The organism is Lachnospiraceae bacterium, from assembly GCA_022794035.1.
Taxonomy (GTDB): Bacteria; Bacillota; Clostridia; order Lachnospirales; family Bianqueaceae; genus CALWPV01.
This window is the reverse complement of sequence record JAAWDX010000012.1, coordinates 1-57,671: the sequence shown is the minus strand read 5'-3', so window position 1 is coordinate 57,671 and position 57,671 is coordinate 1. Positions and strand designations below refer to the sequence as shown.

Here is a 57,671-nt window from a genome sequence, read left to right as displayed (position 1 = left end):
GACCGCAGGTCCTTCTGGCAGGCGTTGTTAAGGCGGATGCCTATGGTCATGGCGTGCAGTATGTTGCACCGATCCTGGAGCAGGAAGGCGCCGATTATTTTGCAGTGGCAACCATAGAAGAGGCGGTAGAGCTTAGAGAACTGGGAATCACGCATCCGATTTTAATTTTAGGCTATACGGATCCGGCACAATACACGGAGGCATTGGAGCATCAGATTCATATTACGATATATGAAGAGTGGCAGGCAAGGACTCTTTCTGAAGCGGCCGTAAAGCAGCGAAAAAAGGGATTGGTGCATATTAAGCTGGAAACAGGCATGCAGCGGATTGGATTTGCCTGCAGCGAGGAGTCTGTTCAAAAGATTAAAAATATCATGCGGTTGCCACAGCTTTCTATCGATGGTATTTATACGCATTTTGCGAGGGCAGATGAAGCAGATAAATCACAGGCCCGGCAGCAGCAGAACCGCTATGATACTTTTTTAGACTGCTTAGAAAAGGAAGGCGTATGGATTCCCCTTCATCATACAGCAAACAGTGCTGCCATCATGGAGTACAGGGCAGCCTATGAAACGGCTGATTTGGAGAAACAGCCGGTAAGCAAAAAGATGGCAAGGGCGGGCGTAATGCTCTACGGTTTATATCCGTCAGCAGAAATGGACATCTGCGAAACATCGCTAAAACCAGTGCTCAGCCTGATCAGCCATGTGGTGCACTTAAAAGAAGTACCAACAGGTACTGCAATTGGATACGGCGGAGCCTATGTAACAACAAGGCCAAGCCGGATCGCAACCATTCCGGTTGGCTATGGAGACGGATATCCCAGACGCCTTTCTAATATCGGATATGTCATGATTCGAGGAAAAAAGGCGCCCATTACAGGGCGAGTCTGTATGGATCAGTTTATGGTAGATGTAACCGATATTCCGCAGGTACAGCTGGGAGATGAGGTAACGCTGATAGGAGAAGGGGTACCGGCTATGCGTCTTGCGGAATTAACCGATACCATTCATTATGAGCTGGTTTGCCAGCTGACAAAGCGAGTGCCGAGAGTACTCCTATAAAATTTTAAAATCCTGTATAAATTAGAAAATATAAGGCAATCCTTTCATAAAAGATCATTTTTAAAAATGCATCTGGACATTTAAAAGAGACAGAAGATATCAATTAACAGAGAAGGATATGGGGTGTTATTATGGTAATTAAACGAGGAGATGTGTTTTATGCGGATTTGCGGCCGGTAGTGGGATCAGAGCAGGGAGGGATCCGTCCGGTGGTGATTATTCAAAATGATATTGGAAATCGCTATAGTCCTACCGTGATATGCGCAGCGATCACATCGAAAATCAATAAAGCAAAAATGCCGACGCATGTGGCTATTAAAGCAAATGAATATGAACTCGTACGTGATTCTGTGGTGCTGCTGGAGCAGATCAGAACAATTGATAAACGGAGATTAAAGGATCGGATCTGCCATCTGAACCATGAAGCGATGCAGCGTATCGATGCCTGCCTGCTGATTAGTATGGGGATTGAGCCAGAGGAAAAGCAGCAAACACAGCTTACGTCCTGATTAAGCGGAGGAACTTATGATGATGGATATGGATACTTATTTTGAAAGACTGTATGATCAAAATCGGCCGCAATATAGAATGCCGAATGAAAAAAATGAAGCAGACTGGAAACAGTGGCGGGAAAGCTGGCAGAAAGCTTTAAAAAGCGATCTGGCCGGCTTTCCGGCGCAGTATGGCGCTCTGAATGCGAGAGTTGTTTCAGAGGTGAAAAGAGAAGAATTTCGTCAGCAGCTTGTGGTATTTGACGGTGAAGATGGTATGGAGATTCCGGCATATTTGCTGGTCCCGAATGGCCTCACCGAGCCGGCGCCTGCTGTGATAGCAGTAGCCGGTCACGGAGCAGGCATGACAGAGATTGTCGGATTGACACCGCAGCATGAGGCAAGAGCTTTAGGCGAAGGATACCAGAAGGATTTCGCGGCCATGCTGTGTATGCAGGGATTTGTCGTATTGGCTCCGGAGATGCTGGGCTTTGGCATGCGGCGTTTTGAGGAGGACAAGCAGAAAAATGCTTCGCAGAGCAGCTGCTTTCGGATGAGCATGAATCTGTTGATGATGGGAAAGACAATGTCAGGCGTGCGAGTGCGCGATGTGATGCGCAGCATAGAGTATCTGCAGTCTCTTCCTATGGTAAATGCAGAGAGGATCGGCGCGATGGGCATATCGGGCGGAGGAACAACGCTGATGTATACTGCTGCCTTGGATGAGCGGTTAAAGGCCACTGTGATTAGCGGGGCCGGCTGTACATATCGGGACTCTATTTTAAAGATTTTTCATTGCAGCGATAATTTTGTGCCGCAGGTGTATGGTCACGGTGAGATGTGTGATGTGCTGGGGCTCTGCCTGCCGCGTCCTTTGCTGCTGGAGGCCGGCAGAGACGACGACATTTTCCCGCTTTGCGGAGTGATGAACTGCTATGAGGCGCTGCATAAGGCTTATCAGATGTGGGATGTAGAGAACCGTATGGAGCTGGATGTATTTGAGGGCGGCCATCAGATTCACGGCGGGAGAAGTTACGAATTTTTGCAGAAATGGTTAAAAAAGTAAAGGGTTCTTTAAATATTATTAACTTTGCCAATGAGGGGTTTACAGGAGCTGGGGGGTGTGATAGAGTAGTCTTTACCAACACACGAAATACAGAGAGAAGATAAAGAGGTAGAGCAGGGATGAAGCGGGCAGAGCTGGGTATAATGGTTGTTTTATTATGCATTTTTATTGTACTGGTGATTAAATCAGGCGTTTTGGGAACGGATACATATGAAGAGGAGAGTTCCCGATCGCTCACAACAGAATCTTCGCAGGAAGACGCGCCGGGAAATGAATCACAGGATCCGGCAGGCGAAGTGAGTATACCCGATGTTTCAGATTCTGCCTCTATGGAAAGCTCGGCGCCAGCCGAAAAGGCGGAGCTTTCATATTTGGATGACGCGGTCTTTATCGGAGATTCCCGCACACAGGGCTTGCAGCTGGGAACGGGTCTGACGACGCCCCGTTTTTTGGCGGAGAGAGGGATGAGCATCGATAAAATGGGTGAGGATGCGCTCTATGAGCTGGCAACAGGCCAGATGGGAACGGCATATGATGTGCTGGGAGAAAAGACATATGGAAAGGCATATCTGATGTTTGGCATCAATGAAATTGGCTGGCCCTATCCAGAAATTTTTATTGAAGACTATCGCAAGCTGGTTCGTAAGATCAAGGAATTGCAGCCGGGAATCGTGATCTATGTACAGGGCATTATTCCGGTTTCAGCAGAAAAGGATGCAGAGGGTGATGTCTTTACCAATGCAAGAATTGCAGAACGCAATCAGATGATCAAGGCAATGGCCGAGGAAGAGAATTGTGTCTATCTGAGCCCGGGCGATGCGCTGATTGGGGAAAACGGAGCCCTGCAGCCTGATGCTTCGACGGATGGAATCCATTTAACAGCAGAATATTGTGAGCTATGGTTGGATTATTTATTGCAGCATACGGTAAAAGGCGGCAAGGCAATTTAGGCTAATCAAGCTCCTGAGCCGCCTTTTGAGTTTGGCGCAAAGCGCCAAACTCCAGAGCTGAACTTGTGGTAAAATAAATAAAAACGGGAAAGGATAAACGGGGAATGGGAAAAAAGGTTCATTATGCACTGGTGCTGCTTTGGGTGAGCGTATGGATGACTTTTATGGGAGGATGCGCCTCAAAAGAGGAGTGTCAGATTGACATAGAAAAGCTCGCACAGCGGCTCAGCAGCGAAATTAGCTATGAGGATCACGTGACGCTGAGCACAGAGGAGATGGCACTGCTGCTGTATAATCTGCAGGCAGACCAGATTAAGGAGGCATATCTCTATTTAAGCGCGGGAGCGACAACAGAGGAGATTGCCGTCTTTGAATGTTCGGACGAAAAAACGGCTATCACAGTGAAGAAAGCGGCAGAGCAGAGGATCCAGCAGCAAAAGGAAAGCGTAAAAACCTATAATCCCAAGGAACTGCAGCGGCTCGAACAGGCATTGGTGCAGACAGAAGGACCTTATGTGATCGTCAGCATTTCAGGCGATCCTGAGCTGGCGCAGCAAATTGTTAACGAAGTCATGGAAAGATAATTATGGTATTTAGCAGCGTAACTTTTATTCTAGGCTACTTGCCCCTGGTTTTGATTTTATATTATCTGGCGCCGCGCAGGGCGCGCAACGGGATCCTGTTTCTGCTCAGCCTGCTATTTTATGCGTGGGGAGAGCCGGTATATGTAATTTTGATGCTGATCTCTACAGCGGCAGATTACTCCTTCGCGTTATATGCAGATCGATGGAATCAAAAAGGAAATCATAAAAAAGCCCGCAGAGCGATCTATGCCACAGTGATTTTTAACTTAGGTATGCTGGGCTTTTTTAAATATACAGATTTTTTGATTGGCACGATGAACAGCGTTCTGGGGACTGAGCTGCCTCTTCTTAATTTGCCGCTTCCGATTGGAATATCCTTTTACTCATTTCAGACTATGTCATATACGATTGACGTATATCGGGGAGAAGCGAAGCCTCAAAAAAGTCCGCTGGATTTGGGAGCCTATGTGGCGCTTTTCCCACAGCTGATAGCCGGCCCCATTGTGCGGTATACGACAATCGCCCATGAGCTAAATCACCGGCAGGAAAGCTGGGATCAGGTGAGTGAAGGGCTTTCACGCTTCATGATTGGATTGGGAAAAAAGGTGCTGATTGCCAATCAGGTGGGGCAGGTTTTTGCGGCGCTGACCGCATCAGGAGCAGAAGAGCTGAGTATACTTTCAGCGTGGCTGGGGGCTGTTTGTTTTGCCCTGCAGATTTATTTTGATTTTAGCGGATATTCCGATATGGCAATTGGACTTGGCAAAATGCTGGGGTTCAATTTTTTAGAGAATTTTAATTATCCGTATATTGCAAAGAGCATTACCGATTTTTGGCGGCGCTGGCATATTTCGCTGAGCTCCTGGTTCAGGGACTATGTTTATATTCCGCTGGGAGGCAATAGAAAAGGGAAAAGAAAGCAATACCGAAATATATTCATTGTGTGGCTCTTGACGGGAATCTGGCACGGAGCTGGCTGGAATTTTGTGATCTGGGGACTGTATTATGCAGCATGGCTTTTGCTGGAGAAGGCATTATTAGGCAGGTATCTGACTAAGCTGCCAAAGATTTTGCAGCATGCGTATGCCCTGCTGATTGTATTGATTGGCTGGGTCATTTTTTCCATAGAGGATTTAGCGATGATGAAGCTTTGGCTGCAAACCATGTTTGGCCTGAGCGGCGCACCGCTGCTGAGCAAAGGGGCGCTTTTTTACTTGAAAAATTATGGTATTTGTATTATCATGGGCATGGTAGCATCGATTCCATGGCATAAAAAATGGCACTGGAAAGAAACCAAGCTGGCAGTTTTAGAAAACGTAATATGGATTGGGCTCTTTATCATTTGTATGGCTTTTTTGGTGAGCGATACCTATAATCCATTTTTATATTTTAGGTTTTAAGTATGAGAACAAATAAAAAATGTACCGTATTCATCATTGGGGGGCTCATCCTGGTATTGATTCTAGGGCAAATGTGGACGGCCGGCAAAGGATTTTCTGCTATGGAAAACCGCTATTTGGCCGCGATGCCGCAGGCAAACTGGCAGAACATTCGCAGCGGAGCCTATATGGAAGATCTGGAAACCTATATGGCAGATCATATTCCATTTCGAGATCAATGGATTCAGCTTAAAAATTCAATAGAACGCCTGAACGGGCGGGAGCAGATTGGCGATATATATTTTGCCGGCGATCATCGGCTGATTGAGGTGAAAAATATTTCATTTGAGCAGCTGGAAGCCAATATGCAGACACTGGCAGCGTGGACAAAGAAGCTGCCGGAGACCGTTCATACTGAATTTCTGCTGGCACCTACTGCTTCCTGGATTTATCAGGATGAGCTGCCTGCATACGCGCTGACATATTCACCACAGCAGGCACTTGAAATCATTCGTGAAGCACTGCCAGAATCGGTTTATTTTGTATGTGCTTATGATGAGCTTGTCGGGCATAAAGAAGAAGCTATTTATTTTAAATCAGATCATCACTGGACAATGCGCGGAGCTGCCTATGCCTATCAGGCGCTGATGGAGAGCAGAGGAGAGAGCGTAGCAGATATCATGACGAGAGAAATTCGGTGCATGAGCGAAGAGTTTAAAGGAAGCCTTTATTCGCAGGCGCCGGTGTTTGGATATCCGCAGGAGCAGTTTTGGGTGATGGATTCCCCAGGCCTGCATGCAGTATGGACCGCAGAGGGAAAAAGCGCTACCGTGCTGATGCCGGAGATGTTTGAAAAGAAGGATCAATATACAGCCTTTATGGGAGGCAATTATGGACTTACCAGAGTGCATAATGAAGCGGCCGAGCGGCAGGAGACCCTGTTGCTGCTTAAAGATTCCTATGCGAATAGCATGGTGCCATTTTTAGCAGAAGTATATCAGGAAATCATCATGATCGATTTGCGGTATTATCGGGAAAACCTGTCAGAGCTGATCGAGCAGGAGCAGATCAAGCAGATTCTCTGCTTGTATAATATGGACTTTTTGTGTACAGATCAGAGCTTTGTTTGGCTAAAAGCGCGGTCTTAAATTTCTCTATATTCAAGTGTTTGAACCGCGCTGCGAGTTGCTACGCAACTCTGATGTAAAAGGTATGACGGACGTAGCTAGCTATTACTGTGTATTCAAAAAAAAGAGCTACGTTTTGAGTTGCTACGCAACTCTGACATAAAAGGTATGATGAGGTGCGGTCTTAAATCTCTCTATATTCAAGTATTTGAACCGCGCTGCGAGTTGCGACGCAACTCCGGTGTAAAAGGTATGACGATGTGCGGTCTTAAATTTCTCTATATTCAAGTGTTTGAACCGCGCTATGAGTTGCTTTGAGACTTTATATTCTAAGCGAAAGAGGAGGATATGATGAATCAATATGAAATGATGTACAAAACCCTGCAAGAGCACGGACAGGAGCATGTGCTTCGGTTTTATAGCCAGCTGAATCAAGAAGAAAAGAGGGAGCTGGAAAAGGAGATCGAAAGTTTAGAGTATACGATGATCGAAGAAGCAATGCGCAGTAATCCAGAGACCAATCAGGATCAGATAGCACCCATCCAGACGCTTACCCAGCAGCAAATTAAGCAGCAGGAGGAGCGCTTTCGCTGTATAGGAGAGCAGGTACTAAGACAGGAAAAGGTGGCGGCTGTTCTTTTAGCCGGAGGGCAGGGCAGCCGGCTGGGCTTTGATGGCCCCAAAGGCACGCTGAACGTAGGCATCACAAAACCATTATATTTATTTGAAATTCTCCTGCGTAACATAGAGGCCAACACCAAACCATTAGGAGCGCATATGCACCTGTATATCATGACAAGCGAACGCAATCATGAGCAGACCGTAGCCTTTTTTAAGGAGCATCAGTTTTTTGGATATCCGCAGGCGTACATTCACTTTTTCAAGCAAGATATGGCACCGTCTTTGGATCATCAGGGAAAAATTCTCTTAGAAGAGAAGGGCAGGATATCGCTGACCCCTAATGGCAATGGCGGCTGGTTCAGTTCTCTGCAAAGAAATGGAATGATTGCTGAAATGAAGGAAAATGGAATTGAATGGCTCAATGTATTTTCAGTGGACAATGTACTGCAAAACATTGGTGATCCGGTATTCATCGGAGCCACGATTGCCAATGGACATGCGGCGGGCGCCAAAGTAATTGCGAAGGTAAATCCTGATGAGAAGGTAGGAGCTATTTGTCTGCGCAATGGCCGGCCCTCTGTTGTTGAATATTCAGAATTGACAGATGAGCTAAGAAATTCCATGGACGAAACAGGAAATTACAAGTATAATTATGGCGTTACCCTAAATTATCTTTTTCACATTGAAACCACGGAGAAAAGGGCTAATGAAAAAATGCCGATCCACAGGGCCAATAAAAAAATCGAATGTATAGATGCCGAAGGCAATCCAGTACATCCGGAGGAGCCCAATGGCTATAAGCTGGAAACATTTATTTTTGATATTCTGGCATTCTTTGATGCGGTGACCGTCTTTGAAGTCATACGCGAAGACGAGTTTGCACCTATTAAAAATCGGGTTGGCGTAGATTCCCTTGATTCAGCCAGAGCGTTGTTAGTGAAAAAGACCGGTATAGACTTATAATCGCCGCCAAGCGGCAAAATGGAGGATGTCAAATGAAAAAACCTTTTGTTATTGCCATCGCAGGATGCTCTGCAAGTGGAAAATCTACTTTTACACAAATGCTTCTGGAAGATTTTAAGGAGTATCAGGTAGGGCTTTTGCCGACCGATCAATATTTTAACCGTCCCCTGCCAAAGATGACCTCACCTCTGTCAAATTTGGAATATGATGATTATAATTGCCCGGAATCACTTAATTTTGAGGCATATTATGAGGCAGCAAAGGAGATTTGCAGCCGCGAGGATTTGGATATTGTCATTTTAGAAGGACTGACCGTGCTTTATTTCCCAGAGCTGCGTGAGCTGGAGGATTTAAAGATATATATGGATCTGGATCCAGAGATTCGCATGTACCGCAGAATCGTCCGCAATATGAAAGCAGGGCGGGGAACGATGGAGGATATCGCAGACTTTTATTTAAACTCTGCCAAGTACAGTGAAACAAAATATTTTATTCCGACGAAGCTGCAGGCCGACATCGTATTAAATGGACATAATTTCCAAGGAAAAGGTAAAGAATTAATAGAAAACTATGTACGAAGCTGTGTAGAAAAATAAAGCAGCTTTGTAGAGAGATTCTGAAAAAAGAAACCGACCTTCCAATCATTAGATTTTGGTCTAATGGGGAGGTCGGTTTCATAATTTGCAGGATCTTTTTTACTGTCAGCAGTTCATTACTTTAAAACATGAATCGCGTCACTGATCGTCTTTTCCAGAGCCTCACGGCCATAGACGTCAACCTGACGTTTATCCTTTTCTTCATGCGTTAGGCAACCGGCGCCGCCGATACACCCACCGGTACAGGCCATGCCTTCAATGAAATTCTCAGGCAGCTTACCGGCATTGGCTTTTAAGAGAGCCATACGGCACGCCTCAATTCCATCACAGGAGATAGGCCGGTAATCGTAATCCTCCATGCCATGCTCCTTCAGAGCCTGACGGACAGCATCGGCCAGACCGCCGCTGCGGGCAAAGATACGGCCATAATAAGAAGCATTATCCAGCACATCTTCCGGGAGAGATTCCAGCTCGATGTCGCGACTGCCAAACAGAGCCTGCAGCTCCTCGAAGGTCAATACACAGTCGATATAAGGCCGTACGCTTTCCAGCTGAAATTCTTTTTTCTTAGCGGTGCAGGGGCCGATAAAGATAATCTTACAGTCAGGATCGGCTTCTTTCATTTTTTGTGCAATCGCTGCCATCGGAGAAAGATTGTGGGAAATATGATCAATCAGCTTGGGGAAATTCTTTTTCACATAATCAACGAAGGCGGGGCAGCAGGAGCTTGTCAAAAAGCCTTTTTCGGCCAGCTCGGCAGATTCCTGATAAGCAACCAGATCAGCACCCCAGGCCGCTTCAATGACGCTGAAGAAACCAAGCTCTTTGATGCCGGTGATCACCTGTCCTAGCTTCACTTGTGTGAACTGGCTGGCAATAGAAGGGGCAACCACAGCATATACCTTGTATTTCTGGTTATTTTCGCTACCCTTAAGAAAATCAATTGCATTCAGCATGAACGATTTATCCATGATAGCACCAAAGGGACACTGATATACGCAGGCGCCGCAGGAGATGCATTTATTGTCATCAATCGAAGCAGCTTTGTCCTCATTCATGGAGATAGCATTCACCTTACAAGCAGTTTCACAGGGGCGTTTGTAGTTTTTGATGGCAGAATAAGGGCAAACCTTGCTGCAGGCACCGCATTCTACACATTTATCCTTATCAATGACAGCCCGCTGATGCATATCAAAAGAGATGGCGCCCCGCTTGCAGGCAAGCTCGCAGCGATGGGCGATACATCCGCGGCAGGCATCGGTCACGGCATATCCGCCGACAGGACACTCGTCGCAGGCAATATCAATGACTTCAATGACGTTAGGATTGGATTTATTGCCGCCCATAGCAAGCTTAACCCGCTCCGCCGCAATGGCGCGCTCTTTATAGACGCAGCAGCGCATCGTCGCTTTTTTGCCGGGGATGATCTCTGTTTTTAAAATTTCGGTAATAGAATCACTCAGATCGCCCTGCCAGTGGTGCCGGGCAACAGATTGAAGTACACGATATTTTAAATGCTGTACATGTGTATCGTACTTAATCATAATTCCTCCTAGTTATAAGTATTAGAAATAACTGATTTTGACTTGTTTACCCATCTTGCGCAGACAGGTACAAAGCTCATCGACCAGGCGCATCTTGATATTAAAATTGATGGGCAGATCCGGATTTTGATGAGCCGGGTTCATGGCGCGGCCAACAAAGAAATTGATATCGGTTGCTTCTTCAAAGAGCAAGCGAGAGATCAAAGAAGCGCCGTCTTTTTTATAGCTCCACTGGGAATAGCTTTCATTATCCTCAAGATAGTTTTTTGCATATTCCACTACTCGGTTAATCGTAATTACACCTTCGGTAACCAGATCCACTCCCTTGATTTTACTGGTAGGCGGAATATCCGGATCCAGATAGAGCGGCAGACCGGTATCCACGACGGTTCCCAGATAGGCGGCCGCAAGAGTAGAGGTGGTGCCGCCGGAAACGATATGTTTTCCTTCCTTGGAAAAGAAAAGAGACATCATTTTATTGACATCTTGCGGATCTGCAGGAGGTCCGATCATTAAATTCATAGGATTTCGCTTGCGCAGTTTAATCGTACAAACAGTGGTATCATCGCCGGGCATGTATCCATAGAGCTTATTACATTCGTTGAGTAGAATGGTGCTCAGCGTTTTGGCCGTATAATCCTTGTCATACATGACCTCCATAAAATCGATGATGTTGTCACGCTGCCAGCCATAATTCAGCTCTTCTCCGATGCCGGCATAAATAGCGCCGTCACTCATCATAATAAAGGTATCATATTCCTGAAGGCGAATGCGGGATTTATAAACATTCTTACCTTCAATCTGAAGAAGCTGCTTGGGATAATCCAGATGAACGCCGTCGCGCAGCAGAATGACATCCGGATTATCAAACTGGATGATCTCAGCATATTCATTTTCTACCACGCGAATAATGGTGAAGGTCGAGTAGGCCACACCGCGCACCTGACAAACGGGCAGTGTTGAAATGATCGTATGTACACAATCCTCGATGCTCATATTGGCGGCCATCATAGTAGAAATGATTTTAGAAGTTAGGGTAGAGAGGATATTAGCCTTTACGCCGCTTCCCAAACCATCTGCTAATACGACTACAGTAGAGTTGCTGCCCTGTGGAACAACCTCCACGCGGTCGCCGCAAAGGTTTTCCCCTTTTTTATTCAGGCTGTAGTAGCCGATATCCGTACATAGATTATTCATCTTTCAACGACTCCTTCAGCTTGGTGAGCGCGATTTTGGTTTCAGCTGTTGTTTCACCCAAGAGAGAAGCGATTTCCTGTACAACGCGCATTTGTTTATCGATCACCTTATCTGTGATCTCAATCGTCTGCTGGCTGATGCTTTCCTTTTGCGTGCGCTGTGCTTCCTCGTCCGTTACATCACGCATAAAACTCATGAGGACATGATAGCTGCGGTCATAGATAACTGTCTGCTCTACATAGCGGCGGTATTCAGCAAGATACACACGGCGCGCATAAATATTGCGGCCATTTTCCAGAACCTCAAGAAAGATATTCGGATCCAGAATACGCACAACCTGATCCCCCAGAACATCACTGATATTGCGAATATTCATGAGCTTACGGGCGGCGGCATTGATTTGCTGAACCTCCAGCTGTTCATTTAAAACGATGATGCCATTGGGCGTGTTTTTAATAATGGTATCGGAGAAGGATTCTGCCTTTTCTTTCAAGAAGGGAAGACACATGTTCAGATCAGCCTTTCCCTGAAAAACAGCGATCGCCTTTTCACGGCAGGTATTGTAGCCGCAGCTTCCGCAGTTTAATTCGTCAGCTTCGGTATTTTTTCCCATTTTTCGCAGAATATCCAATATAGCAGCTTCATCAGGAAGTGCAGGATGGATCTCCATGGAATGGAATGCCTTATGAATATCGTCGAGCGGCGGAAGGGAAACGCCAAAGCTCTCTTCTCCGGCATAATCAGATACCCGTTTATAATTCATAACGGGAGAAGCCGCGTTTTTCTCCATAGCAGGGCCGCTGATGCAGCTCCCGGAACAAGCAGACATTTCAATAAAGCAGTGATTAAGATTGCCCCGGAGCACTTCTTCGATGGCATTTTTACAATTTTCTACGCCGTCCAGCGCTAGATAAGAATAATTGGAATTTTGCTGGAACATGCTGCGCAGGATACCACCGGAGGTGGGGAAGATACGGGATCTTGCTTTGGCAGTCTCTTCATCAGTGACGGCATCAATTTGAATACCTGCTTCTAAAAGCCATTTAGTCAGTTCAGGGAAGGTGAGAACACAATCGACGATACCGGGATATTGATCACCTTCGTCTTTTTTAGAGATGCAGGGGCCAATAAAGACAGTCTTGGCCTCAGGAAATTCCTTTTTGATCTGGCGGCAATGCGCCTGCATCGGGGAAAGTACGGGAGCCAAATAAGGAAGAGCCTCAGGATAATGCTTTTGAATGAGCAGATTGATAGAGTGACAGCAAGAGGATATGAGCACATCTGCTTTTTCTTCGTCAATCATCTGATCATAATAGGTTTTAACGATTTCGGCGCCGATCGCAGTTTCCTGAGCATCTGCAAAACCTAAAGCTTTTAGCGCTTTGCGCATAGAGGCGATCGTAGCCCCCGGATAGTTGGCCACAAAAGAGGGTGCGATACTGGCATAAACAGGGGCACCCTGACGGATTAGGTTTTTCGCTTTATCAAGATCATCACGGATGATTTTTACATTTTGAGGACAGACTAAATAGCACTGGCCGCAAAGAATACATTCCGTGTCAATAATCTGTGCTTTCCCAGAGGAAAAGCGGATGGATTTTACCGGACAGTGCCGGATACATTTATAGCAGTTTTTACAGTCCATCCTTTGATCGGATAATAAACATTCAGCCACTTTAGAAACCTCCTTAGCTTAAACGGGGCTTTACTTCATTTTCAAAGAAACTGCGAGCCGTTTCGGGCTGTACGGAGAAGAGCTCTTCACCGATTTTTACGCTGACACCGTGCATACAGTTTCCCATGCAAAAAGCGCCGTTCAGAGTTACCTGATCTTCCAGATGATTTTCTTCTACTAATTTTTGAAGAATTTCAACAATCTCACGAGATCCTTTTAAATGACAGCTGCTGCCGATACAAATTGTAACTTTCATAAGTACGCCTCCATGCTAATATGAATAGGATTTTATTTGGATAAAGGGCGCGGCGCCTATGCGGCTCCGTCCAAAAAGACACCTTTTCCAGATTGCTAAAATTATAACATACAGGAACAATTCCGTCTATAAGAGAAAGAGAAAAAGTGTTTATAAAAACATTCCAATTTAATTGACAGGTCATATGAAAATCGGTATACTTAACAAGATACAGAAGCTTTTGCGCAGAGAAGGAGGAAAGCCTATGAATATTTCTCATTTACGATATGCAGTGGAGGTCGAAAGAACAGGCTCCATTACACGGGCAGCAGAAAATCTCTATATGGGGCAGCCTAATTTGAGCAAGGCAATTAAAGAGCTTGAAAATTCAGTTGGGCTTACGCTCTTTAGCCGAACCTATCACGGCGTATCGCCAACCGCACAGGGCAAGATTTTCTTGGATCAGGCCAGAGAGGTGCTGAGCAAAATTCAGGAAATGGAATCTCTTTATCAAAACAGGGGAGAGGCCGTGACCTTTTCTGTTTGCATTCCCAGAGCCAGCTATGCTTCCTATGGGATTGACCGGTTTATCAATCGCCTTAAAAAGGATCAGGGCTTCAGCATTGATATTCAAGAGACAAATACAATGCGTACGCTGGAGCGCGTGGTAAATGGCGAATGCAATATGGGGATTATGCGCTGCGTCAAGGAGCGCAGGGCTTATTATATGAATTTGATCGAGGAAAAGCACTTAAGCAGCCGCTCTCTGTGGAGCAGCCGTTTTTTGGTTGTGATGTCGCAGGATAATCCGCTGGCGGAAAAAGAGAAGCTTACGCTTGAGGACCTGCAGAATGGCATTAGTCTGGAACATGGCGATGAGGAGCTTCCGTTTATTGTAAAAGAGCGGCATGCCGGCAAGAATCATCAGAACGATAAAAGTATTCTGGTGCATGAGAAGTGGAGTCAGTTTGAAATGCTGCAGAAGGTTCCGGGAACATATATGTGGGCAGCGGCGCTGCCGGCATCGCTGTTAAAAGAAATGAAGCTGGTGCAAAGACCATGCAATTTGGAAGAGAACTGGCTGGAGGATATTTTGATTTATCCGGAGTATTATCATATGACAGAACTGGACAAAGCATTTATAAGCAGCTTAGAAGAAATGAAAGCAGAGATAGAAGATTGATGATAAGGAAAGTATTGGTTTATCCGAATGAAAAAAGAGACTGTGCTTATTGCCATACACAAAAAGCGCTCTCTTTTTTAAGAAGTCAGGGCGCCGAGACTTATGTACCCTCAGACATGGTGGAAGTAGTAGGGGCCGAGCCCTTGCAGAGAAAAGAAACGCTTGATTTGGCGATCGCACTGGGCGGAGATGGCACGATGATTCAGGCGGCACATTTTCTTTTGGGAACGGGAGTGCCGATCCTGGGGATCAACCTGGGAACGCTGGGCTATCTGACGGAGGCAGAGCCGGGAACGCTCGAGACATCTTTGCAGCAAGTTCTGGAGGGGCGTTTTCAGGTGGAAAGCCGGCTGATTTTGGAGGCAGAGGTGACGCCGTTTGGCCACGAAGAGCAGAAAGAGCTGTTATGGGCCATCAATGATTTTGTGATTCACCGCAATTTGCTGGATGGTTTATTAACGATCGATACGTATGTAAATGATGATTTTCTGGCTAAATTTAGAGCTGATGGCGTGATTGTGGCTTCGCCCTGCGGTTCAACAGCTTATAATTTTTCTGCAGGAGGTCCCATCCTCAATCCTGTTGCCGATAATTTGATTTTGACGCCTCTATGCAGCCATGCTATGATGGACCGCTCGATCGTGCTGATGGGACAGGATCAGCTGCGGTTTCAGATTGCTGCCTCCAGCAAAGGAAAGGAAGCACTTTTAAGTGCGGATGGAGCGCAGACCATTTCGCTGTCGGAAGGAACATGGATTTCTGTTAAGAAAAGTAAATACACATTTCCCATGGTCAAGCTGCTGCAGCGCAGCTTCTATGAGGTGCTGCAAAAGAAAATGCGGCCTTTATAACCTTTGATATGGTTACATATTTTATAAAAAAGTAAAAAGCCCCCTTGACGCAGGGAGGCTTTTTTGTTATAATGTCCCGGTGTCAAGGTTTAGAGCTTGACACCGGGAGAACTTATGATCAACATGGATAAGCGATATGAACAGACATTATTGCTGGATTATTACGGTGAATTGCTGACAGAAAAACAAAGAGCCATTTGTCAGATGTATTTGCTCGAGGACTGGTCGCTGGGAGAAATTTCAGAAGAGCTAAATATCAGCCGCCAAGGAGTAAGTGATGCGCTGCATCGTGGGTTAGAGCTGCTGGAAAAGATGGAGAGGCAGCTCCATATGAGAGAAAAATTATTTAAAGTTTCAAAAGAAATAGAAAAGCTGGAGCAGCAGATCGAAGCAGAGGCGCCGAAGGAAGAGTGCCTGATGCAGCTGCAGAAACTAAAAAATGAAATTCAGATTAGGAGCTGACAGGCATGGCGTTTGAAAATTTGTCTGATAAGCTGCAAGGCGTTTTTAAGAAGCTGCGCGGTAAAGGCGTATTAACGGAAAAGGATTTGAAGGAGGCGCTGCGGGAGGTTAAGCTTGCGCTTCTGGAAGCCGATGTTAATTTTAAGGTTGTTAAGGAATTTATCAATAAGATTCAGGAACGGGCAATCGGCCAAGATGTGATGAAAAGCCTGACGCCGGGGCAGCAGGTTGTTAAGATCGTTAATGAAGAAATGATTGCCCTTATGGGCTCTGATGAGGAGTCAGCACTGCAGTATGGCAGCGTATCACCAACGGTTATGATGATGGTAGGCCTTCAGGGCGCCGGTAAGACCACGCTGGCTGCTAAGCTGGCGAAGATGCTGAAAAACAGAGGGAAAAAGCCCATGCTGGCGGCCTGCGATGTATACCGACCTGCAGCAATTAAACAGCTGCAGGTGTTGGGAGAACAAATCGATGTACCGGTATTTGAGATGGGAACGGAAACAAGTCCGGTCTTGATTGCGCAGAAGGCAATTGAAAAAGCGAGGGATATGGGCTGTAATTTAGTCCTGCTGGATACAGCGGGTCGTCTGCAGATCGATGAGGCCCTCATGGAAGAGCTTCAAACCATAAAAAATACGGTAAATCCTTCAGAGATATTGCTGGTAGTCGATGCAATGACGGGTCAGGAAGCGGTTAATGTTGCCAAAGGCTTTGATGAGCAGCTTTCCATTACCGGTGTAGCGCTGACTAAGCTGGACGGCGATACCCGAGGCGGTGCGGCGCTTTCGATCCGAGCAGTTACCGGAAAGCCAATCAAATTTTCCGGTGTTGGAGAAAAGCTGGATGATATTGAACCATTTCATTCAGAGCGGATGGCTTCTCGTATTTTAGGCATGGGCGATGTGCTGACCATGATTGAAAAAGCGCAGGAAGCGATCGATGAAGAGCAGGCCAAAGAGCTGACGCAGCGTGTAATGTCAAAGGATTTTAATTTAGAGGATTTTCTGACAAGCATGCAGCAGGTAAAAAAGATGGGAAGCATGAGTTCTCTTTTGGGAATGCTGCCGGGAATTGGCAGTAAGCTGAAGGATGTTGATATCGATGAAAGTGCGATCGGCAGAGTAGAGGCTCTCATTTATTCTATGACGCCGGAAGAACGGAGAAAGCCGCAGATTTTGAATGCGTCCCGCAAGCGGAGAATTGTGAAGGGATCGGGAACTACGATTCAGGAGCTGAACCGATTGCTGAAGCAGTTTGAGCAGTCAAAGGCGATGATGAAGCAGTTCAGTGGCAAAAAGGGAAAACGCAGAGGCCTGCTTTCAGGACTTGGCGGGAAAAATCCATTTGGATTCTAATGACAGGAAAATCCCAGTTGGAGGCTATGCTTTAAACTGGTTTTCATAAAATAGGTTGAGGAGGTGACAAAATGGTAAAGATGAGACTGAAAAGAATGGGCTCTAAAGGAGCACCCTTCTATAGAATTGTCATTGCAGATGCTCGCGCACCCAGAGATGGTCGTTTCGTTGAGGAGATCGGTTATTATGATCCCACAAAAGAGCCCAGCGTGATCAAAATTGATCAGGAGCTTGCAAGCAAGTGGCTTTCTCAAGGAGCACAGCCTACTGAGACTGTAAAGAAGCTTCTCAAGATCGCCGGCGTGCAGTAAGCGTCAGGAGGTAAAAACAGTGAAAAAGCTGGTTGAAATCATTGCAAAGTCCTTGGTTGACCATCCGGAACAAGTCCTTGTAAGTGAAGAGTTAAACGGCGATGAGCAAGTGATTACGCTTAAGGTTGCCCCTGAGGATATGGGAAAAGTGATTGGCAAGCAGGGCCGAATTGCGAAAGCAATCCGTACAGTCGTGAAAGCAGCTGCCATTAAGCAGGATGCAAAAGTTTCTGTAGAAATTATGCAGTAAGATAGAGGCAAATATGTGCTTTATCTTACCAATGGAGGGGAGTCAGTGAGGAGCTGGCTCCCCTCTGTACTGGGAGGTTAAAGATGAGTTCTTGGTTTCGGGTGGGCATAGTGAGTTCAGCGCATGGAATTAAAGGAGCCGTTAAGGTGTTTCCGACAACGGAGGATCCTCAGCGTTTTTTAGCGTTAAAATCGGTTCATTACAGCGCTACGGAGGAAGACAGGGATATCCAGCGGGAGCTGAGCATTGAAAGGGTACAGTTTTTTAAAAATCTTGTCATTTTAAGCTTTAAAGAAGTGAAGGACCGGAATGAGGCCGAAGCGATGCGGGGAGGCTGTCTGTGGATTTCGGATGAGGAAGCGCTTCCGCTGGCAGAAGATGAGTTTTATATTCGGGATTTCATGGGAGCTACGGTAAAGGAAGAGAGCGGAGAGCTGCTGGGAGAGGTAGAGGATATCTTATTCACTGGCAGCAATGAAGTGCTTTGCGTGCGGGAAACCAGCGGTAATGAGCTGCTCATTCCGGTGATCCATGAATGCATTGTATCGATGGATGCTGAAAAGAGTGAAATTATCGTCCATCTGTTAAAAGGGCTGCGTACATGATGAAATTTGTGGTATTAACATTATTTCCGGACATGATTAAGCAGGCGGTAGCGCATAGCGTGCTGGGGCGTGCCATCGAAAAAGGCCTGATTACGGTAGAAGCAGTTGATATCCGCGATTATGCCCATAATAAGCATAATACCGTGGATGATTATCCTTTTGGAGGAGGAGCGGGCATGGTGATGCAGGCCCCCCCCGTTTGGGAAGCCTGTGAAGATGTAAAACGCCGTTTTGTTTCGCCTGCGGCGCCTGTTATCTTTATGTCGCCGGCAGGAAAAACGCTGACGCAGCAGAGGGTGAGAAAGCTGGCGGAAAATGAGGAAATCATTCTGCTATGCGGGCATTATGAAGGGATTGACCAGCGGGTGCTGGATGAAATTGTGACGGATGAAATTTCAATTGGGGATTATGTGCTGACCGGAGGAGAGCTGCCGGCACTGGTTGTGATGGATGCGGTAGCCCGTATGGTAGACGGCGTTTTGGGAAATGAGGCCTCGGCTCAGGAGGAATCCTTTTCGGGAATGTGGCTGGAATATCCGCAGTATACCAGACCAAGAGAATTTCATGGGAAAGAGGTGCCGGAGGTACTGCTTTCCGGCCATCATGCCAATATTGAAAAATGGCGCATGGAACGGGCGATAGAGACCACGCTGGATAAGAGGCCGGATATGATATGCGAGGAAAAAATGGGCCCGCAGGAGAAAAAAATTTACAAGCAGGTTTTAGCAAAAAGAAGTTTACAAAAGGATGAGCCTGTGGTATAATCTGTATCTGTAGTGCTATGTGTTGGCACATTATGATTATCGGATGCTCCGCTGGTATGAAGCCCTGAAAAGGTGCATATATTATTGAGCTTCTCAGAAGGAAGGAGGTTGACTCATGAATCCTGATATTATTCGTCAGATTGAGAATGAGCAGCTGAAAGAAAATATCCCTCAGTTTGCAATCGGTGATACGATTCGTGTATACGCACGTATTAAAGAGGGAAACAGAGAGCGTGTTCAGATGTTTGAGGGTACTGTAGTGAAGCGTCAGAATGGCGGCATCCGCGAGAACTTTACGGTTCGTCGTGTTGCTTATGGCGTTGGTACTGAAAAAACATGGCCTTTACATTCTCCTGTCATCGAGAAAATCGAGGTAGTAAGAAAAGGTAAGGTTCGCAGAGCGAAATTGAATTACCTTCGTGACAGAGTCGGCAAGGCAGCAAAGGTTAAAGAAAAAATCTGATGCTGTATGCGATCTGTAAACAATGAGAAAAGAAAAAGGGACATAAAGTCCCTTTTTCTGCATTTACCAATCTGTAATGAGGAATTCTGATGGAGCAAAAAGATCAAAAAGGTCAGGAGAAAAATCTGTCTGAATTGATGGAGTTTGATTTTGACGATATATTAATGGATGATTTCCCGGGTGATAAAAGAGATCCCGCAGGCTATGAGCGTACGCATAAAGAAGAAACGCAAAAGGCATCTGATTCATCTCAAAACAAGAGACAGGAGCCTGCCCAGAAGAAGGCGCAGAGCAAAAAGGAAAAGAGAAAAAGGGGTCTCAAGATTACGTTTGATATCGCCACATGGATCAAGGATTTGCTGCTTGCGGTTTTAGTGATTTGGATCTTGACTACTTTTGTGGCCGAATCTGTAAAGGTGCCGGATGGATCCATGAATCCTACACTGCAGCAAAATGAACATGTTTTAATTTCTAAGCTAGTGTACCGGTTTAAAGAACCGGACAGAGGCGATATTTTGTTATTTGAATACGAAGCGGCGGGCGGAGAGAAGCAGGAAGCGATCAGCCGTGTGATTGGTGTGCCGGGCGATAAGATTGTGATTGATGAAACCGGTACGATTACGGTAAATGGGAAAGAGTTTATTACGTCATATTGTAACGGAAAGACGGCGTATATGCCAAATCAAATGATATACCCCTATACGGTGCCGAGTGATTTTTATTTTGTGCTGAGCGATAATCCCTCTGGCAAGACGGATAGCCGTTATCAGACAATAGGGGCAGTGTCAAAGTCTGATATTATTGGAAGGGTGTTTGTCTGTTGGTGGCCCAAAGAGGCCTGGAGGCCAATCGGATAGTCAAAAGGAGAGCAACGAAGGCTGCCGCAGTGATGCAGGCAGCCTTTTACCGTATGAATGTGAGAAAGGAACGGAGTTACAAATGCAAAAAATTCCCTGTCAGCTGATTGTTTGCGGACCGGCTGTGGGCAAAACCTATTTGGCAGAAAGCGACAGCCGGTTTGTGGATTTAGATGAAATGAAGGCGACCTATAAATATGGACTGCAGCATATGTCCCGCGAGGAAAAGGAAGCAGGGAAGATGCAGCGGGGCAGAGCAGTAAAAGAAGATTCTTTTTCTTATATTATCTGCCAGATTGAAAGACTGCTTAAAAATGGACAGATCGGTTTGCTTTCTTATAATGCAAAAATTCTATCTTATTTAAAAGAACAGGGGCTTGCCTATTGTATGGTGTATCCTGCCAAAGAGGCCCGGGATGAATATATAAAAAGAATGCAGGAAAGAGGAAATACCAAAGAATTCATTGTCGCCATGACGAATGAAGAGGCGTGGAATCAATTTTTCGTCCAGAATCAGAACGAAACAGAGGCGGCGTATAAAATAGAGCTTTCGGCCGGGCAGTATTTATCAGATATAAAGGACCGGTTTATCTAACCCCTTCTTAATGGAAAGAGAAGGACAGAAAGGAATAAAAAACTGATGGATCAAAATACGAAGAAAAATAATATCAACTGGTATCCGGGGCATATGACCAAAACGAAACGGATGATGGAAGAGAATATTAAATTAGTGGATGTGGTGGTAGAGGTGATTGATGCCCGTATTCCATATAGCAGTAAAAATCCGTATCTGAATGAATTGTGGCAGCGCCGTCCTCGCATTATTGCCATGAATAAGACAGATCTGGCAGACGAGAGTATGACCAGACAGTGGAAGGAATGGTATCAGAAGCAGGGATATGGCGTAGTCACCATGGACGCACTGCACGGAAAGGGCATTAAAGAAATCCCGATGATGGCGCTGGAGCTGTGCAAAGAAAAACGGCAGCGCGATGCAGCCAAGGGGTATCAAAATAAACCGATTCGGATGATGATCACGGGAATTCCCAATGTGGGCAAGTCTACGGTGATCAATCAGATCGTCGGACGCTCCGGGGCAGCTAAAACGGGCAATAAGCCAGGGGTGACCAAAGGCAAGCAGTGGCTCAAGCTGCGCGGCGATCTGGAGCTTCTCGATACGCCGGGGATTTTATGGCCCAAGTTTGAGGATCTGGAAACGGGATATAAAATTGCTTTTATTGGTTCCATCCGTGATGAGGTGCTGGATACGTATACGCTGGCCGTCAATCTGATCGAAGCGTTGAAACAGCGCTATCCGCAGGCGCTGATGCAGCGCTACAAGCTAAATGAACAGCAGCTGGCGCTAAGTGCAGAGCATTTGCTGGAAGAGATCGGGAAAAAGCGGGGGCACCTGCGCGCAGGAGGCATCATCGATGCAGAGCGCACGGCGGTGCTGGTTGTGGATGAATTTAGAGGTGGAAAGCTGGGCCGCCTTACATTGGAAAGTCCGGAGGAGGAAACACATGAGCAGACAGAGGATTGATCCGCAAGAAAAATACCGTCTTATGTCTGAATATGAAGAGAAGGCCAGGGCAAAAGGAATCAGCCGCATTGCGGGCATCGATGAAGCCGGCAGGGGGCCCTTAGCGGGGCCTGTGGTAGCCGCTGCGGTCATGCTGGACCCTGACAGACCGATATACGGAGTGGATGATTCTAAAAAACTGAGTGCTAAGCGCAGAGCGGAGCTTAAAATAGAGATTGAAGAAAAAGCAGTGGCCATTGGCGTGGGGATTGTGGATGTAGAGACGATCGATCGGATCAATATATTAGAAGCGACTAAGCTTGCGATGCAAAAGGCAGTTCAGGCGCTGACTGTAAAGCCGGAGCTTCTCTTGATCGATGCCGTCAAGCTTAAGGAGGTCAGCATTTTGCAGGAGGCCATTATTAAAGGAGATGCTCTGTCCGTGTCCATTGCGGCCGCCAGCATCATTGCCAAAGAAACAAGGGATGAAATGTTGCGCGCTTACGACGTGTTATATCCGGAATACGGCTTTGCCTCTCACAAAGGCTACGGTACGCAGCAGCACAGGGATGCCATTCGTCAGCTTGGTCCCCTGCCCATTCATCGCCGCAGCTTTTTGAAAAATATTTTACAAAATGAAAACAGCCAATGAAAAAGGGCTGCAGGCAGAGGCCCTGGCCGCTCGATATCTGGAGCATAAAGGCTACCAGATCCTGGCGCAGCGCTACCGGAGCCGGCAAGGCGAGATCGATCTGATCGCGCAGCAGCGGGAAACGCTGGTATTTGTCGAGGTCAAATACCGCAGCTGTTTGGCAAGCGGCAGACCGGTACTGGCGGTCGATCCGCGCAAACAGCGGCGGCTGTATCAAACGGCCCTGTTTTATCTGCGGCAAAGTCGCGAAATTGACAGAGCCTGCCGCTTTGATGTGCTTGAGCTCTGGCAGGAGGCCGGGCGCTGGAAAATCCATCATTATCATAATGCATTTGAAGGAGAAGGTAATGGAATTTAAAAGTGAGACGCTGCATATTCAGCGAAATGGAGCTGTGTATTATACAACCTTTCCCTCGTTCGATGAAACAGGCTTGGTGCGTCATTTGTATTCAACAAGGCGCGGCGGTGTGAGCCAAGGGGCTTTAGGACCCATGAATTTAGGCTTTGGCAGAGGGGACAACAAAGCGGCCGTGGTGGAAAATTTTCGCAGAATCAGCTATGTATCCGATATTTATGTGGGAGATATGGTTTTTTCTGATCAGGTTCATGGAGATCGAATTGTATATGTGGATCAGCAGGACCGGGGAAAAGGGATTTTTAAGCCTAAGGAGCTGGAAGGGGTGGACGGCTTGATTACAGATAAGCCTCAGGTTTGCTTAGTGACCTTTTATGCGGACTGCGTACCCCTGTTTTTTTTGGATCCTGTGAAAAAGGTGATTGGGCTGGCGCATGCCGGCTGGCGAGGAACCGTGCTGGAGATTGGAAAGAAGATGGTACAGCGCATGGAAAAGGAATTTGCGTGCCGTCCGCAAGACATGCTTGCGGGAATCGGCCCTTCCATTGGACCCTGCTGCTTTGAAGTGGGCAGTGACGTGGAGAAAGAGTTTGCATCAGCGTTTCCCGCCTGGCGGGCGGAAATCATACGTCCGGCAGAGCAAGAGGGAAAAAGCTATGTGGATCTGTGGAAAACGAATGCTTTGATCTTAGAGGAGGCCGGACTTCAGAAGGAGCATATCACAGTGACGGATCTATGTACTAAATGTCATGCGCAGTATTTCCATTCTCACCGCAGAATGGGCAATGAGCGCGGCACACAGGCAGCATTTTTGGAGCTGATATAGGAGAGAGCGGATGCAGCAGAAGATAAAGGACGTACAGCCGGGGAGCATTGGAGAAGAGCTGGGGCTTGAGGCAGGAGATATCCTGCTTTCGATTGACGACCAGCCGGTGGAGGATGTGCTGGATTATTATTATCTGATGGACAGTGAATATATTACGCTGCAGATTTTGACAAAGGATGGGGAAACAGCGCAGTGTGAGGTTGAAAAGGATGAGGATGAGGATCTGGGACTGATTTTTGAGGATCAGTTCATGGGCACATATCAGCACTGTCATAATCACTGTATTTTTTGTTTTATTGATCAGCTGCCGAAGGGAATGCGGGATACGCTTTATTTTAAAGATGATGATGCGCGATTGTCATTTTTAAATGGCAATTATATCACGATGACGAATATGCAGGAGGCAGATTTTGAAAAAATTATCCGCTATCAGATGTCTCCGATCAACGTCTCGGTGCATACGACGGATCCGCAGCTGCGCGTGGCTATGCTGCGTAATCCCAGAGCATCAGAAATTATGGAGCGTCTTCGCCGTTTGGCGCAGGCGGGGATTACGTTAAACGGGCAGATTGTGCTTTGTAAAGGGGTTAACGATGGCAAAGCGCTGGACCGCACCATCCGCGAGCTGAGCAGCCTGAGGCCGCAGATGCAGAGCGTGAGCATCGTGCCGGTGGGGCTGAGCCGGCACCGGGAGGGTTTATATCCTCTGGAGGCTTTTGATGCGGAGGACTGCGCGAGAATCATCGATCAGGTGGAGCCGTATCAGCAGCAATTTTTTGCCGAGGACGGCATGCACTTTATTCATTTGTCAGATGAGTTCTATATTCAGGCGGGCCGTGAGCTGCCGGAAGAAGAGCGCTATGACGGATATCTGCAGATTGAAAACGGCGTTGGCATGATGAGGCTTTTTGTCGATGAGGCTATGGAAGCGATCGAAGCGCTGGATCCGCAGGCAGCGTATGAGGCGGAGCTGAGCTTAGTAACGGCGCCGAGTGCTAGCGGATATATCCGGCAGCTATGTCAGCGTTTAGAGGAGCGCTATCCGAAGCTGCATATACGGGTGCATGTGATCGTGAATCATTTCTTCGGCGAGCACATTACAGTGACAGGTCTGCTGACAGGGCAGGATATCTGCGCGCAGCTAAAAGGGCAGGAGCTGGGGGAAAGGCTGCTTTTGCCTGAAAATCTGCTGCGCTCCGGCGAAGAGGTGCTGCTGGATGACATGACCTTGACGGAGCTGGAAAATACTTTACAGATTCCGATATCTATAGTAAAATCTTCTGGAAGTGATTTGATTCATTCGATGATAGAAAGGGGACGAGGGCAATGAAACCGATTTTGGCGATTGTAGGACGGCCCAATGTGGGAAAGTCGACATTGTTTAACCGTCTGGCCGGGGAAAAGGTCTCCATTGTAAAGGACACACCGGGCGTAACCAGAGACCGGATCTATGCGGAGGCAGACTGGCTGGGGCATAGCTTTACGATGATTGATACCGGTGGTATCGAGCCTAAAACCGATGATCTTCTTTTAAAATATATGAGAGAACAGGCGCAGATGGCCATAGAGATGGCGGACGTGATTTTATTTCTCGTGGATGCAAAGGCCGGAATGACGGATGCAGACAGCGAGGTAAGCAACATGCTGCGCCGCGCTAAAAAGCCGGTGGTACTGGCGGTCAATAAGCTGGATAACATGAACGATCTTACGCCGGTGTATGAGTTTTATGGATTAGGCCTAGGGGATCCACAGCCGATTTCGGCGGAACAGGGGCTTGGTATGGGAGATATGCTGGATGAGGTGATCAAGCATTTTCCTCAGCAGACGGATGCCGAGGACGAGGAAGAGGTCCTGCATGTAGCCGTTATCGGAAAGCCCAATACAGGAAAATCCTCTTTGATCAATAAACTGCTGGGTGAAAACAGAGTGATCGTCAGCGATATAGCGGGCACGACGCGGGATGCAATTGACACGCGGGTGGAGTACAAAGGCAAGCCCTATATATTTATTGATACGGCAGGCATCCGCCGCCATAATAGGGTAAAAGAAGAATTGGAGCGTTTTTCAGTGGTGCGCTCTGTAGCGGCGGTGGAGCGCTGCGATGTGGCTATTTTGATGATCGATGCCGTTGAAGGGATTACGGAGCAGGATGCCAAAATTGCAGGCATTGCCCATGAAAAGGGCAAAGGAATCATCGTAGCTGTGAATAAATGGGATGCCATCGAGAAAGATGACAAAACCATTTATGAATACCAAAAGGACATTGATACAGTGCTCAGCTTTATGCCTTATGCGCAGAAAATTTTCATTTCCGCTAAGACAGGACAGCGCATCGAAAAAATCTTTGAAACAGTGGATCTGGTTGCAGAAAATCATGCGATGAGGATTGCGACAGGCGTATTAAACGATGTGCTGTATGACGCCACCTCTATGAATCAGCCTCCGTCTGATAAAGGAAAGCGGCTTAAAATCTTTTATATGACGCAGATCGGAACCAAGCCGCCTACCTTTGTACTGTTTGTCAATAATGCGGAGCTAATGCATTATTCTTATAGGCGGTATTTAGAAAACTGCCTAAGAAATTCATTTGGATTTAAAGGAACGCCGATAAAGTTTATTATCCGGGAAAGAGGCGTTTTAAATGAAAGATTTTAGGATGGTGCGATAGAGATGGAAAGACTTTTGTGTATCGGAATCGGATATCTGTGCGGATGCCTGCAGTTTGCCTATATTTTGGGCAAACTGATAAAAGGAGTGGACATTCGGCAATACGGCAGTGGCAATGCAGGAACTACCAATGCAATTCGCGTGCTGGGAACCAAGATTGGAATTGCGACGCTGGCTCTGGATATTTTAAAGGCCGTGCTGGCCTTGGTCATCATAGCGCTGCTTTGGGGATATGATCAAAAGTATTTGCTGCTCTGGGGAGGCGTAGGCGTTGTACTGGGGCATAACTATCCTTTTTATATGCAGTTCAGAGGCGGCAAGGGAGTAGCGGCCACCATAGGCATTTTTCTGGCCGCCGATATCCGCCTTTTGCTGATTGCAGGCATTCCTGCGCTTATCTTGCTGGCCGTTACTAAGTATATGTCGCTGGCTTCACTGACATATATGCTTCTGCTGGTGATTACTGCCGCCTTTTTCTACATCAAAGAGCCGCAGGGAATCGAAGTGCTGATTTTAGTAGCCTGTCTGGCAGTGTCCGGCTTTTGGCGGCATAGAGCCAATATCAAACGGCTTGTGCACGGGCAGGAGGTTAAGATGGGACAAAAGGTAAAAATCGATCAGAAGGACAAAGAGGAGAAATCAAAATGAATCAGGAGCAATTGGCGGAGCTTTTATTTCCGCATATTCATTTAACACCAGCCGATATAGAGAAGCGCTATCCCAAAAGAGAGCTGCCAGAAGGCGCAAAAGTAACGCGCATAGCGCCAAGCCCGACCGGGTTTATGCATTTGGGCAATCTATACGGTGCGGTAACAGACGAGCGTTTGGCGCATCAGAGCGGAGGCGTTTTTTATCTGAGAATTGAAGATACGGATCAAAAGCGGCTGGTAGAAAATGGCGTAGAGACGATTTTATCTGTATTTAGCCGTTTTGGACTCCAGTTTGATGAGGGAGCCTCGCTGGAAGGGGATAAGGGAAGCTACGGGCCCTATCATCAAAGCCGCCGCAGTGAAATCTATCAGACATATGTAAAGGATATGGTCGCCAAAGGAATCGCCTATCCCTGTTTCTGTACGGAAGAAGAGCTTGGAGAAATGCGCAGGAGCCAAGAAGAGAAAAAAGAGAATTTTGGATATTACGGCGCCTATGCAAAATGCAGAAATCTGACCATGGAGGAGATCCGGGCCAAGCTGGAGGCAAAAATCCCCTATGTGATCCGGTATCGCTCTGAAGGATCTATAGAGCATAAGGTGCATCATACAGATCTAGCAAAGGGCAAAATCGAAGTCACGGAGAATGACCAGGATGTCGTGATCCTAAAATCAGACGGACTTCCGACGTATCATTTTGCGCATGTAGTGGATGATCACCTGATGGGAACAACGCATGTTGTGCGCGGCGAGGAGTGGCTGGCTACGCTGCCGATCCATCTGCAGCTTTTTGATGCCATGGGCTGGAGGAGGCCTAAATATATTCATACGGCCCAGCTGATGAAACAGGAAGGCTCCTCAAAACGCAAATTGTCAAAACGAAAGGATCCGGAATTTGCTCTGGACTATTATTTCCAGACAGGCGTGCCGATTCCGGCCATTATGGAATATATCATGACGCTGCTGAATTCTAATTTTGAGGAGTGGCGTTTGGCAAATCCGATGGCTGATTTGGATGAATTCAAATTTACCACCAATAAAATGGGAAGCTCAGGCGCACTGTTTGATCTGGATAAAATGAATGATATCTGTAAAAACGTCGTATCGCGTATGACGGCAGAGCAGGTTTATGAAGCCGTCAAGGAATGGACGGCAGAATATGATCCCGATTTTCATGCGCTGATCACACGGGATGAAGCTTATACAAAAGCCATCCTGTCCATTGGCAGAGGCGGCAAGAAGCCACGCAAGGATTTTGCGCGGTGGAGTGAGGTGAAGGCATATGTCAGCTTCTTCTTTGAGGAGCTTTTTGAGCCGGATTATGCGCAGATGCCTGCGCAGCTTTCTCGTGATACGATTACTCAGATTTTAAAGGATTATGCAGCGGCATATGATGAAACGCAGGACAGCACCGCTTGGTTCGAGACGTTAAAGGAATTATGCCCGCGGTATGGCTTTACATCTGATATGAAGGCATATCGTAAAGATCCCTCCGGCTATACCGGAAGTGTGAGCGATCTATCCATGGTACTCCGGGTAGCCATATGCGGACGCAGCCAGGCGCCGGACCTGCATACGGTGATGCAGATTTTAGGAAAAGAAAGAGTGCTGGCCCGGTTGGATCAGGCTGCGCAGGATTGCTAAATTAAATATTAAAAAGACCTTTGGAAACGACAGCTGTATGTTTTCCAAAGGTCTTTTTGATTATAAAATAATACAGATTAGACCGCCTCGCCCTTCATTGATAATGCGCTCCAGCGTATGCTGCAGCTTCATCTGAGCATCATCCGGCATTTTGACAAGCTTATTTTGCAGGCCCTCATGCACGAGATCAAAAAGCGATTTGCCAAAGATCTCAGAATCCCAGACCTGTTCGGGCGCCTTTTCCATCTCAGCCTTTAGATAGGCTACAAAATCCTCACTTTGCTGCTGGGTGCCGACAAAGGGGTTGATTTCTGTTTCTACATCCGTACGAATGAGGTGAATAGAGGGAGCTTTGGCCTTGATCTTTACGCCAAATTTGCTGCCCTGACGAACGATGGCCGGAGAATCCAGATTCAGTTCATCCATTAAGGGATCTACAATCCCATAGCCACGGTTCATCGCCTCTGTATAAGCAGTTTTCAGTTTGTCATAGTGTTTTTTGGCCACCGAAAGATCCTGAATGAGGGTGAAAAGCTCTTTATCATCGGCAATGGAGAGACCGGTACTTTCACTTAATACCTGATAAAAGAGGCCGTCCTCCATCATGACCTGCAGGCGGACGCGGCCGCTGCCAAGAGAGAGCTGCTCTAAATGAACCTTTTTAACAAATTCACAGGCTTCTAATGTTTGGATAAATTCATGCACCTGACGCAGCTTCATGAAGACAGTCTCCTCTTGCCGCAGCAGATGAAGAAGCGCCTGTTTGATAAAATGCTGAGTCGGCAGAGTTTCCATCCAGTGAGGCAGATACAGCTGAAGCTCATGGATGGGAAATTCTTCTAATAAAGCGTGAATAATATTTTGCACATCCTCTAAACGAAGCTGCTGATTGTTGACAGGAATGACAGGCACATCATAGCTTTCGGTAAGCTGCTGGCAGAGGAGGGCTGTTTCTTCGCTTCGGGGCCGGTTGGTATTCATTACAACAATAAAGGGCTTTCCGAGAGCCTTCAATTCGCGGATGACACGCTGCTCAGCCTCTACATAATTTTCTCTTTCCAGATCAGTTACCGATCCGTCAGTAGTGACAACAAGGCCAATCGTGCTATGTTCGGAAATGACCTTATGGGTTCCCATTTCAGCTGCCTGTGTAAAGGGCATTTCCTGAGAAGACCAAGGAGTTTTGACCATACGCGGCTGTCCGTCCTCGCTGGTGCCTAGGGCGCCGGGGATGAGATAGCCGACACAATCGATCATTTTAGCCTTGAAATGTACATGATCTGGTTCTAGGTTTACCTCTACTGCTTCTTTAGGAATGAATTTGGGCTCTGTGGTCATAATCGTTTTGCCATTGCTGCTTTGGGGCAGCTCGTCGATTGTACGCTGGCGTTCATTTTCATCGGCTATGCCGGGAAGAATGAGAAGCTCCATAAAGCTTTTGATGAAGGTGGATTTTCCACTGCGCACCGGGCCGACGACTCCAATGTAAATGTCGCCTCCCGTACGGGCTGAAATATCCTGATATAAGTTGAAAGTATCTGTCATAATGGATTCCGTCCTTTCCAAATTTGAATCATAAGGAGTATGCGATGAATGGTACAGCATATGAAGGAGGGGGCTTTTTTAGTACAGATTTAGGGAAAAGCTTGAAAGAAAGTGACTTGTATGGTAAAATAACTGCGTTATATTTGTGTCAGTACAAAACGGGAAGGAAGAGCAGTTTTGCCAGATTATAGACAGACTCAATCATCGGGTCAAGGAAATACCAGGCCGAGGTCCGGCACTGGGCAGAAAAAGTCAAAGGTGCATTTCACATACTTCATTGCATTATTTGTAATGATTTATTTGGTTGCACAATTTGTTATTTTTTTAAGCCGCGACACTCTAAATTATGTAGTGGCGAAGCAGGGAGAAATTGTGGAGACATTCTCCGCGCAGGGGGTTGTCATCAGAGAGGAACAGCTGGTGAAGGCCACGGCGGACGGAATTGTACAGTATTATCATCCCGGCGGAAAGGAGCTTCAGAAGGGCTCTTTAGTATGCACGCTGATGGATGATTATTATGGAGATATTTTAGAGGAAAAGATCAGTGAGATATATTCTCAGATTCAGGAGGCTGACAGCGGCGAATATGAAGAAGCCTTTAATTCGCTTGATAATAGTATCAGCAGCGCGATTGCTTCTTATTTAAGAAATAAGACAGAGAATGATTATGCGGCTATGTACCGGCTGAAGGAAAATCTGGAGGATGCAGTATCTAAACGCAAGGACATGTATTCCCTGATGAGCAATACAAAGGTTGCCGCTCTGCTGTCGCAGCAGGGGATTTATTTGAATGAACAGAGCTCTGTGCTCAGCAATCTGTACCTGTCGGATGCGGGCGTAATTGACTATTCTTATGATGGCTATGAGGGCTGGACGGTCGATCAAATTGGGGCGGATTTTATCAATCAGTATAATGGAGCGTATTCTTATTTTGAGATCAATATGCAGAAGATTACGTCCGGAACACCGCTCTATCGCCTGATTTCTTCTCCGGTCTGGAATATTGTGATCTATATCACAGAGGAGCAGGCGCAGTATTTTTCAGGAGAATATTCAGTTTCTTTTGTATATAACAGTACGGAAAAAATGACAGGGATCATTCAAAGTCTGGAGCAGGTTGGCGACAATCAGTACAAATTGGTCTTAAAGCTAAACAGTAAAGTGCAGGAGTTTATGAACGACCGGATAGCAAATTTGGTCTTTACTAAAAACAGCCGGCGCGGCATTAAAATATCGGATAGCTGTATTGTGCAGCAGAGCTATTATTGCGTGCCGGCAGCATATATTGTCAGTAGCGGAAATGACCAGGGGGTGCTGGCCGTAGAAGGCAGCGGAGTCAGCTTCAAAAAGCTTACCGTAGCAGCTGTGGTAGATGGAAAAGCTTATATAGAGCTAGGAGAGTCTGTGCAGGCGGGAACTGTCATTCAGGCAGAAAATTCTACGGATACGACTACAATCAGCGAAATCGAGCAGGTAGAGGGCGTTTATGTAGTCAACGGAGGCTATGAACAATTCCAGATTATTAAAAAAATTTATCAGGCACAGGGATATGCGATTGTAGAAGGGATCAGTTTATACGATCGGATTAAGATCAACAGCTGATATTTTATAGCAGAGCGGAGGTATGTATGAGCAGAAAAATAAAATGCATGATGGCAGCAGCAGGGATGGTTTTGCTTTTGATGAGCCTGACAGGTTGTAATAAAGAAGCAAAGATTAAAGAATTGCTGGAGCAGGGGGATAGTGCCTATGCGGAGAGTCGATATGAAGAAGCGGCCGCTGCTTATGAGGAGATTTTGCGCCTTAATGATCAAAAGGATGAAATTTATAATAATCGAGGCATGGCCTATTTGAATTTGCAAAAGTATGATCAGGCGCTGAGCGACTTTTCTAAGGCGATTGAACTGGATGGCGGAATCGACGTATATTATAACAACCGCGGTCTTGTTTATTACTATCAGGAGAAATACGATGAGGCGATTGCAGATTTTTCAAAAGCAATCGAGATGAACGGATCCGATGCAGGATATTTTTCTAATCGAGGGGATGCTTATCACGCAAAAGAGGCCTATGATGAGGCAATTCATGACTATGATCAGGCGCTGACGATGGATCCGGTGCGTATGGTAACAGTCAATAACAGGGCTTCTGTTTATTTTAAACAGGGTAAATACGAAGAAGCTGTTGCAGACTATAGCACGGCAATAGAAAAGGAGCCGCAGAATCCTGTTGTGTACTGGAACCGCGGAGAGGCCTACCGCATGCTGGAGCGCTATGAAGACGCACTGCAGGATTATAATCAGTATGCAAAAATGAGTACCGACTCAGCCCTAGGAAAGGAGTTTCTCTTTAAGCGCGCGGAGGTGTATGCCGCGATGGAGGAGTATGACTTGGCACTGGCTGATTATGCCGCTGCCATGGAAGAGGACCCGGAGGATATGGTTTTGTACCAAGGAAGAGCCAATATTCAGTATCGTCGGGGGGCGTATGAAGAGGCGATTGCAGATTATTCAAAATATCTGCAAAGTGAGGAGGATGCCGTGGCACTGGGTAATCGAGGCTATTGCTATTTGCAGCTTGGCAACCTAGAACAGGCGCTTACGGATCTCAATCGCTGTATTGAACTAAAAACAGATTATGCGTGGGCTTATTATACACGGGGACAGATCTTGCAGAAGCTGGAACGGTATGAAGAAGCAAAGAATGATTATGATAAGGCCAATCAGATGGTGAAGAAATAATCAGCTTTAAAATATTTACAAAATATTTGCGGCCTTCGACAAAAGTTTTTATTGACAAGAGGCCGGAAACAGGCAATAATAGGAAAAGATAAATATCTCACCCGGGATTACCATCCGGAGAAAAAAGGAGAAGTACAGATGAGCAAGTTTGTAGACAAATTAGCGGGAGCATTAGGATTAAGCGCGGCAGCAGAAGAAGAATACGATGAGTATGAAGATGAATATGAAGAGGATGAGGCGGAGGATACAATAGCAGACCGCAAAATTACCAGCTATGATGCCTTCAGCAGACGCCAGGAGAGCAGCCGTTATGACAGCGGCCGCAGCAGCTATAGCGGATACGGAAGCGATAGCTATCGTTCTGCCAGCACGCGCAGTATGTCAGGAGTTCGCAATAATAAGGTTTTGAATCTGCATGCCAATGTGCAGATGGAGGTAGTGGTTGCCAGTCCGGAAACCTTTGAGGAGGCCAGAGAAATTTCTCAACATATCAAAGACAAGAAGCCGGTGATCATCAACCTTGAGTTTGTAGAGCATAAAATTGCACAGAGAATTACAGATTTTCTCTGTGGGTGCTGTTGTGCGATGGACGGCAACATTCAGCGGATTGCGGATAAGATCTTTATGATTGCACCGGATAATGTTGATTTTGCAGGAGATGTAGACATCCGGGAAACCTTAGAAACAGAGGGAGGGCTTGCTTTCCCTTGGGGAATTGATCAGTAAACATGATGCAGCAGCAGGATGATAAATGGTTTATCGGCCATATGGAAGATTTAGCGGTTACGGCCGATCAAACTGGATATATTACGTTCAGCGATTTTTTGGACGATCATCAAAGAAGCCTCCTTTCCTCTATGGAAGGAAGGCTTCCTGTTTGTCTATCCTTTTTTGGAGGCTACCCAGAGGCAGAGCGGCAGCTGGCAGTATTTTATCCGGATTATATGAAAGAATCACTGGCTGAGCTGCTCAAAGAGGAGCTTGTTCTTTTGCAGATCAAACCGCTCGATCAGCGCTTTTTGAAGCATATTCCCGGACATCGCGATTATTTGGGAGCACTGATGGGAACGGGAATCCGCCGAGATAAGCTGGGCGATCTGCTAACGGCTGATCAAGGAGCGTATCTTTGGGTGAAGAAGGAGATAAGCTCCTATATTCAGCGCGAGCTGACGAGTGTAGGCGCAGCGGGCGTGATGGTACGCGAGGTTTCCTCAGAGGAGCTTCCTAAGGCGCAGCAGGGCGTGCTGAGTGTGATCAGCATATCTTCACTGCGAATTGACGCTGTGATCAGCAGAGGCTTTCATATGGGGCGTGCAGAGGCGCTCAAATGGATTGCTGCTGGGCGCGCTTCGCGAAACGGACTGCAGATTTTAGAGGGAGATAAATTGGTCTCAGTAGGAGATAAAATTACGCTTCGCGGAAAGGGCAGATTGAAAATTTTAGAAGACAAAGGCTTTTCAAAATCGGGACGTATTCAGCTGGTGATAGAATACTTAGGAGATAAAAAGTGAAAGCAAATGGGATAGGGAAACGGATAAAACAGGTTGCCGTATGGCTGATGGCCACAGCAGGGCTGGTGGCTATTGATCAGCTTGTGAAGCTATGGACAATCAGTACATTAAAGGAAAAGCCGGCTATAGTATTATGGCCGGGCGTATTTGAGCTCACATATGTTGAAAACCGGGGGGCGGCCTTTGGAATCCTGCAGAATCAGCAGTGGCTGTTTACCATCCTTACTATTGCGATGATTGTAGGGTTGGCCTACGTCTATTTCCGGCTCGGGCCGGAAAAAAAGTTTCGGCTTACCAAGGTTTGCAGCATTGTGGTTATGGCGGGGGCGATTGGCAATTTGCTGGACCGTGTGCTGCGTCACTTTGTGGTAGATACTTTTTATTTTAAATGGATTGATTTTCCGGTTTTTAATGTGGCAGACTGCTATGTGGTTGTGTTTGGCATTCTCTTTTGTTTGACAGCATTTTTCCAAAAGGAGCTGCTGGAGGATATTGCGGATGAATTAAAAGGAAGGAAGCAAGGAAGCGGTGGAACAGATTTTTGAACAGGTGGTAGGAGACGAAGAGGCCGGAGAGCGGTTGGATGTTTGGGTGAGCTGCCTCTTGCCGGAGGTTACAAGATCGCGCGCTCAGAATTTGCTGGCGGAAGGAAGGATTCAGGTCAATGGCAAAACGGTAAAGGCCGGTTATAAGCTGCGCAGAGGAGATACAGTATGGGTGTGTCTGCCGCCGGCTAAGGAGCTTTGTACAGAACCGGAAAAGATGGATCTTTCGATTTTATATGAAGATCATGATTTGGCAATTGTGAATAAGCCGAGAGGTATGGTGGTACATCCGGCAGCCGGACATGAAAGCGGAACGCTGGTAAATGGCTTATTATATCATTTTGGAGATCGGCTTTCCGGAATTAACGGCGTGCTTAGGCCGGGGATTGTCCATAGAATTGATAAGGATACATCAGGGCTTTTGTGTGTATGTAAAAGCGACCGGGCGCATCAGGGGATGAGCGCCTTGCTGAAGGAGCATGATATCCAGCGGGTTTATCATGCGGTCGTGCATGGCATTTTTAAAGATACGGAAGGAACAGTTGATGCGCCGATTGGGCGGATGGATGCGGATCGAAAGAAAATGTGTGTCCGTGCAGATGGGCGGAGGGCTGTTACGCATTATAGAGTGCTGGAGCAGTTTAAAGGCTTTTCATATCTGGAGGTTACGCTGGAGACGGGCCGCACGCATCAGATCCGCGTGCATTTAAAGAGTATTGGGCATCCTCTTTTGGGAGATACAGTCTATGGACCGTCCCGGGAGACAACAGCGGCTGAGAAGAAACTGAAAAGCAATCCATTTTGGCCGGGTCAGATTCTGCATGCGAAATGTCTGGGATTTGTGCACCCTGTTACAGGAGAGTATATGGAATTTGATTCAGAGCTGCCGGACTATTTTCAAACGGTGTTAGAAACGGTGCGCGCATAAAAGCCCCAAGAGACGCTAAAATAGCGTCCCTCGGGGTTTTGTTTTAACAAAAATCAAGCGGCTTTAAATTGAGGCTGAGCAGATCGCCTTCAACAAAATCTTTGCAGGCGTCGCACTGATCGACAATGGCATCGCATTTGGGCGGTACTGCGAGGCCCTCGTGAGGAACACGGTACTGAACAAAATAGATAGATTTCAGATAAATGGTTAAGCCAATGGCAACCACGCCGTCCTCCGGATCAAAGCGAACGACTTTGGCCAGTGCCTGAGCGCCAACACCCTGACGCAGGCTGTTATTGCCCATACCGCATGCGCCCATCTCTTCCATACCAAAATAGTTGATGGTGGGGCAGGGCGGATCTTGAGACAGATAGCTTAATCCGTACGGGGTGTAAAGCTCCATGCAAAGGCTGCAGGGATTTGCTTCTTCATCATAGCACGGATCGTCCTGACAGGCCGGCAGATACTCTTCTACCATAATAAAGGTGTCCAGAACATTCTGGCAGCGATCTAAAACAGTCACAGCCAGCTTTACACGGATACCGCTGAGGGTGATCCGGCTGCAGCTTGGGCGGCTGCGCAGAGTTTCAATATGCGAAGAATGGTCGCCGCGTCCCATATTAAAGTCAATATCGATTACGCGCAGACGAATGGATGCAATCTCGGGGTTGCAGAATACATTTCTTTGCACAACCTTGCAGAGATTTAAACCGCATTCATCAAAAACGACAGGAGCAAGCAGGGTAAGCGATTTAGGCTGCCCTACCGGAGGGTTCACACAAATATCCTTGCAGTTTTCATTGGGCGCCGGATTGCAATGGCACGGCGAAGCAGGCGTATAAGGGGGACAGGTGGGGCAGCAATCCGGTTTGCGGGTCATATACCGGCTTCCGGATGCTTTGTTGAAGAGGGATGCATTTTTAGACATCATAAAACCTCCCGACTTTCTTTCAATTTACTGTATCATATGAAAGAAGGGAGGGCGAGGTGATAGTTTTGGGGATGCTTATTTGACGAAGGGGAGAATCAGAACGGCGCGCGGCATATAGCGCTCTCTATTTAGACGCTTAGACAGAAAATGAATCGCTAAATAAGCAAGGGATAGAATAAGAAAAGAAAGCAGGAGGGCTGGAATTTCAGGTAAAAAAAGAGCGAACAGTACAAGGCTGATTAAGAAAACAGCTAAAGGAATGCCATAGAGCAGTAAAGACGCAGAAAGCTCACCGGATTCCTGAATCTGAATTTGTACCTGATCCCCTATGGCGGCCTGGCAATCATTTAAAGCAAATAGCGTCATAGAATCCTTTCCATTTAAAGGAGTACAGGCATGGCAGCCCCGGCAGCGTTTTGAACGGGGAATTTCGACCTGTATGAGAGATTCTTTGATCGCAATAACGGTTCCGAATTCATGCATGGTGTATCAAGACTCCTTCTTAGTATTAAAAGTATTATAAAGGGATTTGGTTTTTTTTTCAATGAAAAAGAATTGCTTTTATGAAAGGAGATTGATATAATATAAAGGCTTGAAATCATAGAAAATTTCAAAGTATTGAAAATGAGGGGTTCTTCGTATGGTAAACCGAAACTATATTTCTGATGCCGTGATTCGAAGATTACCCAGATATTATCGATATCTGGGCGAGCTCCTTAATAATAATGTTACCAGAATCTCTTCAGGAGAGTTAAGCCGAAGGATGGGACTGACGGCATCACAGGTAAGACAGGACCTGAATCATTTTGGTGAATTTGGACAGCAGGGATACGGATATCACGTGGAGGTACTGTATCAAGAGGTAGCCCGTATATTGGGGATTGATCAAGTTCATAATATTATTATTATTGGAGCCGGACATTTAGGGCAGGCGCTCGTAAATTACACAAATTTTGAAAAAAGAGGATTCCATGTTACGGCAATGTTCGATATTGCTCCTGAGATTATCGGACAGACGATTGGCGGGAGAACCGTGCAATCTATAGAGAATCTTGAAAAGTATATCAATGAAAATGTGGTTGATATCGGTGTGCTTACGATCCCTAAAGCCGAAGCGATTCATATGGCTAATTTATTGGTAGAATGCGGCGTTAAAGGCATTTGGAATTTTGCATCTATTGATTTACAATTAGCAGACCCAACGGTTATCGTAGAGAATGTTCATTTATCAGATAGTTTAATGAGATTATCTTATAAATTCAGCAATCAAAATTGAGAGGATTAATACATGTATGATTACAGAACTGAATAAAAAAGAAATTTATGAGCTTTTAAAAGAAAAGTTAAATTTCAATGAGCCCTATGCGCTTTCAGCAGTCGGCAAGGAGCTGACAGCTTCAGGGCATGGATGCCGCAGGTACGGTTTTGCGCGCATGAAAAATTTAATGAAAGAATTGAAAGAATTTATTGTATTAGAAGATTATGAATACGACGGTCATTCTAATTCCAACATCATTTTGCGGCCATGGCCGCAAGAAAAACAGGGCATAAAATCAGAAGAGACTAAAAATGCTGTATGGGTTCCTACTTCATCAGAGATGGCCGAGCTGGAAAATGAAATGGGAGCCGGACTGCTGAAAATAGGTGGTGTACAGAGAAAAACGCAGAACCTGAAACGTCTTGTAGTGCATAGCGGAAAAATGAAGCAGGAGGATACGCCTTATCAAAGACGATATCCTCAGTTCGTACAGACAGTTGCGTCTAAAGATACGCAGGAAGAGAAAAGGGGAAAAGAAAAGTTTACTGATCAGGAAAAAAATAAAATTTATCAGATTTTATGCGGAATGTTCCCTAAAGGGGAGGAACTGCATATGGCTAAAATCAGTAAATATTTGGTCGAAAGAGGTTTCTCGTCTAAAAACTATGGATTTTCTAAAATGAAAAATATGCTGCAGGAGATGCCGGCATATTTAGAAATGAAAGATGTCGTGATTCATGGGGTGCCCAATGTGCTGATTACAATAAGGGAGGAACCGTTAAAGGGTTCTGCGGCACTGCCAGAAAAAGAGGAAGCCGCTAGGCCTCCTAAAAAAGAGGAAGCGGTGCAGGAGCCGGCGAAAGCAGAGCATACGGAAAATGCGGGTGAATTTACACGATTAGCGTATTTGCCGCCTAAGATCATAGAGTTTTTGAAACGCCGCGGCATGAAGGAGCCTGAAAAGGAATTAGCAGCAGCCTATCAAAAAAGTTTAGAAGAGAAAACGGTGCAGGCCAGAAGCTATTCGATTACCTTTCCCGTCGTTTTTGACGAAGAAGATATGATAGCTGTCCTTAAGAAAAATGAACGTCCTTACGGCAAGCAATGGTATCTGAGCTTTGTGGGCTCTCCGAAAAAGGAACAGGAAGAGGAAGAAAGAGAAGAAGAACACCCGATTCCGCCGGGAAAATCATTAGAATATTTTGCAGACCTTGGATATTGGCAGGATTTCTTAAAGGAATTGGCTGATTTAGCGCTTCCGGAAAGATGGGATGATCAGCGGCACTATGGGCGGTATTTCATTTTGAAAAAGTATATGCAGTATACATTTTATCGGCTGCTTCAGGAGGATAAGGTGTGTATTTCCCAGGATCGTCAGTTCGCGGCCTTTAACACAGGACTGGTAAATAACCATTATGATGATATCTATGCTTGTTTTGTGCCTAATCCTCAGAAAGGAAAAGAGGAATGGAAGTTTGAAGCTTTTGCAATGGCCGGAATCAGAGGAAAAAATGGATACGGGAAATTACTGACCAGTTATTTTAATCCTTTGCCGCAGGTGCCTAGCTATGTGGAAAAGAATGAAGATCTAATATATGATTTGACAAAAGAACTGCTGACAGATTATGAACACATCATTATTGATAATCTGCATCGACTGCCGCTAGGGTATTTGCGTGAATGCTGCTATGGCGATGATCAGGCGCTGGAGAGAATTGCGGCGCTAGAAAATAAAGGCAGGGGGAGCGAGGCACAAAAGCAGGCATATGCTTCTTTGTCAAGTTATATTGCGGAGAATGACAAGATATTTCGCAGATTGAGAAGCCGAATGGAGGATGCGATTGAGATTGCGTTAAAAAGGGTAAGATGGAATTTCAGAACGGCCATTCCCTGTTATTTCCCGAAGGGGAACTGTATGAGTTTGATGCTTCCTCTGTGTCTGGAAGATGACAGCAATACCGATGCTGCATTAGTCGTGCAGAAAAATCCTTCAGGTAGCTATCAGGGCCAGACAGTGCTGGGGCTGGATCAGGCATACCTGGATGCGCGGCTGATTTGTAAGCCGAATACGGATTGGCTGCAGCCAGAGGGAGAGAATAAATATTACAAAAGTATTAACTAAAAGATACAAAATGGTTAATAAATATGTATAATAGTTACAAAATATGTTATTTTTAATTATACAATGTGACGAAATAATTTCAAATTGATTGACTTTCTGCATATTACCTCTTATAATTTCATATAATTGAGTAAAGCGGTAAAAAATTACCGGAAATCTTTCTCGATTGTGAATGGTTTGTTTGACTATTCAAAAGGAGGTATTGTGAAAGGTCGAATTTGTTTTATGATGCTCAGCGTTATGGTAGCCGTATCTACTGGTTTTGCGTATGACATTAGTGCATATAGCTATGAATCGCCTCTTCAGAAGGCATATATGAATAACGAACACAGTGTTGTTGAGGAAGATGTCACTTTGAAAGAAGTATGGCAGCAGGTTTCGGAGGAACATATCGAAGAAGCATCAGTTCAGTTAGATGAAATCATCCAGGCAAAAAAAGAAGAGGAGCAAGCGCAGGCAAGGCTTACTCAGTATTCATTTAAAGCTTCTCAAAACGCAGCAGTGAGCGTAGGCGTTTCGGAGCGCGACATTCTCTCTATGATTGTAATGGCAGAAGCGGGCGGAGAAGATTTGCAGGGACAGATCATGGTAGCCAATGTGATCCTAAACCGTGTTCGAGCAGGGTTTGGTAGTTCTGTTACAGAGGTAATTTTAGCTCCTGGTCAGTTTGATCCTGCATCAAGCGGAACATTATGGAGTATGACGCCAAGCGCCTCTGTATATGAGGCAGTGGACAGAGCACTGGCAGGTGAGGATTATTCGCAAGGAGCGCTCTACTTTGTATCCAGTGCCTGCGATTATTCCTGGTTTATGGAAGCACTTAGCTTTATTGGGCAGCACGGAGGCCATTTATTCTTCCGATAAAAAAGCTGCGAATGAGAGAAATTAAAAAAATGGTGGAGATTTCCACCATTTTTTATTTTAAGAGGCTGGCATTCAGCCCTTTTCTACTGGATGAACATAGCATCGCCAAAGCTGAAAAAGCGATATTTTTCCTGTACAGCCTTTTGATATGCATTTAATGTGTGCTCACGTCCGGCAAGAGCGCTGACCAGCATGATCAGCGTAGATTCCGGAAGATGAAAATTGGTGATCAAAGCATCTAAAATTTTAAATTGATATCCGGGATAGATAAAAATTCCAGTTTCAGAGCTGCCGCTTTGAATCACACCGGGAGAGACAGCAGCCGATTCGAGAGTACGGCAAGAGGTTGTACCAACGGCAATAATGCGACCTCCTTTACGTTTCGTTTCATTGATCGCCTGAGCAGTCGCCTCATCAATATGATAAATCTCTCTGTGCATTACGTGATCTTCAATCTGATCCGCTTTTACAGGGCGAAATGTACCTAAGCCAACATGAAGCGTAACAAAAGAAATATCGATTCCATGTTCTTGCAGGGAAGCCAATAATTCCTTAGTAAAGTGGAGACCGGCCGTAGGAGCAGCAGCAGAGCCTTCTTCACGGGCATAGACAGTCTGATACCGGTCCCGATCTTCTAATTTTTCGTGGATATAAGGAGGAAGCGGCATTTGACCGAGTTCATCTAATATTTCCTCAAAAATGCCCTCAAATTTGAACTGAACCAAACGGTTCCCATCGGGAAGAACCCGAACAACTTCAGCCTTCAAACGGCCATCGCCAAAGGTCAGCTGATGACCAAGGCGGGCCCGTTTGCCCGGGCCGGCCAGCGCTTCCCAAATGCAGCCATCAGGTAATTGCTGTGCATGAATTTCATCAGCACTGAGCCGTTTAAGCAGAAGAATCTCCACCTGAGCTGCCGTATCTATGCGGCGCCCAATGAGCCGGGCGGGTAAAACCTTCGTATCGTTTAATACGAGACGATCGCCGGGGCGTAAAAATTGATCCAGCTGATGAAAATGACTGTGCGTAATCGCACCGGTCTCTTTATCTAAAACCAAAAGCCGTGAATCTGTGCGGTTTGGCAGAGGAACCTGAGCAATGAGTTCTTCAGGCAGATCAAAATAAAAATCGCTGGTTTTCATAGAGGTATGTCTCCGTTCATATGTAGTAGAATAATCCTTGCGGGATTCTTGCGGTCGTCCCGTTTTCTTATTGTATCATGGCGATATCACAAGTTTGCCAAAGGCAAACTTTGAAGGCGGCTCAGAGGCTTGAATTCTCAAAACTACCTTGCCGCCTTTATTGTATCATAAGTTCAGCTGTGTGTGGCAGAAAAATTAAAATTAGCTGAAAAATTTCCACTGACTTTGGCGTAAAATCAAATGATAGTGGAAAATTATCCGTTAAGGCAGCGATGGCACTAATTGTTTGGTGGAAGAAGCTCAGCTAGACATGGTGGAAAAGCATCGGGGTAGTGGAAAAATTTCCGCCAAAATGAAAAAAATCAATAAACTGGCGTAAGCCCAGCAGAGCAAATCAAATCAATAAAAAAGTCTTGACATAGGAGTTAGTCTATGCTAACATATAAACAAAGGTTAGTTAGAACTAACGAAGGGGGAAGAAAATGATGCCATTGATACTAGCCAATACAGATGAAGAAATGATGATTAAAAAGGTCGGAGGAAAAACAGAGGTAAAAGGTCATTTAGAAAATCTTGGCTTTGTAGCTGGGGCAGCAGTGACAGTGATTGCGGCCATAGGCGGAAATTTAATTGTCAACATAAAAGGCTCCAGAGTGGCAATCAGCCGTGAAATGGCAGGGAAGATTATGGTTGATTAACGCGCAGTGCGCGTAAAATAATCAAAAAACAGCCTTAGAGCTGATGTTCAAATTTTAAAAAGGAAGGGAGAACAATGAAAACATTAAGGCAAGTGCCAGTAGGTGGTCGGGCAAAAGTTAAAAAGCTGCATGGAGAAGGAGCTGTCAAGAGGCGCATTATGGATATGGGAATTACTAAGGGCGTGGAGATTTATGTGCGTAAGGTTGCGCCGCTGGGAGATCCCGTTGAAATTACCGTGCGCAGCTATGAGCTATCACTGCGAAAAGCAGACGCAGAAATGATCGAAATCGAATAAATTTTTGATTTAGAGTTAGTTAAAACTAACAACAGGAGGGAATCGTGAGTATTCGTATTGCATTAGCCGGAAATCCCAATAGCGGCAAAACCACTTTATTTAATGCCTTGACAGGTTCCAACCAATTTGTGGGCAACTGGCCTGGCGTTACAGTAGAAAAAAAAGAGGGAAAACTGAAAAAGCATGATACCGTCACCATTACAGATCTTCCGGGTATCTATTCATTATCACCGTACACATTAGAAGAAGTAGTGGCCAGAAATTATCTGATTGATGAGAGGCCAGATGCAATTTTAAATATTGTAGATGGAACCAATCTGGAGAGAAATCTTTATTTGACTACGCAGCTTGTGGAAATTGGAATTCCGGTAGTCGTAGCGGTTAATATGATGGACATAGTGAAAAAGAATGGAGATCATATTAAAACGGAGGAACTGTCCAGAGCACTTGGCTGCAAGGTGGTAGAGATCTCGGCATTAAAGGGAAATGGCATCATGGAAGCCGCAGAGGCTGCGGTGCAGGCAGCTAAAGAGGACAAGACAATTCCCCGGCATCGCTTCAGCGGCGCGATTGAACATGCAATTGCACATATCGAAGAGGCAGCGCTGCATGAAATGCCGGCACAGCAGCAGCGCTGGTATGCTATAAAAATTTTTGAAAGAGATGAAAAGGTATTAGCGCAGCTAGCTTTAGATCAGAACCTATTGCAGCACATAGAGTCTGATATTCAGGCTGCGGAACAGGAGATGGACGATGATGCGGAAAGCATCATTACAAATGAACGGTATATCTATATTGCTTCTGTTATCAAAGGCTGCTATAAAAAGAAAAATACAAATAAGCTTTCTACGTCCGACAAGATCGACCGCGTTGTAACCAATCGCTTTTTAGCGCTTCCGATCTTTGCACTCGTAATGATTTTAGTCTATTATGTTTCGGTTACCACTGTTGGCGACTGGGCTACGGATTGGACGAATGACGGTCTGTTCGGTGACGGCTGGCATCTGCTTGGAATTGGCTCTGAAGAGTATGAAAGCGCGCAGGAGGAGTACATCGTGCCCGGAGCACAGGTGGAAGCCTTTGAGGCAGCCGCAGAGGAGGCAGAAATAGAGCCGGGCGATGCAAAAACATTAAAGACAGTTGCTTATCTTTATGATGATGAGGGAAATGTAGAAGAAGAGATTCCCGTTACTTATGAGGAGTATTTGGAAGCAAAAGAGGTGCCGGAGCCGGATCCGGCTGACTATGGCGTATGGGTGCCAGGAATTCCTGTGCTGATCGGAGACGGGCTGGAAGCGGTTGGCTGTGCGGAGTGGCTTTCCGGGCTGATTTTAGACGGAATCGTTGCAGGTGTGGGAGCTGTACTTGGCTTTGTTCCGCAAATGCTGGTTTTATTTTTGTTCTTAGCTTTTTTGGAAAGCTGTGGCTATATGGCACGAATTGCCTTTGTGATGGACCGGATTTTCCGCAAGTTTGGGCTTTCCGGCAAATCATTTATTCCCATGCTGATTGGCACAGGCTGCGGTGTGCCCGGTATCATGGCTTCCAGAACGATTGAAAATGATCGGGACCGAAAAATGACAATTATGACAACGACCTTTATCCCCTGCGGAGCAAAGGTGCCCATTATTGGCCTGATCGCAGGTGCGTTGTTTGACGGGGCCTGGTGGGTATCCCCCAGCGCTTATTTCGTAGGAGTTGCGGCCATTGTAGTTTCAGGCATCATGCTTAAAAAGACAAAGATGTTTGCAGGAGAGCCTGCTCCCTTTGTCATGGAGCTTCCTGCCTATCATTGGCCTACGCTAGGGAATGTTCTTCGCTCTATGTGGGAGCGCGGTTGGTCCTTTATCAAGAAGGCCGGTACAATTATTCTGCTGGCTACCATATTAGTTTGGTTTACTTCCAGCTTTGGCTGGGCAGACGGCTCCTTTGGCATGGTGGACATGGCCGACAGCATATTAGCCAGAATCGGCAACCTTTTTGCCTGGATTTTCAAACCGCTGGGCTGGGGGCACTGGCAAGGCGCTGTTGCCTCGGTCACAGGCTTGATTGCAAAAGAAAATGTGGTCAGCACCTTTGGCGTATTGTTTGGCGGTTTGGAAGAAGTGGCAGAAAACGGCTGGGAAATCTGGAGCAATATGCGTGCGGTCTTTACGCCGCTTGCTGCCTATTCCTTCCTGCTGTTTAACCTGCTGTGCGCGCCGTGCTTTGCCGCAATCGGCGCCATCAAGAGGGAAATGAACAATGCAAAGTGGACCTGGTTTGCCATTGGGTATCAGTGTGTATTTGCGTATGTGATTGCCTTTATTGTATATCAGATCGGCAGTCTGTTTGTCGGAGGCGGAAGTGTACTGGGAGCGATTCTGGCCGCCGCACTGATTGCCGGCATGATCTTCATGCTGGTCCGGCCGGCAAAAGCAGCCAGATCATAAAATACAGTCCTAAAACAAAAGGCGATATGGTTATCAGGAGCCATATCGCTTTTTTCGCTTTACTTATAGGGTTCTTTTTGATACAATTAACAGGTATCATTTGTATGAATCCAATAAGAATGAAAGCAAGAAGGGACACAGTATGAAATCACTCACGATAAAAAAGCTCTATGGAAAAACATTCCTGATCGCCATTGCGATTGCATTGGTTCTTTTTGTGCCGGCCATGATCATAGATCAGGGATATTTTTTATTTGTAGGAGATTTTAATTCTCAGCAGATCCCTTTTTATAAAATTGCGCATCATGCCATACGAAACGGAGAATGGGGCTGGAATTGGTACACGGATATTGGTGCTAATTTTATTGCCTCCTATTCCTTTTATTTGCTGGGCAGTCCTTTCTTTTGGATGACGATTCCGTTTCCCAATGACTTTGTGCCTTATCTGATGGGACCGCTGCTGATTCTTAAATTTGGCTGTGCGGCGGTGATGGGAACAGCCTATCTGAAGCGGTATGTCAAAAACCAGGAATTTGCCATGCTAGGCGGCGTTTTATATGCCTTCTGCGGCTATTCCATCTACAATATCTTTTTCAATCATTTTCATGAAGCGATTATCTTTTTCCCGCTGCTTTTAATTGCCATGGATGAATATATGGACCATGGAACGCGAGGCGTGCTGGCATTAGCCGTGTGCGCCAATGCTTTAGTCAATTATTTTTTCTTTGTAGGCGAGGTTGTATTCGTTGTGATTTACTATTTTGTACGCATCGGGTGCCAAGCCTATGAGCGCAGCTGGAAAAAATTTTTTACCATCCTTTTGGAAGCGGTCATTGGATTTATTATGAGCGGTATCCTGATGCTTCCGTCCATCCTGACAGTGCTGCAAAATCCAAGAGTCGATAATCCGCCCAGCGGCTTTGGCATGTGGCTGTACAGCAGTAAAGAACGGTTGCCGGCTATTTTGCTGAGCTTTTTATTTCCACCGGACCTGCCCTCTAAGCAAGTGCTGCTTCCGGATGCCAATACCAAATGGACTTCGCTCAGTGCCTATTTGCCCCTGTTTAATGCCTGCGGCGCCTTGGCGTTTATCCAGACAAAGCGCAGAAGCTGGCTCAGCTATCTGCTTAAAATTTTGCTGCTGATGGCACTCGTCCCGGGGCTCAACAGCCTGTTTGTAGCCTTCAATGCTTCCTATTATGCGCGCTGGTTCTATATGCTGACTCTGATGCTGATTCTGGCCACCGTGCTGGCCTTAGACCATGGATATGAGCGGCGCCTGCGCCGAAACAGCTGGCAGGTGCTGGCCGTAACGCTGGTCGTTGTGGTGGCGCTGGCGGTGACACCGCAGTTTAAGGATGGTCAGTTAGATCGAATCGGACTGTATGACGAAGAGAACTGGCTGCAGTTTATCGTGATCAGCATTACTGCTGTCTTATCTCTTTTGGCACTGATCCAGTTCCTTCCTAATTTGCGGAAGCGTCCTCATCTATTTGTAACGCAGTGCCTGACGGCGGTGTGCATCATCTCGATTCTTTACGGAAATTTCTTCGTTTTCTGGGGTAAAAGCCGTTCCTATGATACTAAAAATTATTTGATTCCGGATGCGATTCAAGGTGAAGAAAAAATTACCATTCCCGATAAAGAAGAGCTCATTCGGATTGATGCCGATGACGCCCTGATCAATATGGGCATGTTTTGGAAAGTTTCCTGTATGCGGGCCTTTCATAGCATTGTGCCGGCCTCTTTGATGGAGTTTTATACCTATATCGGAGAATCGCGCAATGTCAATTCAAAGATTCCGGAGAGCCAATATGCGGTGCGCGGGCTTCTTTCCGTGCACTGGTATTTTGACAGGTTAGGCGCTTCTGATACTTTTGGCGACCCCGAAAATCAAGAAGCGGGCACATTGATGCCGGGATACCGCTATTATGATCAGATGGCGGGCTATAATGTCTGGGAAAATGAATTTTATATTCCCATGGGCTTTGTGTATGATGAATATATTTTAAAAAGCGAGCTGGACAACGTCGCAGACAGCAATAAGGCGGCTGCGATGCTGCAGGCAGTTGCGCTCACAGATGAACAGGCGTATGATATGCAGAGGATTCTCTCACATGTAGAGAATGTAGACAAGCTGCGCTATACAGAGGCCGCCTATAAAGAGGCCTGTAAACAAAGGGCAGCTAAGACGGTGGATGCCATTTGGAAAACCAAGACCGGCGTGATGGCGCAGAGCAGCTTCGCGGAAAAGGAATTTGTCTTTTTTGGCATTCCGTGGGAAGAGGGCTGGTCAGCTTATATCGACGGAGAGCCAGTCAAACTGGAAAAGGTGAATGTTGGCTTTATGGGACTTGTGGTGCCGGAAGGAACTCATGAGATTGAGCTGCGTTACCGGACACCGGGGCTCACGGCAGGAGCCATCGGCACGTTTGGCGGCGCTGCCGCACTGTTGCTTTACTGGCTGATTGGAAGAAGATGGGATCAAAAGCAAAAAAATCGCAAACAAGCGCTGCCGCTGGAAAAGGAGAAGGAGAATGAACAGGATCAAGACGCTGCTGAGCCGGTATAAGGAGCTAGTGCTGTATGTAGTTTTCGGCGCGTTTACAACGCTGATCAATATCGTTAGCTACCACATTTTTCGGCGCTGGATGGGGATCGGGCTAGTGGCGGCGGATGTGCTGGCGTGGGTGCTCTCGGTGCTTTTTGCTTACATTACCAATAAGCTGTTTGTGTTTGAAAGCAGGAGCTGGAGAATGCAGGTGGTTTTGCGTGAAGCATCTGAATTCTTTGCGGCGCGGGTGGTTTCGCTGGGCGTAGATGTAGCGTTTCTTTATCTGACGGTCGAATGCCTGCACTGGTGGGAGATGCCGATGAAGATTGCCGCCAACGTCGTGGTCATTGTGATCAATTATATTTTCAGCAAATGGATTATTTTTAAAAAGGATTCTGCTGCCAAGCAGCAAAAGGAGGAAGGCTATGATTCCTAATTTGTATATTGTCATACCCTGTTATAATGAAGAGGAGGTGCTGCCGGAAACTTCCAAACGGATTTTGGACAAGCTGCAGCGGATGATGCAAGCGGGAATTTGTTCAGAGGAAAGCAGAGTTTTGCTGGTGGATGACGGCAGCCGCGACAGGACGTGGCAGCTGATTGAGGAGTTAACGCAGCAGAATGTTCATTTTGCAGGGATCAAGCTGGCGCATAACAGAGGACATCAAAATGCGCTGCTGGCCGGGCTGATGACGGCGAGAGAACGCTGTGATATTGCGATCTCGATGGATGCTGATTTGCAGGATGATATTGAAGTGCTGGATGAATTTGTACAGAAATATCAAGAGGGCTGTCAGGTCGTGTATGGCGTGAGGAAGGAGCGGAAAACCGATACCTTTTTTAAACGCAATTCAGCGCTGGCATTTTATAAGCTGATGAATTGGCTGGGGACGCATGTTTTAAATAATCATGCCGATTACCGTCTGATGAGCAGGGAGGCGCTGGATGCGCTGGCGGAATACAGAGAGGTGAATCTGTTTCTGCGGGGGATCGTGCCGGAGATCGGCTATAAGACGGATGTTGTTTATTATGACAGAGGGGAGCGGTTTGCCGGAGAGTCGAAGTATCCGCTAAAAAAGATGATTGCATTTGCCATAGAAGGGATCAGCTCTTTCAGCGTAAAGCCGCTGAAGATGATTTCGCTGCTGGGGATTTTGATTTCGCTGTGCAGCGGTCTTGCGCTTTTATATGCACTGATTTCTAAACTCTGCGGAGCTGCCGTGCCGGGATGGACAGCGATCATTGCTTCCATCTGGCTGCTGGGCGGCATGCAGCTTTTATGTCTGGGCGTTCTGGGCGGTTATATTGGTAAAATATATCAGGAGGTCAAGGCAAGACCGCGCTATAGAATTGAAAAACGAGTAATCCGAGACGAGGGAGCAGAAAACGGAAAGGAAGATAAGTAAAGAGATCGATGTATGAACTAATTCGAACAGAAGGACTGGCTAAGAGAGGGCGGCTGCATACACCGCATGGCATCATTGAAACGCCGGTTTTTATGAACGTGGGGACGGCAGCCGCCATTAAAGGAGCATTGTCCTCGATGGATCTAAAGGAAATCGGATGTCAGGTGGAGCTTTCTAATACCTATCATTTGCATGTGAGGCCGGGAGATGATGTGATTTATAAGCTGGGGGGACTGCACCGGTTTATGAACTGGGACAGACCGATTTTGACGGATTCCGGCGGATTTCAGGTGTTTTCTTTAACGGAGCTGAGAGGAAAGATCAAAGAAGAGGGTGTGACCTTTGCTTCGCATGTGGATGGCAGGAAAATTTTTATGGGACCAGAAGAAAGTATGCAAATTCAATCCCATCTGGGTTCTACGATTGCGATGGCCTTTGATGAATGCGCGCCGAGCAAGGCAGATCGGCGCTATATTGAGAATTCGGTCAGCCGCACGACCAGATGGCTTGACCGCTGCATTGCAGAGATGGCCCGGCTGAATGCGCAGCAGGAAACGCTGAATCCGCATCAGTTTTTGTTTGGTATCAATCAGGGCGGTGTTTTAGAGGATGTCAGAAGGGAGCATGCCAAGGCGATCCGCGAAAAGCCCCTCGATGGCTTTGCGATTGGCGGTCTGGCGGTGGGAGAGACACACGAAGAGATGTACCGCATTTTAGAAGTGACCGTGCCGCTGCTGCCGCAGAATAAGCCCACTTATTTGATGGGGGTGGGCACGCCGGAAAATATTTTGGAAGCGGTTGAGCGAGGCGTAGATTTTTTTGACTGTGTTTTGCCCGCACGAAACGGGCGTCATGGGCATGTGTATACCAATGCAGGAAAGTTAAATCTCTGGAATGAAAAATATAAGCTGGATGACAGGCCAATTGGAGAGGATTGCCAGTGTCCGGCATGCCGCCATTACAGCAGGGCCTATATCCGGCATTTATTAAAAGCAAAAGAGATGCTGGGCATGCGCCTTTGCGTACTGCATAATCTGTATTATTATAATCATCTGATGGAAGAGATACGGGCTGCGCTGGAGGCAGGGCAGTATGCGCAGTATAAAAAGCAGAGGCTGGCAGGGTATCAGCAGGAAAAAGGGGAAAGCAAGTAAAGAGTTTGTTAATTTTCCAGAATCTGTATTGACAATATATAAAGAAAGCATGTATAATTTTACAATATGAGTTCGTTTATTATTGAGGAGGAAAATCAATGTTTTTATTAGAAACAGCAGCTGCGTCTGGTCAGGCAGGCAGCGGTGGAATGTTAGGAATGCTCGGTATCTATGCCGTGTTTATTGTCATTCTTTATCTGGTGATGATTCGCCCGCAGAGAAAGCGCCAGAAACAGACAGAAGCCATGCAAAATGCAGTTAAGATTGGAGATTGGGTTCTGATCAACAGCGGGATGTACGGTAAGGTGGTCAACATTGTTAACGATTGTCTGATCGTTGAATTTGGTACCAATAAGAGCGTTATGATCCCAGTGCTGCGCAGCCAGATTGCCAGTGTGGAGGAGCCGGATCTGACACAGAAAACAGCAGATCCGAATGCGGTAGAGCCTACAGATTCCATCGTAGGAGATGATTTGGTCGAAGATGATCTGGATGTGTATGACCAGAAGGTTTTGGAGCAGGGCGAGAAAAAAGGTCTGTTCAAAAAGAAAAAATAATGCAGAGGATGGCAAGCAGCTTGTTTTTAGTAGAAAAATTTAAAAAAAGTCCCAGAAAATACTTGACTAAAAGCGGACTGCTTAGTATAATTTTATAGTGCTTATAAATTGCCCAAAAGTTACAGGCACGACAATCTGCAACTGGAGGGGAGGGTGGAGTGACATGTCAAACGTAATTGTAAAAGAGAACGAGTCATTAGATAGCGCTCTTCGTCGTTTCAAGAGAAATTGTGCTAAGGCTGGAATCATGCAGGAAGTTCGTAAAAGAGAACATTACGAAAAGCCCAGCGTGAGAAGAAAGAAAAAGTCTGAGGCTGCCAGAAAGAGAAAGTATAACTAATGAATCTAAAAGGCCTTGATTCCAAATGGAATCAGGGCCTTTCAACTTATTAGCACAGCAGGAGGAGCAGAGGAGAAATGGGAAAGGTACTTGTGGTAGCAGAGAAGCCTTCGGTCGCCAGAGACTATGCCAATGTACTTGGCTGTAAGGAAAAAGGAGAAGGCTGTCTGATCGGCGAGGCCTATGTGGTCACATGGGCAGTGGGGCACCTGATCGAGCTCTGCGCTCCGGAGCGTTATGATGAAAAGTATAAGCGCTGGAACTTTCAGGATCTTCCGATCATTCCGAAAGAAATCCAGCTGCAGGTGATTCGGGGAGCCAACAAGCAATTTGCGATTGTAAAGAAATGGATGAATCATAAGGAAATCGATAAAATCATTTGCGGCACCGATAGCGGGCGCGAAGGGGAGCTGATTTTCCGTTATATTTATCAGATGGCAAAATGTAAAAAGCCCTTTGAACGTTTATGGGTATCCAGCATGACAGAAGAGGCGATTACCGCGGGCTTCCAAAATTTAAAGGATGGGCGCATGTATGATCATTTATATGAAAGCGCACGCTGCCGCAGCGAAGCGGACTGGCTGGTAGGAATCAACGGAAGCCGGGCCTATACGCTGCAGTATGATGTGTTGCTTTCGATCGGGCGCGTTCAGACGCCGACTTTGGCTATGATCGTCAATCGGCAAAAGGAAATTGATGCCTTTATCCCTAAGGATTATTATGAAGTAAGGCTGCAGCATGAAAAAGAAAAAAGATTCAGCAGTCTTTGGTTCCGCTGGGAAAAAGGAACCAGCGAATCCGGCAAAGAGACCAAAAATAAAATTACCCATATTGAGGAACCGGCTGAAGCAGAGCGCATCAAGCAGCTGGCAGAAATGGCCGGCAAGGCAGTCGTGCAGAGCATAACCAAAACGAAAAAAAAGCAGCAGCCTCCGCTGCTGTATGATTTGACGGAGCTGCAGCGCGAAGGCAATCGGCGCTATGGCTTTTCAGCCAGCAAGGTGCTGACATTAGCGCAGAATTTGTATGAAAAGTACAAGCTGCTGACCTATCCGCGAACCGATAGCCGATATTTATCAGAGGATATGAAGGAGACAGTGCGCAGTACACTGCATGCGATCAATACCCCAGAATTTCATGATGCACTTATGAAGCTTCCCGGCCTTACTTTTACAAAGCGAATTATTGACAACAGTAAAATTACGGATCACCACGCGATCATTCCCACCCCTAAAAAGCCTGATCTGAGCAAGCTTCCAGAGGATGAGGCAAAGATCTATCGATTGGTTGCCTGGCGTCTGATAGAAGCCTTTTATCCCGCTTATGAATATGAAACCACGGAGGTCATTCTGAAGGTTGAAAAGGAATACTTTGTAGCAAAAGGCCGGACAACGCTGAATCCCGGTTTTATGGCGCTTCATAAAGAAAAGAGCAGCGAGGAGGAGCTGCCTATGCTGCAAAAGGGCGACGAAATCCCGATCCTTTCTGCCCAAATTGAGAAAAAGCAAACACAGCCGCCCAAACCATTTACAGAAGCAACGCTTCTGACGGCGATGGAATATGCCGGGAAATATATAGAAGAGGAAGCGCTTAAGGAAGAGCTGGATAAGCTATCCTTAGGTACGCCGGCCACGCGAGCCTCCATCATCGAGCGCCTGATCAAGGTGCGCTATATTCAGCGAAAAGGAAAGAGCCTGCTGCCTACCGAGAAGGGCAAGGAACTGATTGGCATTTTACCGGGACAGCTCAAATCGCCCGAGATGACGGCTAAATGGGAAAAGGCGCTAGATAAAATCTATCAGGGAACGATGGCGCCGCAGCGTTTTATGGAAAGCATCGAGCGCTATGTGCAGTTTATTGTCAGTGCTTCTGCAGAGGAAAAACAGGTACAATTTGCCAAGGAAGAGTATAAGAGAAAGGGCAGGAGCCGTACAGCGGCAAAAAAGGAGGGGCTTCCTCCTTTGGGCAAGTGTCCGCTATGCGCAAAAGGAGAGGTCTATAAGAACAGCAAGTCTTATTATTGCAGTCACTGGCGTAAAGGATGTCAGTTTACCGTATGGCTCAATAGCCTAGAGCGGTATGGTGCGCAGCTTGATGATGCACAGATGACGCAGCTGCTGCAGGGAAAAGAGAAAGAAATCGTCATGACGCTGCCACAAACGCATGAAAAGGGAACGGCGCTGCTTTACCTGACGAAAGAAGGGAAGATCGAGATTAAGGGATTTAAGGCCGAAAAAGAAAAAGGAAAAAACTTGTAATTTGAACTCGGCGGGTCTATAATAAAGCAACTAAATGAATTTATATGAGAGCAGAAGGGAGATTCTATAGCATGGAATTTCAAATCGTCTTATTGCCGGGAGATGGAATCGGACCGGAAATTGTCGAGCAGGCAGTTAAGGTGTTGGATACGGTAGGAGAAAAGTTCGGACATGTTTTTCATTATGAGAGATTATTGATGGGAGGAGCTTCTATCGATGCCTATGGCGTGCCGCTGACCGACGAGGTTTTGGAGGCAGCTAAAAAGAGCGATAGCGTACTATTAGGAGCTGTCGGCGGAAATGTTGGCAATTCCCATTGGTATAACAGACCGCCGCAGGAGCGCCCGGAAGCGGGATTACTGGCTATTCGGAAGGGAATGGGGCTTTTTACCAATATTCGCCCGGCCTATCTGTATCCGGAGCTGAAGGAGCGCTGTCCGCTACGGGATGAGATCATTGGTGATGGCTTTGATATGATGATTATGAGAGAGCTGACAGGCGGTTTATATTTTGGAAATCGTTTTACTGAGGAAATCGACGGAATCCGGCAGGCTACGGATACGCTTGTCTACAGTGAAGAAGAGATTCGCCGCATTGCCGTGAAGGCCTTTGAGGTTGCGATGAAGCGCCGAAAAAAGGTGGCGAGCGTGGACAAGGCGAACGTGCTGGATTCTTCCCGCCTGTGGCGGAGTGTGGTGGAGGAGGTTGCTAAGGACTATCCGGAGGTAGAGCTGGAGCATGTTTTGGTGGATAACTGCGCTATGCAGCTTGTGAAAAATCCGGGGCAGTTTGATGTGATTTTGACGGAAAATATGTTTGGCGATATTCTTTCGGATGAGGCGAGCGAGGTGACGGGGTCGATCGGGATGCTGTCATCGGCAAGCCTAGGAGCAGAAAAGCGAGGGTTATATGAGCCCAGTCATGGCTCGGCGCCGGATATTGCCGGGCAGAATATTGCCAATCCGATTGCTACCATCTTGTCAGCGGCTATGATGCTGCGCTATTCGCTGGATTTGGAGGCGGAAGCGGATGCGATAGAGGAAGCGGTGCGGCAGGTGCTGAAAGCGGGATACCGTACGGCGGATATATGGTCAGAGGGCTGCGAGAAGCTGGGAACGAATGAAATGGGAGATCAGATCTGTCAGATGATCTAAGCATAAAAAAAGAGCCTTTCCTTAAGTGGAAAGGCTCTTTGTATGTAATCAGGACGGATCTGAGGCTGGTTCTGTGAGCTTTTCAGCTGGCTCATAATACATGGCCTCGTAGTAGCGGTACAAAGATTTGTATTCTTCGGTTACGCCCTCGTGAACTGTATTTAGATATTTATGCGTATCGAAGAAGGGCTGATCGCTGAGCTTGCGGATGGTATGAATTGCGATGTTGGAGCAGTGATCCGAAATTCGTTCGACGCTGTTTAAGAATTCTATCAGAGAGATACCGGCCTGTACAGAGCACTGGTTGTTTTTCAGGCGTTCGATATGACGGCTTGACATCAGCTCTTTTAAAGAATCAATGACTTCCTCTAAAGGCTCTACACGAGCGGCGATGGAGGCGTCATTTTTCTCAAAAGCATCGATGGTGATGGCGAGGATATTTTTTACGGCCCGCATCATGACGTGAATTTCTTCCATACATACCGGGGAGAAGCTGAGGCCATTTTGCAGATTGTATTCGGCCATCTCGGCGATATTGACACAGTAGTCACCAATGCGCTCAAAATCGCTGACAGAACGAATGATTTCGGAGGTTTCCAGGCTGTCCTGCGTTATTAAGTTGCTGCTATTGATTTTAACTAGATAATCACTAAGCTTAGATTCCGCCTTATCAAGAAAGTTTTCGTTTTTTTCGAGTGTAGCTAGGGGGGCATCCTGATAATGATCAAGTAATGTTTCAATGATATCAAAGTTTTCTTTTACGGCATAGCCCATCTGGACAGCGACGCGCCGCGCATGCTCTAAAGCAACCTTGGGCGTTTTCAAAAGGAAATCATCTAGAAGATCCAGACGATGGCTTTCGTTAATCTCTTCTTTGTCTTTGATCACATGTTCAGAAAGAGTGACAAGCTTATCGGATAAGGGAAGCAGTAAAAGAGTGGTTACAATATTGAAGAGAGAATGAAAATCGGCGATATTACCACGATTTAGCGTGTTATCCCAAAAAGCAAAGTCAAAGATGGCCTGCGCGCCATAAATGATGGAACCTAAGATGATAACGCCGAATACATTGAAAAACAAATGGAAGAAGGCTACGCGTTTGGCATCTTTGGTGGTTCCGATGCAGCCAAGCCATACGGTAACGCACTTTCCAATATTCTGCCCAAGGATGATGGGAATGGCCATGCCCCAGGAGACGGTACCGGTAGAAGAAATGGCCTGCAAAATACCGACGGAAGCAGAAGAGCTTTGAATAATGGCGGTAACCACTGCGCCGAGCAAAATGCCAAGAAAGGGATTTTTAAATAGGAAGAAAATCCGCTGAAAGTGCTCATTGTCTTTTAAAGGAGAGATGGAGGCTTCCATCATAGACATGCCGATAAAAAGCATGCCAAGCCCTAAAAGGATCGTAGCGAGATTGGTTAATTTTTTGCTGTGGTTTTTAAGAAATACAATGCAGATGACACCGAAAGCAATTAAAATAGGGGCAAAGGAGGAGGGCTTAAGCATTGTTAAAAAGAGATTTTGATCGGAAATATCTCCTAATCTCAGAATTTGACCGGTAACCGTGGAGCCGATATTGGCCCCCATGATCACAGGAATGGCCTGCCTTAAAACCATAATGCCGGCATTGACAAAACCAAGACACATGATGGAAGTGGCAGCCGAGCTTTGGATAATGGCCGTGACACCTGTGCCTAAAGCCACGCCCTTTAGCTTACTGTTGGTCAATTTTTCTAAAATATGTTCCAGACTGGCACCGGCGGCATTCTTGAGACCATCGCCCATTAAATTCATACCATATAAAAACAAACCGATTCCTGCCAGCAGATTTAATACGGAAGTAAGATTCAAAATAACCCTCCTGATTCATTTCTTTATGAGCCTATAAATTTTCATAATACCTTTATATTGTACCGTATTCCTACAGGCTTGACAATGGAGTAAGTGTTAGAAATTTAAAGAAGGAAAATGGATTTTTCAGTCGGAATGACAAGAAAATGGCAGAAGCAAGAAATATAAAAAAAGGTGTTGACAGATCAAATTGGATGTGGTAGGATATTATCCGTTGCAGGTCATGGCGGTCTTGACTGAATGACCCGTGATTGAGATCTGGGTATAGCTCAGTTTGGTAGAGCGCTTGAATGGGGTTCAAGAGGCCGCAGGTTCAACTCCTGTTACCCAGACTGCTCTATTTCAGTAGAGCGCATAGTCATCATGCAACAATAAATTGGACATTGAAAATCGAACAGTGTAACATCTGAGAAGAAAAAACGTTGCTTTGCAAGCAAAGCAGCGAAGAAGAGAACGGTAAGAAAAGACC

Annotated in this window: 57 protein-coding genes and 1 tRNA gene (1 of these 58 running past the window's edge); 49 read left to right on the top strand and 9 right to left on the bottom strand. The window is 46.3% G+C overall.

Going from position 1 to position 57,671, the window contains the following annotated elements; all coding sequences use genetic code 11:
- The 9 genes from alr to HFE64_09490 all read left to right on the top strand — a co-directional run.
- Nucleotides 1-1,064, top strand: the 3' portion of a protein-coding gene (gene alr / locus HFE64_09530) for an alanine racemase (protein MCI8633701.1). The gene continues 103 nt to the left of window position 1, outside the view; 1,064 of the gene's 1,167 nt are visible here — the last part of the coding sequence; its start codon lies beyond the left edge, outside the window; it ends in the stop codon at nt 1,062-1,064.
- 131 nt (nt 1,065-1,195) lie between these two features.
- Nucleotides 1,196-1,573, top strand: coding sequence for a type II toxin-antitoxin system PemK/MazF family toxin (locus tag HFE64_09525; GenBank protein MCI8633700.1), 378 nt, complete (start codon nt 1,196-1,198; stop codon nt 1,571-1,573).
- Between the two features lie 16 nt (nt 1,574-1,589).
- On the top strand, nt 1,590-2,621 hold the full coding sequence (locus HFE64_09520; protein MCI8633699.1) for a prolyl oligopeptidase family serine peptidase: 1,032 nt from the start codon (nt 1,590-1,592) through the stop codon (nt 2,619-2,621).
- Between the two features lie 119 nt (nt 2,622-2,740).
- The gene (locus tag HFE64_09515) at nt 2,741-3,571 is read left to right on the top strand and encodes a hypothetical protein (protein MCI8633698.1); all 831 of its coding nucleotides are present in this window, start codon (nt 2,741-2,743) and stop codon (nt 3,569-3,571) included.
- A gap of 104 nt (nt 3,572-3,675) precedes the next feature.
- Entirely contained in the window at nt 3,676-4,155 is a 480-nt protein-coding gene (locus HFE64_09510; protein MCI8633697.1) for a DUF4358 domain-containing protein, read from the top strand.
- Nucleotides 4,156-4,157: 2 nt separating this feature from the next.
- Complete coding sequence (locus HFE64_09505) at nt 4,158-5,555, top strand: MBOAT family protein (protein ID MCI8633696.1); 1,398 nt, start codon at nt 4,158-4,160, stop codon at nt 5,553-5,555.
- A gap of 2 nt (nt 5,556-5,557) precedes the next feature.
- Complete coding sequence (locus HFE64_09500; GenBank protein MCI8633695.1) at nt 5,558-6,682, top strand: hypothetical protein; 1,125 nt, start codon at nt 5,558-5,560, stop codon at nt 6,680-6,682.
- 330 nt (nt 6,683-7,012) lie between these two features.
- Complete coding sequence (locus HFE64_09495; protein ID MCI8633694.1) at nt 7,013-8,245, top strand: UDPGP type 1 family protein; 1,233 nt, start codon at nt 7,013-7,015, stop codon at nt 8,243-8,245.
- 32 nt (nt 8,246-8,277) lie between these two features.
- A complete protein-coding gene (locus HFE64_09490) occupies nt 8,278-8,841 on the top strand; it encodes a hypothetical protein (protein ID MCI8633693.1) in 564 nt (187 codons plus the stop codon).
- Nucleotides 8,842-8,957: 116 nt separating this feature from the next.
- On the opposite strand, the gene HFE64_09485 is transcribed toward HFE64_09490, so the two are convergent.
- Genes HFE64_09485 through HFE64_09470 form a run of 4 tightly spaced genes read right to left on the bottom strand, consistent with a single transcriptional unit; the run spans nt 8,958 to nt 13,513 of the window.
- A complete protein-coding gene (locus HFE64_09485; GenBank protein MCI8633692.1) occupies nt 8,958-10,385 on the bottom strand; it encodes a 4Fe-4S binding protein in 1,428 nt (475 codons plus the stop codon).
- Between the two features lie 21 nt (nt 10,386-10,406).
- The gene (locus HFE64_09480; GenBank protein MCI8633691.1) at nt 10,407-11,582 is read right to left on the bottom strand and encodes a SpoIIE family protein phosphatase; all 1,176 of its coding nucleotides are present in this window, start codon (nt 11,580-11,582) and stop codon (nt 10,407-10,409) included.
- Nucleotides 11,575-13,227: a 4Fe-4S binding protein gene (locus HFE64_09475; GenBank protein MCI8633690.1), complete on the bottom strand. Its 1,653-nt coding sequence runs from the start codon at nt 13,225-13,227 to the stop codon at nt 11,575-11,577. Before HFE64_09475 ends, HFE64_09480 begins: the two co-directional genes overlap by 8 nt.
- A 43-nt stretch (nt 13,228-13,270) precedes the next feature.
- On the bottom strand, nt 13,271-13,513 hold the full coding sequence (locus tag HFE64_09470) for a (2Fe-2S) ferredoxin domain-containing protein (protein ID MCI8633689.1): 243 nt from the start codon (nt 13,511-13,513) through the stop codon (nt 13,271-13,273).
- 244 nt (nt 13,514-13,757) lie between these two features.
- Between HFE64_09470 and HFE64_09465 the strand changes: the two genes are divergently transcribed.
- The 19 genes from HFE64_09465 (at nt 13,758) to HFE64_09375 (ending at nt 28,912) form a co-directional block, all read left to right on the top strand.
- A complete protein-coding gene (locus HFE64_09465; GenBank protein MCI8633688.1) occupies nt 13,758-14,675 on the top strand; it encodes a LysR family transcriptional regulator in 918 nt (305 codons plus the stop codon).
- Nucleotides 14,675-15,526 (top strand): NAD(+)/NADH kinase, encoded by an 852-nt coding sequence (locus HFE64_09460; GenBank protein ID MCI8633687.1) that lies wholly within the window; start codon nt 14,675-14,677, stop codon nt 15,524-15,526. The genes HFE64_09465 and HFE64_09460 overlap by 1 nt, the downstream gene beginning before the upstream one ends.
- A 114-nt stretch (nt 15,527-15,640) precedes the next feature.
- The gene (locus HFE64_09455) at nt 15,641-15,988 is read left to right on the top strand and encodes a DNA-binding protein (protein ID MCI8633686.1); all 348 of its coding nucleotides are present in this window, start codon (nt 15,641-15,643) and stop codon (nt 15,986-15,988) included.
- 5 nt (nt 15,989-15,993) lie between these two features.
- A complete protein-coding gene (gene ffh / locus HFE64_09450; GenBank protein MCI8633685.1) occupies nt 15,994-17,346 on the top strand; it encodes a signal recognition particle protein in 1,353 nt (450 codons plus the stop codon).
- Nucleotides 17,347-17,417: 71 nt separating this feature from the next.
- Nucleotides 17,418-17,657: a 30S ribosomal protein S16 gene (gene rpsP, locus HFE64_09445; GenBank protein ID MCI8633684.1), complete on the top strand. Its 240-nt coding sequence runs from the start codon at nt 17,418-17,420 to the stop codon at nt 17,655-17,657.
- 19 nt (nt 17,658-17,676) lie between these two features.
- Complete coding sequence (locus tag HFE64_09440) at nt 17,677-17,907, top strand: KH domain-containing protein (GenBank protein ID MCI8633683.1); 231 nt, start codon at nt 17,677-17,679, stop codon at nt 17,905-17,907.
- 83 nt (nt 17,908-17,990) lie between these two features.
- Nucleotides 17,991-18,512, top strand: a complete 522-nt coding sequence (gene rimM, locus HFE64_09435; protein ID MCI8633682.1) for a 16S rRNA processing protein RimM — start codon at nt 17,991-17,993, stop codon at nt 18,510-18,512.
- Entirely contained in the window at nt 18,512-19,276 is a 765-nt protein-coding gene (trmD, locus tag HFE64_09430) for a tRNA (guanosine(37)-N1)-methyltransferase TrmD (protein MCI8633681.1), read from the top strand. Before rimM ends, trmD begins: the two co-directional genes overlap by 1 nt.
- 115 nt (nt 19,277-19,391) lie before the next feature.
- Nucleotides 19,392-19,739: a 50S ribosomal protein L19 gene (gene rplS, locus HFE64_09425; protein ID MCI8633680.1), complete on the top strand. Its 348-nt coding sequence runs from the start codon at nt 19,392-19,394 to the stop codon at nt 19,737-19,739.
- An 89-nt stretch (nt 19,740-19,828) separates the two neighbouring features.
- Nucleotides 19,829-20,596, top strand: coding sequence for a signal peptidase I (lepB, locus tag HFE64_09420; protein MCI8633679.1), 768 nt, complete (start codon nt 19,829-19,831; stop codon nt 20,594-20,596).
- Between the two features lie 82 nt (nt 20,597-20,678).
- Complete coding sequence (locus tag HFE64_09415; protein MCI8633678.1) at nt 20,679-21,191, top strand: hypothetical protein; 513 nt, start codon at nt 20,679-20,681, stop codon at nt 21,189-21,191.
- A 45-nt stretch (nt 21,192-21,236) separates the two neighbouring features.
- The gene (gene ylqF, locus HFE64_09410) at nt 21,237-22,139 is read left to right on the top strand and encodes a ribosome biogenesis GTPase YlqF (GenBank protein ID MCI8633677.1); all 903 of its coding nucleotides are present in this window, start codon (nt 21,237-21,239) and stop codon (nt 22,137-22,139) included.
- Entirely contained in the window at nt 22,060-22,770 is a 711-nt protein-coding gene (locus tag HFE64_09405) for a ribonuclease HII (GenBank protein ID MCI8633676.1), read from the top strand. Before ylqF ends, HFE64_09405 begins: the two co-directional genes overlap by 80 nt.
- Entirely contained in the window at nt 22,754-23,128 is a 375-nt protein-coding gene (locus HFE64_09400; GenBank protein MCI8633675.1) for a YraN family protein, read from the top strand. The genes HFE64_09405 and HFE64_09400 overlap by 17 nt, the downstream gene beginning before the upstream one ends.
- A complete protein-coding gene (gene pgeF / locus HFE64_09395) occupies nt 23,118-23,951 on the top strand; it encodes a peptidoglycan editing factor PgeF (protein ID MCI8633674.1) in 834 nt (277 codons plus the stop codon). Before HFE64_09400 ends, pgeF begins: the two co-directional genes overlap by 11 nt.
- A gap of 10 nt (nt 23,952-23,961) precedes the next feature.
- Nucleotides 23,962-25,281: a DUF512 domain-containing protein gene (locus tag HFE64_09390; protein ID MCI8633673.1), complete on the top strand. Its 1,320-nt coding sequence runs from the start codon at nt 23,962-23,964 to the stop codon at nt 25,279-25,281.
- Nucleotides 25,278-26,606: a ribosome biogenesis GTPase Der gene (locus HFE64_09385; GenBank protein ID MCI8633672.1), complete on the top strand. Its 1,329-nt coding sequence runs from the start codon at nt 25,278-25,280 to the stop codon at nt 26,604-26,606. The genes HFE64_09390 and HFE64_09385 overlap by 4 nt, the downstream gene beginning before the upstream one ends.
- A 15-nt stretch (nt 26,607-26,621) precedes the next feature.
- Nucleotides 26,622-27,266 (top strand): glycerol-3-phosphate 1-O-acyltransferase PlsY, encoded by a 645-nt coding sequence (gene plsY, locus HFE64_09380; protein MCI8633671.1) that lies wholly within the window; start codon nt 26,622-26,624, stop codon nt 27,264-27,266.
- Nucleotides 27,263-28,912 carry a glutamate--tRNA ligase gene (locus HFE64_09375; protein ID MCI8633670.1) on the top strand — a complete coding sequence of 550 codons (1,650 nt, stop codon included), beginning with the start codon at nt 27,263-27,265 and terminating at the stop codon, nt 28,910-28,912. The genes plsY and HFE64_09375 overlap by 4 nt, the downstream gene beginning before the upstream one ends.
- 60 nt (nt 28,913-28,972) lie before the next feature.
- On the opposite strand, the gene spoIVA is transcribed toward HFE64_09375, so the two are convergent.
- A complete protein-coding gene (spoIVA, locus tag HFE64_09370) occupies nt 28,973-30,457 on the bottom strand; it encodes a stage IV sporulation protein A (protein MCI8633669.1) in 1,485 nt (494 codons plus the stop codon).
- A gap of 177 nt (nt 30,458-30,634) precedes the next feature.
- On the opposite strand from spoIVA, the gene HFE64_09365 reads away from it, so the two are divergent.
- From HFE64_09365 to HFE64_09340, 6 genes are all read left to right on the top strand, one after another.
- Nucleotides 30,635-32,059, top strand: a complete 1,425-nt coding sequence (locus tag HFE64_09365; protein ID MCI8633668.1) for a hypothetical protein — start codon at nt 30,635-30,637, stop codon at nt 32,057-32,059.
- A 26-nt stretch (nt 32,060-32,085) separates the two neighbouring features.
- On the top strand, nt 32,086-33,198 hold the full coding sequence (locus HFE64_09360) for a tetratricopeptide repeat protein (GenBank protein MCI8633667.1): 1,113 nt from the start codon (nt 32,086-32,088) through the stop codon (nt 33,196-33,198).
- A gap of 138 nt (nt 33,199-33,336) precedes the next feature.
- Nucleotides 33,337-33,924 (top strand): cell division protein SepF, encoded by a 588-nt coding sequence (locus tag HFE64_09355; GenBank protein MCI8633666.1) that lies wholly within the window; start codon nt 33,337-33,339, stop codon nt 33,922-33,924.
- Between the two features lie 2 nt (nt 33,925-33,926).
- A complete protein-coding gene (locus tag HFE64_09350) occupies nt 33,927-34,709 on the top strand; it encodes a hypothetical protein (protein ID MCI8633665.1) in 783 nt (260 codons plus the stop codon).
- Between the two features lie 23 nt (nt 34,710-34,732).
- The gene (gene lspA / locus HFE64_09345) at nt 34,733-35,254 is read left to right on the top strand and encodes a signal peptidase II (GenBank protein MCI8633664.1); all 522 of its coding nucleotides are present in this window, start codon (nt 34,733-34,735) and stop codon (nt 35,252-35,254) included.
- The gene (locus tag HFE64_09340; GenBank protein ID MCI8633663.1) at nt 35,238-36,182 is read left to right on the top strand and encodes an RluA family pseudouridine synthase; all 945 of its coding nucleotides are present in this window, start codon (nt 35,238-35,240) and stop codon (nt 36,180-36,182) included. Before lspA ends, HFE64_09340 begins: the two co-directional genes overlap by 17 nt.
- A 43-nt stretch (nt 36,183-36,225) precedes the next feature.
- Here the strand turns inward: HFE64_09340 and HFE64_09335 are convergent, their stop codons facing one another.
- On the bottom strand, nt 36,226-37,110 hold the full coding sequence (locus HFE64_09335) for a hypothetical protein (GenBank protein MCI8633662.1): 885 nt from the start codon (nt 37,108-37,110) through the stop codon (nt 36,226-36,228).
- 78 nt (nt 37,111-37,188) lie between these two features.
- Entirely contained in the window at nt 37,189-37,596 is a 408-nt protein-coding gene (locus tag HFE64_09330) for a SoxR reducing system RseC family protein (protein ID MCI8633661.1), read from the bottom strand.
- Nucleotides 37,597-37,753: 157 nt separating this feature from the next.
- Here HFE64_09330 and HFE64_09325 point away from each other — a divergent pair, with 157 nt between their 5' ends.
- From HFE64_09325 to HFE64_09315, 3 genes are all read left to right on the top strand, one after another.
- Nucleotides 37,754-38,389, top strand: a complete 636-nt coding sequence (locus HFE64_09325; protein ID MCI8633660.1) for a redox-sensing transcriptional repressor Rex — start codon at nt 37,754-37,756, stop codon at nt 38,387-38,389.
- 16 nt (nt 38,390-38,405) lie between these two features.
- The gene (locus tag HFE64_09320) at nt 38,406-40,493 is read left to right on the top strand and encodes a DUF3825 domain-containing protein (protein MCI8633659.1); all 2,088 of its coding nucleotides are present in this window, start codon (nt 38,406-38,408) and stop codon (nt 40,491-40,493) included.
- 204 nt (nt 40,494-40,697) lie between these two features.
- The gene (locus tag HFE64_09315; protein ID MCI8633658.1) at nt 40,698-41,357 is read left to right on the top strand and encodes a cell wall hydrolase; all 660 of its coding nucleotides are present in this window, start codon (nt 40,698-40,700) and stop codon (nt 41,355-41,357) included.
- Nucleotides 41,358-41,440: 83 nt separating this feature from the next.
- Here the strand turns inward: HFE64_09315 and queA are convergent, their stop codons facing one another.
- Nucleotides 41,441-42,499: a tRNA preQ1(34) S-adenosylmethionine ribosyltransferase-isomerase QueA gene (gene queA / locus HFE64_09310; GenBank protein ID MCI8633657.1), complete on the bottom strand. Its 1,059-nt coding sequence runs from the start codon at nt 42,497-42,499 to the stop codon at nt 41,441-41,443.
- Between the two features lie 482 nt (nt 42,500-42,981).
- On the opposite strand from queA, the gene HFE64_09305 reads away from it, so the two are divergent.
- The 11 genes from HFE64_09305 to leuB all read left to right on the top strand — a co-directional run bounded on the left by HFE64_09305 (nt 42,982) and on the right by leuB (nt 55,348).
- Nucleotides 42,982-43,197, top strand: coding sequence for a ferrous iron transport protein A (locus tag HFE64_09305; GenBank protein MCI8633656.1), 216 nt, complete (start codon nt 42,982-42,984; stop codon nt 43,195-43,197).
- Nucleotides 43,198-43,271: 74 nt separating this feature from the next.
- The gene (locus HFE64_09300) at nt 43,272-43,493 is read left to right on the top strand and encodes a ferrous iron transport protein A (protein ID MCI8633655.1); all 222 of its coding nucleotides are present in this window, start codon (nt 43,272-43,274) and stop codon (nt 43,491-43,493) included.
- A gap of 44 nt (nt 43,494-43,537) precedes the next feature.
- Entirely contained in the window at nt 43,538-45,925 is a 2,388-nt protein-coding gene (feoB, locus tag HFE64_09295) for a ferrous iron transport protein B (GenBank protein MCI8633654.1), read from the top strand.
- A 142-nt stretch (nt 45,926-46,067) separates the two neighbouring features.
- Nucleotides 46,068-48,497, top strand: coding sequence for a YfhO family protein (locus HFE64_09290; GenBank protein MCI8633653.1), 2,430 nt, complete (start codon nt 46,068-46,070; stop codon nt 48,495-48,497).
- On the top strand, nt 48,463-48,915 hold the full coding sequence (locus HFE64_09285; protein MCI8633652.1) for a GtrA family protein: 453 nt from the start codon (nt 48,463-48,465) through the stop codon (nt 48,913-48,915). The genes HFE64_09290 and HFE64_09285 overlap by 35 nt, the downstream gene beginning before the upstream one ends.
- On the top strand, nt 48,908-49,885 hold the full coding sequence (locus HFE64_09280) for a glycosyltransferase family 2 protein (protein ID MCI8633651.1): 978 nt from the start codon (nt 48,908-48,910) through the stop codon (nt 49,883-49,885). Before HFE64_09285 ends, HFE64_09280 begins: the two co-directional genes overlap by 8 nt.
- A gap of 8 nt (nt 49,886-49,893) precedes the next feature.
- Entirely contained in the window at nt 49,894-51,039 is a 1,146-nt protein-coding gene (tgt, locus tag HFE64_09275; protein ID MCI8633650.1) for a tRNA guanosine(34) transglycosylase Tgt, read from the top strand.
- Between the two features lie 98 nt (nt 51,040-51,137).
- Nucleotides 51,138-51,596, top strand: a complete 459-nt coding sequence (yajC, locus tag HFE64_09270; protein ID MCI8633649.1) for a preprotein translocase subunit YajC — start codon at nt 51,138-51,140, stop codon at nt 51,594-51,596.
- 163 nt (nt 51,597-51,759) lie between these two features.
- Entirely contained in the window at nt 51,760-51,936 is a 177-nt protein-coding gene (locus tag HFE64_09265; protein ID MCI8633648.1) for a 30S ribosomal protein S21, read from the top strand.
- A 77-nt stretch (nt 51,937-52,013) separates the two neighbouring features.
- On the top strand, nt 52,014-54,194 hold the full coding sequence (locus tag HFE64_09260) for a DNA topoisomerase III (protein ID MCI8633647.1): 2,181 nt from the start codon (nt 52,014-52,016) through the stop codon (nt 54,192-54,194).
- Between the two features lie 71 nt (nt 54,195-54,265).
- Nucleotides 54,266-55,348 (top strand): 3-isopropylmalate dehydrogenase, encoded by a 1,083-nt coding sequence (leuB, locus tag HFE64_09255; GenBank protein ID MCI8633646.1) that lies wholly within the window; start codon nt 54,266-54,268, stop codon nt 55,346-55,348.
- A gap of 48 nt (nt 55,349-55,396) precedes the next feature.
- Here leuB and HFE64_09250 read toward each other — a convergent pair whose 3' ends face one another.
- Entirely contained in the window at nt 55,397-57,202 is a 1,806-nt protein-coding gene (locus HFE64_09250; protein MCI8633645.1) for a Na/Pi cotransporter family protein, read from the bottom strand.
- A 258-nt stretch (nt 57,203-57,460) separates the two neighbouring features.
- Between HFE64_09250 and HFE64_09245 the strand changes: the two genes are divergently transcribed.
- A tRNA-Pro gene (locus HFE64_09245) sits at nt 57,461-57,534 on the top strand.
- Nucleotides 57,535-57,671 lie beyond the last annotated feature (137 nt).

Excerpts from the sequence above, each read along its gene's own strand:
- HFE64_09330 (MCI8633661.1), bottom strand. The coding sequence starts at position 37,596 with ATGCATGAATTCGGAACCGTTATTGCGATCAAAGAATCTCTCATACAG.
- HFE64_09300 (MCI8633655.1), top strand. The coding sequence starts at position 43,272 with ATGAAAACATTAAGGCAAGTGCCAGTAGGTGGTCGGGCAAAAGTTAAA.
- HFE64_09525 (MCI8633700.1), top strand. The coding sequence starts at position 1,196 with ATGGTAATTAAACGAGGAGATGTGTTTTATGCGGATTTGCGGCCGGTA.
- tgt (MCI8633650.1), top strand. The coding sequence starts at position 49,894 with ATGTATGAACTAATTCGAACAGAAGGACTGGCTAAGAGAGGGCGGCTG.
- HFE64_09470 (MCI8633689.1), bottom strand. The coding sequence starts at position 13,513 with ATGAAAGTTACAATTTGTATCGGCAGCAGCTGTCATTTAAAAGGATCT.
- HFE64_09405 (MCI8633676.1), top strand. The coding sequence starts at position 22,060 with ATGAATTTAGAGGTGGAAAGCTGGGCCGCCTTACATTGGAAAGTCCGG.
- HFE64_09400 (MCI8633675.1), top strand. The coding sequence starts at position 22,754 with ATGAAAACAGCCAATGAAAAAGGGCTGCAGGCAGAGGCCCTGGCCGCT.
- queA (MCI8633657.1), bottom strand. The coding sequence starts at position 42,499 with ATGAAAACCAGCGATTTTTATTTTGATCTGCCTGAAGAACTCATTGCT.
- HFE64_09375 (MCI8633670.1), top strand. The coding sequence starts at position 27,263 with ATGAATCAGGAGCAATTGGCGGAGCTTTTATTTCCGCATATTCATTTA.
- rpsP (MCI8633684.1), top strand. The coding sequence starts at position 17,418 with ATGGTAAAGATGAGACTGAAAAGAATGGGCTCTAAAGGAGCACCCTTC.
- HFE64_09265 (MCI8633648.1), top strand. The coding sequence starts at position 51,760 with ATGTCAAACGTAATTGTAAAAGAGAACGAGTCATTAGATAGCGCTCTT.
- HFE64_09260 (MCI8633647.1), top strand. The coding sequence starts at position 52,014 with ATGGGAAAGGTACTTGTGGTAGCAGAGAAGCCTTCGGTCGCCAGAGAC.
- HFE64_09415 (MCI8633678.1), top strand. The coding sequence starts at position 20,679 with ATGCAAAAAATTCCCTGTCAGCTGATTGTTTGCGGACCGGCTGTGGGC.
- plsY (MCI8633671.1), top strand. The coding sequence starts at position 26,622 with ATGGAAAGACTTTTGTGTATCGGAATCGGATATCTGTGCGGATGCCTG.
- HFE64_09390 (MCI8633673.1), top strand. The coding sequence starts at position 23,962 with ATGCAGCAGAAGATAAAGGACGTACAGCCGGGGAGCATTGGAGAAGAG.
- yajC (MCI8633649.1), top strand. The coding sequence starts at position 51,138 with ATGTTTTTATTAGAAACAGCAGCTGCGTCTGGTCAGGCAGGCAGCGGT.
- HFE64_09495 (MCI8633694.1), top strand. The coding sequence starts at position 7,013 with ATGAATCAATATGAAATGATGTACAAAACCCTGCAAGAGCACGGACAG.
- HFE64_09505 (MCI8633696.1), top strand. The coding sequence starts at position 4,158 with ATGGTATTTAGCAGCGTAACTTTTATTCTAGGCTACTTGCCCCTGGTT.
- trmD (MCI8633681.1), top strand. The coding sequence starts at position 18,512 with ATGAAATTTGTGGTATTAACATTATTTCCGGACATGATTAAGCAGGCG.
- HFE64_09325 (MCI8633660.1), top strand. The coding sequence starts at position 37,754 with ATGGTAAACCGAAACTATATTTCTGATGCCGTGATTCGAAGATTACCC.
- HFE64_09290 (MCI8633653.1), top strand. The coding sequence starts at position 46,068 with ATGAAATCACTCACGATAAAAAAGCTCTATGGAAAAACATTCCTGATC.
- HFE64_09500 (MCI8633695.1), top strand. The coding sequence starts at position 5,558 with ATGAGAACAAATAAAAAATGTACCGTATTCATCATTGGGGGGCTCATC.
- HFE64_09360 (MCI8633667.1), top strand. The coding sequence starts at position 32,086 with ATGAGCAGAAAAATAAAATGCATGATGGCAGCAGCAGGGATGGTTTTG.
- HFE64_09520 (MCI8633699.1), top strand. The coding sequence starts at position 1,590 with ATGATGATGGATATGGATACTTATTTTGAAAGACTGTATGATCAAAAT.
- HFE64_09510 (MCI8633697.1), top strand. The coding sequence starts at position 3,676 with ATGGGAAAAAAGGTTCATTATGCACTGGTGCTGCTTTGGGTGAGCGTA.
- HFE64_09335 (MCI8633662.1), bottom strand. The coding sequence starts at position 37,110 with ATGTCTAAAAATGCATCCCTCTTCAACAAAGCATCCGGAAGCCGGTAT.
- HFE64_09305 (MCI8633656.1), top strand. The coding sequence starts at position 42,982 with ATGATGCCATTGATACTAGCCAATACAGATGAAGAAATGATGATTAAA.
- lepB (MCI8633679.1), top strand. The coding sequence starts at position 19,829 with ATGGAGCAAAAAGATCAAAAAGGTCAGGAGAAAAATCTGTCTGAATTG.
- pgeF (MCI8633674.1), top strand. The coding sequence starts at position 23,118 with ATGGAATTTAAAAGTGAGACGCTGCATATTCAGCGAAATGGAGCTGTG.
- HFE64_09485 (MCI8633692.1), bottom strand. The coding sequence starts at position 10,385 with ATGATTAAGTACGATACACATGTACAGCATTTAAAATATCGTGTACTT.
- HFE64_09355 (MCI8633666.1), top strand. The coding sequence starts at position 33,337 with ATGAGCAAGTTTGTAGACAAATTAGCGGGAGCATTAGGATTAAGCGCG.
- HFE64_09480 (MCI8633691.1), bottom strand. The coding sequence starts at position 11,582 with ATGAATAATCTATGTACGGATATCGGCTACTACAGCCTGAATAAAAAA.
- HFE64_09490 (MCI8633693.1), top strand. The coding sequence starts at position 8,278 with ATGAAAAAACCTTTTGTTATTGCCATCGCAGGATGCTCTGCAAGTGGA.
- leuB (MCI8633646.1), top strand. The coding sequence starts at position 54,266 with ATGGAATTTCAAATCGTCTTATTGCCGGGAGATGGAATCGGACCGGAA.
- HFE64_09465 (MCI8633688.1), top strand. The coding sequence starts at position 13,758 with ATGAATATTTCTCATTTACGATATGCAGTGGAGGTCGAAAGAACAGGC.
- HFE64_09460 (MCI8633687.1), top strand. The coding sequence starts at position 14,675 with ATGATAAGGAAAGTATTGGTTTATCCGAATGAAAAAAGAGACTGTGCT.
- HFE64_09385 (MCI8633672.1), top strand. The coding sequence starts at position 25,278 with ATGAAACCGATTTTGGCGATTGTAGGACGGCCCAATGTGGGAAAGTCG.
- spoIVA (MCI8633669.1), bottom strand. The coding sequence starts at position 30,457 with ATGACAGATACTTTCAACTTATATCAGGATATTTCAGCCCGTACGGGA.
- HFE64_09515 (MCI8633698.1), top strand. The coding sequence starts at position 2,741 with ATGAAGCGGGCAGAGCTGGGTATAATGGTTGTTTTATTATGCATTTTT.
- rplS (MCI8633680.1), top strand. The coding sequence starts at position 19,392 with ATGAATCCTGATATTATTCGTCAGATTGAGAATGAGCAGCTGAAAGAA.
- rimM (MCI8633682.1), top strand. The coding sequence starts at position 17,991 with ATGAGTTCTTGGTTTCGGGTGGGCATAGTGAGTTCAGCGCATGGAATT.
- HFE64_09475 (MCI8633690.1), bottom strand. The coding sequence starts at position 13,227 with ATGGACTGTAAAAACTGCTATAAATGTATCCGGCACTGTCCGGTAAAA.
- HFE64_09285 (MCI8633652.1), top strand. The coding sequence starts at position 48,463 with ATGAACAGGATCAAGACGCTGCTGAGCCGGTATAAGGAGCTAGTGCTG.
- ffh (MCI8633685.1), top strand. The coding sequence starts at position 15,994 with ATGGCGTTTGAAAATTTGTCTGATAAGCTGCAAGGCGTTTTTAAGAAG.
- HFE64_09455 (MCI8633686.1), top strand. The coding sequence starts at position 15,641 with ATGATCAACATGGATAAGCGATATGAACAGACATTATTGCTGGATTAT.
- ylqF (MCI8633677.1), top strand. The coding sequence starts at position 21,237 with ATGGATCAAAATACGAAGAAAAATAATATCAACTGGTATCCGGGGCAT.
- HFE64_09350 (MCI8633665.1), top strand. The coding sequence starts at position 33,927 with ATGATGCAGCAGCAGGATGATAAATGGTTTATCGGCCATATGGAAGAT.
- HFE64_09320 (MCI8633659.1), top strand. The coding sequence starts at position 38,406 with ATGATTACAGAACTGAATAAAAAAGAAATTTATGAGCTTTTAAAAGAA.